Source organism: Flexivirga sp. YIM B11880 (genome assembly GCF_058148645.1).
The window spans coordinates 1-56538 of sequence record NZ_JBMAMH010000013.1 but is presented as its reverse complement, the minus strand read 5'-3'; the positions used below and the strand labels follow the sequence as shown (position 1 = coordinate 56538).

The window sequence follows — 56538 nt, the reverse complement described above, 5'->3', positions numbered from 1 at the left end:
AGAGCATGAGCACGCCCTCCATCAGGCCGGCGCCTCGGAGGTCGCGATACCACCGTTCGTTGTCGAACTCCTTGACGAAGCCGTGGCCACCGAGCAGTTGCACACCGTCCGAACCGATCCGGGCACAGTGCTTCTCGGTGAGCACACGGGCATGGGCGATCTGCTCGGTCGCGTCGAGTCCGCGGTCCAGGCGAGAAGCGGCTCGCCATACGACCAGCCGGAGGCCGTCCAGTTCGATGGCGATGTCGGCGACCGTGAAGGCGACGGCCTGCCGATGGGCGATCGGCTCGCCGAAGGCCGTGCGTTCCTTCGTGTAGATCGTGACCTGGTCGAGCACCGCCTGCGCGGTACCTACCGCGGCGGCCGCCCACGCCAGCCGAGCACGCGCGACGGCGTCGGTGTGGTCGGCGGTGCTGCCGAGCAGATTGGCGACCGGCACGCGCACCTGGTCGAGGTGCAGCGTGCCGGTGTGCGCCGCCCGGATGCCCATGGCGGGGTCGTCCGACACGGTCACTCCGTCGGTCCCGGATGGCACGATGACCAGCCGCGGCTCGTCGTCGACCAGGGCGGAGGCGATGAAGAGATCGGCGTCCGCGGCGCCCGGGACGAGCGCCTTGCGGCCTTCGAGCACGACCGTGTCACCGTCGCGACGTCCTGTCGTGCGCGGCGCTGCCGGATCGAAGAGGGGCTGCGGTTCCATCAGCGCCAGCGCCCCGGTCGCGGGATGCTCGTCGTCGGTGAACGCCGGCAAGTAGGTCTCCTGATGTGCCGAGTCGCCGTAGTTGACAAGGCAGTTCGCGACTGCGGCGGGCGCCATGACCGCCACGGTCAGGCCCATGTCACCACGGGCGAGCTCCTCCAGGACGAGGGCGCTCGTCACGGCGGACGCCTCCTCGGCGACGCCGCCGAGCTCCGGGGGGACGCCGAGCAGCGCCATGCCCATCTGGGCCGCCTGCTCGCGCAGCTCCGGAGGAGCTTGTCGGTCGGCGTCGGCCTGCGATCCGGCGGGACGCAGCACCTCGTCGGCGAGCTCGCGGGCCGCGTCGCGGATCATCTGCTGATCGTCGGTCGGGGTCAGGTCGAACTGGGCCCGCGGCCGGGCCGGCTTGCTGCGGGTCGGCGCGCCGGAGCCGGGGCGGGCACTGAACACCCGGCTCGCGGTGACCTGCGCCTTGAAGCCCTGTCGTGCTCCCCGGTAGAGGACCTTCTCGGCCCTCGCGCGCAGCGCGGGATTCTTCATCGCGTCCAGGCCGCCGGCGCGGGTGATGAGCCGCATGCCCAGCGACTGGCTACGTTCGGCGAGACTCGGCTTGGCGTGCGGATCGCTCATGGTGCCCCTCCAGGACGTGACGGCACGGTGCGGTGAGCCGTGCTCCGGCAGTGTTCTTGTAACTTACGGTACCGGAAACAAAGCGGAACAGTGCGGACGCGCCGCAAACCCCGACGTCAGTGCAGCAGATCCTCGACCGACAGGCCGCGGATCGACGCGTCCAGCACAGTTGCGGTGTGCGCCATGGGAATCGGTCTGCCGAGTCGGTCCAGCGCGGTCGCGATCTGCATCAGGCAGCCGGGATTGGCCGTCACGATGAGGTCGGCGCCGGTCGCCAGAATGTTGCGTGCCTTCGCCTCCCCGAGCTCGGCAGCGGTCTCCGGATGGAGGATGTTGTAGACCCCGGCCGACCCGCAGCAGATCGCGGCGTCGGCGATCTCGACGAGTTCGACGCCCGGGATCTCCCGGAGCAGCTGGCGCGGCTGCGAGCGCACACCTTGCGCGTGACCGAGGTGACAGGCGTCGTGATAGGCGATCTTCAACGGGAGGGGATGGCGCTCGGCGACGGTGCCCAACTCGGCCAGGACCTCGCTCAGGTCCCGCACCGTGCTGGCGAACATAGTCGCGGATTCGCTTGTCGCTGCGTCATTCTCGCCCGCGAAGAGCTCGCCGTAGTCCTTCATCGCACTGCCACAGCCCGCCGCGTTGGTGACGACCGCGTCCACCGCCGTGCCGGCGTCGAACGTCGTGATCGTCGACCGGGCGAAGCGCTGTGCCTCCGGCTCGCGGCCGGAGTGGCTGCTCAGGGCGCCGCAGCAGCCCTGGTGCGGAGGTATGACGACCCGGCATCCCTCGGCAGCGAGCACGCGCGCGGTCGCGGCGTTGACCTCCGAGAAGAACACGTCCTGCACGCAGCCGGTGAGCATCGCGACGACCGCCCGCTGTCCGCCTGCCGCCGGTAGCTCCACAGGGAGCTTCTCCGGTGTGCCGAGCGGCGGGGTGAGGCGTTCCATCGCGGCCAGCCCGGGGAGGAAACGGTCGAGCAGGCGGGTGCGCCGCAACGCACGGTCCAGGCCCAGCCGCTGCGAGACCCGGAGTGGTCCCCGCAGCTTGTGCAGCCGGTCCGGGTAGGGGAACAGGCTGAAGATCGTTGCCCGAAGCGCTTTTTCGGACTTCGAGCGCTCGTGGCGCCGCTCCACCTGGGCCCGGGTCTGCTCGATCAGCCGGTCGTACTGCACGCCGCTCGGGCAGGCGGTCACACACGCCATACAGCCCAGGCACGCATCGAAGTGCTCGACCATCTGGTCGGTCATCGGGCTGCCCTCGAGGCCGGCCTGCATCAAATGGATGCGGCCGCGCGGTGAGTCCATCTCCTCGCCCCACAGCTGGTAGGTCGGGCAGGTCGGCAGGCAGAAGCCGCAGTGCACGCAGTCGGCGATCAGCTCCTGCGACGGAGGGTGGTGGGTGTCGAAAGCGCCTGGCATCAGATGTCTCCCACGAATCGGCCGGGCGCGAGCAGCCGCCCCGGATCGAACTCCCGCTTCAGTCGCTGCATCACCGACAGCCCGTTGACCGGACCCCACACGTCCACCGAGCGGCGGATCTCGAGGGGTGCGGTGAGCACTACCACCGCACCGCCGTGCTGGGCGGCCAGCGGGCGGAGAATGCGCAACAGCTCACTGAGGTCACTCGCCGTGGTCGGGTCCGGGACAGCGGCATAGAGCACTCCTGTGCCGGCAGCGCCGCGCACGTGCAGGCCGAGTTCGTTTGCGCGAGCCGCGAGTTCGGCGACGGCGCCGAGGCTGCAGCTGAGCTTCAGGCAGGTGTCGGAAGCGTCCGTGGCAGCCGGCAGCTGCCACGGCCAGTCGAGGTCGTCGTGGACCGATGAGGGCGTCCCGAACTCGCCGCGGGCTGCGTCGACGCGGTCCCGCACACCGTCGGCGGTGCCTTCCAGGAGGATCGCGACGGTCGCGCAACCGCCCGGCGGCCAGTCGACTTCGAGCGCGGAAGGCGCCAGCTGTGAGTGGCACAGCCGCGCCAGCAGCGGCTCGAGGGCGTCCGGCTCGACGCCGGCCGACACCCAGGCGGCGCGTGCCGGGACCGGGTGCAGCCGGAAGGTCGCCTCGGTGATGACCGCCAGGGTGCCGAACGAGCCGACCATCAATTTGCCGAGGTCGTAGCCGGCGACGTTCTTGACCACCTTGCCACCGGAGTGTGCGACGGTGCCGTCCGAGAGCACGACGGTCGCTCCGATCAGCAGGTCACGTGCGGTGCCGGTATGCAGCCGTCGGGGACCGCTGGTGTTGGTGGCGATCACCCCGCCGACGGTGCTGCCCGGCACCGGCTCGTCGATGCCGAGGCGTTGCGCGCTGTCGCGCAGGGCGTCCTGCAACGAGGCGAGCGGCATACCGGCCTCGACGCGGACGATGAGGTCACCCGGCTGGTGTTCGAGCAGCCGGTCGCAGGCGCTGAGGTCGAGCACCAGCTCGGGCGCGACACCGGCAGCGCCGAAGGTCAGCTTGGTGCCGTGCCCACGCACGACGGTGACCGCTCCGGCCGCATGGGCCGCCCGCATGGTCGCCGCGACCTGCTCGGTGCCGGCCGGCCGGGCGACGGACGCCGGGGTATTGCCGTCGACCGCGTCGTCGGCCGTACCGCGCCGCGCATCGACGCCCAGCTCCTGCAGTGCCGAGATCAGGTCCATCGGCTCAGAAGACCTCGCCGAGGCCCGCGGTCTGCACGGGGTGCGCGGCAGTGCGTTTGCCGGGCACCTCGCCGCACAGGCGCGGAGTGGGAAACACCTTGCCCGGATTGGAGATTCCCGTCGGGTCGAAGGCACAGCGCACCCGTTGCATCGTGTCGAGGTCCTCCGCGGTGAACATCTTGGGCATGTGCTTGGCCTTGTCGGCGCCGACGCCGTGCTCGCCGGTGATCGAGCCGCCGTGCGCCAGGCACAGGTCGAGTATGGCGCCGGACGTCTCCTCCGCCGCGTCGGCCTGGCCGGGCACCCGCTCGTCGAACAGTACGAGGGGATGCAGGTTGCCGTCGCCCGCGTGGAACACGTTGGCGACGCGTACCCCCCGCTCCTGCGCGAGCGCCGTCATGGACCGCAGCACCTCCGGCAGTGCGGTGCGTGGGATGACTCCGTCCTGCACGATGTAGTCCGGGCTGATCCGGCCGACCGCCGCGAACGCCGACTTGCGCCCGCGCCAGATCGCTTGGCGTTCCTCGTCGTTCGCCGCGACACGGATCTCGAACGCGCCGGCCTCGCGGCAGTGTGCCTCTGCCGCGGCCAACTCCACCGCCACCTCGTGCGACGGACCGTCCAGCTCGACCACGAGCACCGCTCCCGCGCCCGCCGGGTAGTTGCAGGCGACTGCGGCCTCGGCGGCCTCGATGGCCAGGGCGTCCATCATCTCGATTGCCGCAGGCACGATGCCGGCGCCGATGATCGCCGAGACCGCGGCGCCGGCGGAGTCGGTGTCCGCGAAGCCGGCGAGGAAGGTCTCCACCGCTGCAGCAGTCCGCGTCAGCCGGACGGTGACCCGTGTCGCGATGCCGAGCGTGCCCTCGGACCCGACGAAGGCGCCGAGCACGTCATACCCGGGAGCGTCCGGCGCGACGGTGCCGAGCGTGGTCTGTTCGCCGTCGGGCAGCACGACGTCGGCCGCGAGGACGTGCGTCGTGGTGAAGCCGTATTTGAGGCAGTGCGCTCCGCCGGAGTTCTCCGCGACGTTGCCGCCGATGCTGCACACCTGCTGGCTGGAGGGATCCGGGGCGAAGTAGTAGCCCTCCGGGCGGGTGCGTGCCGAGACGTCGAGGTTGACGACGCCGGGATCGACGACGGCGCGCTGGTCGCGCGCGGAAACCTCTCGGATGGTTCGAAATCCGCTCATCACGATGAGCACGCCGTCGGCGTGGGGGAGTGCACCGCCGGACAGACCGGTGCCCGATCCGCGGGCGACGAAAGGGACGCCGTGCGCGGCGCAGGCGCGTACGGCCGTCTGTACGTCGTGCGCGTCCCGGGCGAGGACGACCAGCGCCGGGGCGACCCGGTAGTGGAGCAGGCCGTCACAGTCGTAGGTGGCCAGCTCGGTCGGGTCGTCGATCAGGGCCCCGGACGCCAGCACCGATCGCAGCTGATCGGTGACAGCTGCGATCGGTGCCTCGGCCCGCGTCATCGGCTCAGGGCATGCGCTCGTAGGCCGGGAGGGTGAGGAAGTCGGCGTAGTCGTCGGCGACCGCGACCTCCAGGAAGGTGGCCTTCGCGTCGTCGTAGTCGCTCGGCTCACCGGGCAGGCCGGCGATGACATCGTCGACGAGCTTCAGCACCATGTCCTTCGTGACGGTCTCACCGGTGTCGGCGAGCACGACGTCGTTCTGGATCTGCTGCCAGATCTGTGAGCGGCTGATCTCGGCGGTGGCGGCGTCCTCCATCAGGTTGTAGATGCCGACCGCGCCCCGGCCCTCCAGCCAGGACTTGAGGTATTGCAACGCGACGTCGATGTTGCTGCGCAGGCCCTCGGAGGTCACCTCGCCCGGCGTCGACTTCACGTCGAGGAGCTGTGCCGCCTTGACGTCGGCCGGGGGCACCGTGCCGATCTGGTTGGGCTGGTCGCCGAGCACCTGGGTGAAGACGTCCTTGCAGGTGTCAACCATCGCCGGATGGGCGACCCAGGAGCCGTCGAAGCCGTCGCCCGCCTCGCGAGACTTGTCGGCGGTGACCTTCTCGTAGGCCGCCTTGTTGACCGACTCGTCCTTGCTGGGGATGAACGCCGCCATACCGCCGATCGCCGAGGCGCCGCGGCGGTGGCAGGTGTTGACGAGCAGCTGCGTGTAGGCGCGCATCATCGGGACCGTCATCGTCACCGAGTTGCGGTCGGGCACAATGTAATCCGCACCCCGGGTGCGGTAGGTCTTGATCACCGAGAAGAGGTAGTCCCAGCGGCCGGCGTTGAGGCCGGAGGAGTGGTCACGCAGCTCGTAGAGGATCTCCTCCATCTCGAAGGCCGCCGGCAGGGTCTCGATCAGGCAGGTCGCGCGGATGGTGCCCTGCGGGATGCCGAGCCGGTCCTGCGCCAGCTTGAACGCGTCGTTCCACAGCCGCGCTTCCTTGTGGCTCTCCATCTTCGGCAGATAGAAGTAGGGACCCTTGCCGCGGTCCAGCTGCTTCTGGGCACAGGCGACGAAGTAGAGCGCGAAGTCGACCAGGGAGCCCGACGTCTCCTCGCCGTCCACCAGGATGTGCTTCTCCGGAAGGTGCCAGCCGCGCGGGCGCAGGATGATCGTGGGCTGCTGCTCCGGCGGAACCGGCTTGTACTCCTTGCCCTCCGGGCTGGTGAACTCCAGTGTGCCGTCGAGCGCGTCCTTGAGGTTGAGCGGTCCTTCGACGACGTTCTCCCACAGCGGGGTGTTGGCGTCCTCCTGGTCGGCGAGCCAGGCCTTCGCGCCGGAGTTGAGGGCGTTGATCGTCATCTTCCGGTCGGTAGGCCCGGTCATCTCCACCCGGCGGTCCTCCAGGCCCGGGGCGAGCGGGGCGACCTTCCAGGACGGGTCCTCGCGGATGTCGCGGGTCTCCTCGAGGAAGTCCAGGTCCTTGCCGGCGGACACCTCGGCGATGCGTTGCTTGCGAGCTTCGAGCGCCTCCAGCCGCCGTGCGTTGAGCGCACGGTGCAGCTCGGCGATGAGTTCCAGGGCGGGCGAGCTGAGGATCTCGTCATAGCGCGGTTTGATCGGACCCGTGACTGTCACGCCGGTCGGAAGTTCGGCGATGGTCGAGTCGGGCATTGGTGCAACCTCCACGTGGGTGTGAAATTTTCGTATGGCGGAATCTCTGGCTCGCTGAGCGGAATCATACAGGTTGCCACTCCCCACGATCATTTCTGCCCACGCGTCGATTTCGCAAGAGATCCGGGCGGGCTGACGGGCCCGGGTGCGTGAGACCCGTCACCCCCGGCCGGTTCTACTCGCGAGTAACGGGCGGGGAGGGGAACCCTGGGACGGTGACCGAGATGTCGACCGCCGCGCGCCCCGCTGCTTCCGGCGATCATCTGCCCGACCGGCGTCTCCGGCTCGCCCTGTTCGCGCTGGCGCTCGGCGGGTTCGCGATCGGCACCACCGAGTTCGTCACGATGGGTCTGCTGCCGCAGATCGCCGACGGCGTGGGCATCAGCATCCCGACCGCCGGGCACGTCGTCTCGGCATACGCGCTCGGCGTCGTCGTGGGTGCCCCGCTGGTCGCGACGATCGCCGCGAAGCGCCCGCGCAAGGCGGTGCTGCTCGCCCTGATGGCGGCGTTCGCCGTCGGCAACCTGGCCTCGGCGCTCTCGCCCAACTATCCGGTGCTCGTCCTGGCGCGCTTCGTCAGCGGGCTGCCGCACGGCGCGTTCTTCGGCATCGGGTCCGTCGTCGCCGCGTCGCTCGTGCCGCGGCACCGCCGCACGGCGGCCGTCGCCATGATGCTCGCGGGCCTCACCGTGGCCAATGTGGTGGGCGTGCCGCTCGCGACGCTGCTCGGCCAGCACCTCGGCCGGCAGTGGCCTTACGTCTTCGTCGCCGTGGTCGCGCTCGTCACGGCCGCCGCGGTGCTGGTCTGGGTGCCGGCTCAGCCGGCCGACACCACCTCGTCGGCCCGCTCCGAACTGAGCGCGCTGCGCCGGCCGCAGGTGTGGCTGACGCTCGGCGTCGGCACGGTCGGTTTCGGGGGCATGTTCGCCACGTTCTCTTACATCACCCCGACGATGACGCATCTCGCCGGTTTCGCCGATGCGGCCGTTCCGCTGATCCTCGTCGTGTACGGCCTGGGTATGACGGCCGGCACGATGCTTTCCGGACGCGTGGCGGCATACGGCATGCTCCGCGGGATGGTGGCCTCGCTCGTCGCGATCGCCATACTTCTCGCGGTGTTCGGCGAGCTCGCACACCTGAAGGCGACCGCGGTGCTCGGCGTGTTCCTGCTCGGCATGCTGCCGTCGGTGCTGGTGCCGCTGCTGCAGACCCGGCTGATGGACGTCGCGCGGGAGGGCCAGTCGCTGGCGGCCGCGCTGAACCACTCGACGCTCAACATCGCCAACGCGCTCGGCGCCTGGCTGGGCGGGGTCGTCCTGTCGCACGGCCTGGGCTATGAGTGGCCCAGCCGGGTCGGCGCCGTGCTGGCGGTCGGCGGCATCGGCATCGCCGGCCTCAGTGCGCTGGTCGCCCGGCGCGCGCAGGCGACCGGGCGCTGAACTCGCCGGTTCGAATCGGCTCCGCCCGCATGGGAGACTGGAGCCAGTCACCCCGATCCCGCAATCCCCTGAGGTAAGCGACGTTGTCACCCATGGCCCGTCAGGCGCTGCCGCCCGCCGCCACCCCGCCGGACCTGATCCGCAACTTCTGCATCATCGCGCACATCGACCACGGCAAGTCGACGCTGGCCGACCGGATGCTGCAGATCACCGGCGTCGTCGACGAGCGCGCCATGCGTGCGCAGTACCTCGACCGCATGGACATCGAGCGGGAGCGCGGCATCACGATCAAGAGCCAGGCGGTGCGGATGCCGTGGGCGGTCGAGGACACGACCTACTGCCTCAACATGATCGACACCCCCGGGCACGTCGACTTCACCTATGAGGTGTCGCGCTCGCTCGCCGCGTGTGAGGGCGCCGTCCTGCTCGTCGACGCCGCCCAGGGCATCGAGGCGCAGACGCTGGCGAACCTCTATCTGGCGATGGAGAACGACCTCACCATCATCCCGGTGCTCAACAAGATCGACCTGCCGGCCGCGCAGCCGGAGAAGTATGCCGAGGAGCTCGCCGGACTGATCGGGTGCGACCCGGGCGACGTGTTGCAGGTGTCCGGCAAGACCGGCGTCGGTGTCGAGGCGCTGCTGGACCAGATCGTGGGCCAGTTCCCGGCGCCGACCGGCGACGCCGACGCGCCGGCCCGCGCGATGATCTTCGACTCCGTCTACGACACCTACCGCGGCGTCGTGACCTACGTGCGGGTCGTCGACGGGGCGCTGCACCCGCGCGAGCGCATCCAGATGATGTCGACCGGAGCACACCACGAGCTGCTCGAGATCGGCGTGATCTCACCGGAGCCGGTGCCCGCGGGCGGTCTGGGCGTCGGCGAGGTCGGCTACCTCATCACCGGTGTGAAGGACGTGCGGCAGTCGCGGGTCGGTGACACCGTCACCTCCGCGCGCGGCGGTGCGACCGAGCCGCTCGGGGGCTATCGCGACCCGAAACCGATGGTCTTCTCCGGGCTCTATCCGATCGACGGCTCGGACTATCCGGTCCTGCGCGACGCGCTCGACAAGCTGAAGCTCAACGACGCGGCCCTGGTCTACGAGCCCGAGACCTCCGCGGCGCTCGGGTTCGGCTTCCGCGTCGGCTTCCTCGGCATGCTCCACCTGGAGATCGTCCGCGAACGGCTGGAGCGGGAGTTCGACCTTGACCTGATCTCGACGCTGCCGAGCGTGGTCTACGAGGTCACCCTGGACGACGGGCGCACGGTCACCGTGACCAACCCCAGCGAGTTCCCGGAGGGCAAGGTCGCCACGATCACCGAGCCGGTGGTGCGCGGCACGATCCTCGCGCCGAGCGAGTTCATCGGCGCGATCATGGAGCTGTGCCAGTCGCGGCGCGGGACGCTGCGCGGCATGGACTACCTCTCGCCCGAGCGGGTGGAGATGCGCTACACCCTGCCGCTCGCCGAGATCGTCTTCGACTTCTTCGACGCGCTGAAGTCGAAGACGCGCGGATATGCCTCTCTGGACTACGAACCCGACGGCGAGCAGGACGCGGACCTGGTCAAGGTGGACGTCCTGCTGCAGGGCGACAAGGTCGACGCGTTCTCCACGATCGTGCACCGCGAGAAGGCCTATTCGTATGGCGTGATGATGGCGACCAAGCTCAAGGAGCTGATCCCGCGCCAGCAGTTCGAGGTGCCGATCCAGGCCGCGATCGGCACCCGGGTGATCGCCCGGGAGACGATCCGCGCCATCCGCAAGGACGTGCTCGCCAAGTGCTACGGCGGTGACATCAGCCGCAAGCGCAAGCTGCTGGAGAAGCAGAAGGAAGGCAAGAAGCGGATGAAGATGGTCGGCTCCGTCGAGGTCCCGCAGGAGGCGTTCATCGCGGCGCTCTCCCAGGACTCCGGCGCCGAGAAGGCGAAGAAGTAAGTGCCGCAAGCCGATTCACCGCATCTGGCCAGGACGCGGTCGTTCACCCGTCGCAGCGGCCGGATGGCGGAACGACACCACCGCGCGCTCGCGGAGCACGGCCCGGCATACCTGCTCGACGTGCCGCTGGTCGGCGAGGGCACGACTGTCGAGCCGTCCTACCGGCTCGATGTCGCTGCCGCCTTCGGCCGCTGCGCGCCGCTCGTGGTCGAGATCGGTTCCGGCGGCGGCGACTGCGTGGTGCATGCCGCGCAGCAGCACCCGGACCGGAATTTCCTCGCGATCGAGGTCTGGGTTCCCGGTGTGGCCCAGACGATCGCCAAGTGCGTGCACGAGGGCGTCGACAACGTGCGGCTCATCTGTGCCGACGCGGCACAGGCGCTGCCCACCATGCTGGGTCGGGAGAGCGTGCGCGAGGTCTGGACGTTCTTCCCCGACCCCTGGCCGAAGAAGAAGCATCACAAGCGCCGCCTCGTGCAGCCGGAGTTCGCCGACAAGATCGCGGGTCTGCTGGAACCGCAGGGTAATTGGCGGCTCGCCACCGACTGGGCGGACTATGCCTGGCAGATCAGGGACGTCGTCGAGGGTTGCGCGGGACTCACGAACCCGTTTGCCGGTCGGCTGGCCGACGCGGGTGACGTCGACGTCGACCCGCGTGGTGACCACGGCGGGTTCGCGCCGCGGTTCGAGGGCCGGGTGCAGACGCGGTTCGAGCGCAAGGGCCTCGCGGTCGGCCGGATCGTGCGGGACGTCGTCGGCACGGCGCAGGCCGCCGGTCGTACTGACCAGTAACATCGGCCGGTATGACGTCCACGTACCGCCTCTATCAGCGACTCACCGCCCGGCCCCTCGGCCGGCAGCTCTTCGGTCTCGGCTTCATGTGGCGTGCACCGTATTTCGCGACCGTGCAGCCGCAGATCCGGCAGATGGCGCCCAATCGCGGCGTGGTGCGGATCCGCAACTGGCGTGGCGTCCAGAACCACCTGGGCACCATCCATGCGATCGCCGTGGCCAACGGGATGGAGGCCGCGATGGGCTTGCTCGCCGAGGCGACGGTGAAACCGGGAACCAGATGGATTCCCAAGGGGATTCAGCTCGACTATCTCGCCAAGGTGCCGACGGCGGTCGACTGCGTGGCGGAGACGGATCCGGCCGACTGGGAACAGCCGACGCCGCACGAGGTGCGCGTGCGTGTCACCGGCCGGCTGGCCGACGGCATGGAGGTCGTGCGCGGCGTCATACCGCTGTGGGTGACCGAGGCGAAGTCCTGACCGTTCTCACCGAAAGGCTCAGCAACTGCCGAGAGGCCCAGAAACACGCCGGTTCTGCGGCCGCTGGTTCTGAGCCTTTCGAGACTTACTGAGCCTTTCGGCAATCAGTCTCGAGTCGCAATGGCCACCAGGTCGGCGGCGACACCCCGTAGCCGGCGAGGGCCGGTCCACACCGCGCGTAGGTCACGGCGGATGTCGAGGGTGGTGGGCACCTCCCGCAGGGTCCGCACGGCGAGTGCCTCCGTCACGGCGAGGCGGCTGAGCACCGCGGGTGCGGTGCCGGAGGCGACGCTGACCCGGACGGCGGCGTTGCTCGCCAGTTCGAGTGCCGGCTGCGCCGGTCCGCCGAGGGCCTCCTCGAGTGCGACGCGGGTGCCCGAGCCGGCCTCCCGGGTGACGAGCGGGGTGTGCCGGAGTTCTTCGGCGGTGACCGGGTGCCGACGGTGACCCCACGGATGGTCGCGCGGCACCACCAGCACCATCTCGTCGTGCGCCACCACCAGATGGTTGACGCCGCGCGGCGGGCGCGGTCCCTCGATGAAACCCAGGTTGCAGCGGCCCTCGTGCAGGTCGTCGAGCACGTCATGGGTGTTGTGGACATGGACCTCGACGCGCAGGCCCTCGTGCATCGATCGCAGCGCGCCCAGCCAGGCCGGCAGCAGGTGCTCGGCGACGGTCTGGCTGGCCGCGACGACGATCTTCTCGCTGGTGCCCGACGCGAGCGTCCGTGCGCCCTCGACGAGTTCGTGCGCTGCAGCGATCACGGCGCGTGCCCAGTCGACGACCAGGAGCCCTGAGTCGGTCAGCGTCGAACCGTGGGTGGAGCGGTGCAGCAGAGTGATGCCGAGATGGCGCTCGAGCCGGGAGATGGAGCGGCTGGCGTTGGGCTGCGCCATGCCGGCAGCGCGGGCGCCGGCCGACAGGCTCCCGTGGTCCGCCACCGCGACGAGCAGTTCCAGGGCGCTGAGGTCCGGCCAGGTCGTGGGCATGTTCGGAGGATATATCGGCATGGTGAACTGACGGCTACCGCATGGCACCGGATCGTTCGACGCTGTAGGCATGGCGATTTCGGCGAACAGTTCGGTACCGCACCGGTCGAGTGAGCAGGGCCGCGCGGCGGCTGAGCCGGCTGCAGCCCGGGGAGCGTCCTCCCGCACGAGCGGCCTCAGCTATCTGCCGGGTCTCGCCGTCGCGATCGTGATCGCCGGTGTCGCAACGGCTCTGGGGCACTACCTGCCCGTGGTCGGGGGACCGGTCTTCGGCATCGTGCTCGGGATCGTCGCCGGCGCGTCGGTCCCTGCTCTGCGCCGCGATCGTCTGGCGCCGGGGGTGGGCTTCGCCGGCACGACGGTCCTGCAGTTGTCGATCGTGGTGCTGGGCACCGGGTTGTCCCTCGCGAAGGTGGTCCAGGTCGGCGGTGGGTCGCTGCCGGTGATGCTCGGCACCTTCGCGGTCGCGATCGGCGGGGCGTTCCTGTTGGGTCGGCTGCTCGGCATCAACGCCGAGCTGGCCACTCTGATCGGGGTCGGCACAGGCATCTGCGGCGCGTCGGCGATCGCGGCGACCACTGCCGTCATACGGCCGAAGCAGTCGAACGTCGCCTATGCGATCGGGACCATCTTCACCTTCAACATCCTTGCGGTGCTGTTGTTTCCTCCCCTCGGGCACCTGTTGGGTATGACGGGCCACTCGTTCGGGTTGTGGAGCGGCACGGCCGTCAACGACACGTCCTCGGTGGTGGCCGCGGCATACAGTTTCGGCGACGGGGCAGGTCCGTACGCGATCGTCGTGAAGCTGACGCGTTCGTTGCTGATCATCCCGATCGTGATCTTCCTGGCCATGCTGACTGCTCGCCGTGACGCGGCCAAGCAGGGCGAGCAGGTGCGGATCCCCTGGCGGAAGGTGGTGCCGGCGTTCCTCATCGGCTTCCTGGCCGCCGCGGCGCTCAACTCGGTGGGGGTCATCCCGGTCGCGTGGCACGGCGGCCTGACGTTCCTCGGCACGTTCCTCATCACCGTCGCGCTGTCGGCCATCGGCCTCGGGCTGCGGCTGGGTCAGTTGCGCCAGGCCGGACACCGGCCGCTCGTGCTCGGGGCGCTGCTGTGGATCTGCGTCGGGACCGCCAGTCTGGGTCTGCAGGCGCTCACCGGCACTCTCTGAGCCCGGTTCTCAGGACCGCATGCGGATCTCGTTCAACGACCGGGTGATCCGCGCATGCGTGCCCTCGTCGACGGCGACGCCTGCCGCGCGAAGGTTCATGCAGATCGCGCCCACGGTGCCGTCGGAGACCACGCTGACCGGTCCGGTCCAGTCGTTGTCCCGCAGCGACTCGGTGACCCGGCACCGCAGCTGGTCCTGGTGGAAGAGCACGCTGCCACCGACGACGAGCGGCGCGGCCGGGTCCGCGGACCACAGGGCGAGGACGGTGTCGGCGAGTCCCTCGGCCGCGTCGTCCACGATCTGCCAGGCCACCGGATCGGTGTCTTCGAGGTCGAAGACCAGCGGGGCGAAACGTGCGATGCCCGGCGTCGGGATGGCGTAGAGGATCGACACCAGTTGGTCCAGCAGCAGATCCTTGTCGGTCGCCCGGTCGCCCACAACTCCTGCGGCCGCCAGCAGCGCGTCGGTCAGCGCGGTGCGGGGGCCGCGTCGGTCGAGGTCCGCGGTCACGGCGCGCACGATGCGGCGCGCGATCCAATAGCCCGAGCCGACATCGCCGAGGAGCCAGCCCCGGCCGTCGCTGCGGGCGCCGGTGATGCCGTTCTGCACGACGATGGCGGCGGCGCCGGTGCCGGAGACGAGCGCGGTCCCGTCCAGTGCCGGGGTGCCCGCGAAGAACATGGCCTCCAGGTCGCTCCCGAGCCGCAGCGGCACCGGCACTCCGAGGTCGCGCAGGCCGAGATCGACGCCCGCCATACCGACGACCGAGCCGGCCATGGCGGCGAGCGCGTGGCCGACCTCAGCGGGTTGTGCGCCGGCGCTTCGAAGTGCCTCCGCGGCCGTCGAACGCATCGTCGCGGCAACGGCTTCCACGCCCGACGCCGTCGGGTTGCCGCCGCGGCCCACGGCGTAGCCGCGGCAGGAGCCGGTCGCGTCGTGCACGACGGCGCGGGTCGAGGTGCCGCCGGCGTCGATGGTGAGGAAGAGCGTCATGGGTCATTCATACCGGTCGGCCGGGAAGGGCGACGGATCGGCCACTTACCATGGGGCGGTGCCCTCAGCCCTTCCCGACGGTGAACCCGTCCCCGTCAACGGTGCGCTGCCGGCCACGGCACTGACCGGTCTGCCGGAGCGCGAGCTGGGCATCTATCTGCACGTGCCGTTCTGCCGAGTCCGTTGCGGTTACTGCGACTTCAACACCTACACGGCAACGGAGCTCGGTGGTCACGGTGCCGGCATCGCGACGTACGCGGACGCCGCGCTCGCCGAACTCGACCTGGCGCGGAGAGTGCTCGGGGCGTCGGCGCCGGCCGTCAGCACCATTTTCGTGGGCGGCGGGACGCCGACCATGCTCCCCGTGACCGATCTCGGTCGGATGGTGTCGGGCGTCGCCGACCGCTTCGGCCTGCAGCCCGGCGCGGAGATCACGACCGAGGCCAATCCGGACACGGTCGACGATGCCGTCGCCGAGACCCTCGCCGCGAGTGGCTTCACCCGCGTCAGCCTGGGCATGCAGTCGGCGGCGCCGCACGTGCTCCGGACCCTGGAGCGCACGCACGACCCGGCGAGCGTGGCCCGCGCCGTGCGGGCGGTGCAGGCAGCCGGCTTGCAGGTGAGCGTCGATCTGATCTACGGCACGCCCGGGGAGAGCGTCGACGACTGGCAGCGCAGCATCGATGCCGCGCTCGCATTGGAACCCGATCACGTCAGCGCCTATGCGCTCGTCGTCGAGGACGGCACCAAACTCGCCGCGCAGGTGCGGCGCGGTGCGGTCACCATGCCGGACGACGACGACGAGGCGGCAAAATACGAACGAGCCGAATCTGCCTTCTCGATAGCGGGTTTCGAGTGGTACGAGATCAGCAATTGGGCACGCCGCCCGGACGCTCGGTGCCGGCACAACGAGCTCTACTGGCGCGGCGACAACTGGTGGGGCATCGGTCCCGGAGCACACAGCCACATCGGTGGCGTGCGCTGGTGGAACGTCAAACACCCTGCGCCGTATGCCGATCGGGTGATGGCGGGTAGGTCGCCGGGCGCCGGCCGAGAGATCCTCACCCCGGACCAGGCGTATGACGAGCAGGTCCTGCTCGGCATCCGGTTGACCGAGGGCCTGCCGCTGAACGAGCTGCAGGAGGCCGGCAGGGCCGCCGTCGCCGGCCTCGTCGCCGACGGGCTGCTCGAGGGCACCGCTGCGATTCGGCAGGACCGCCCGGCCGCCCGGCTCACCCTGCCCGGCCGGCTGCTCGCCGACACCGTGGTGCACCGCCTGCTCGGCTGGTGACGGATCAGACCCGCAGGTCCAGGCCGAAGTCGTGGCAGCGCACGCTGTGCGTGAGCGCGCCGACCGAGATCGCGTCCGCACCGGCGCGCGCCAGGTCCTGGACGGTCTCCTCGGTCACCCCGCCCGACACCTCGGCGACGAGTGGTGCCGGGTGCCGCCGGATGCGGGAGACGCAGGTCGCCACCTGCCACGCCTCCATGTTGTCCAGCAGTACCGCGTGCACGACCGGCGTTTGACCGGCGGCGACGCGAGCGGCGTCGAAGGCCAGCAGGGTGTCGAGCTGCTCCGTGGTGTCGACCTCGACCTCGACGCGCACGAGGTGCCCGGAGCTGCTCGCGAGACGCTCGAGCACCGCCACGAGGCCACCGCCCAAACCGATGTGGTTGTCCTTGACCAGGATCGCGTCATACAGGCCGAAGCGGTGGTTGGTGCCGCCGCCGTCGAGGACCGCCTGCTTCTCCAGTTCACGGAGTCCGGGCGTTGTCTTGCGGGTGTCGACGATGCGGGCTTTGGTGCCATCGACGAGATCGACGAAAACACTGGTCCGGGAAGCGATTCCGGTGAGATGACCGAGCAGGTTGAGGGCGGTGCGCTCGGCGCAGAGGATCGAGCGGGCCCCGCCACGGACCGTTGCCAGGAGGTCACCCGGCGCGATCTTGTCTCCCGCGGCCTTCGCCCAGTCGACCTCGAGCGCGGGATCGACGGCGGCGAACGCTGCGGTGGCCGCGTCGACGCCGGAGAGCACGCCCGTTTCCCGGCTGACGATGTATGCCGCCCCGGCCGCCTCCTCGGGCACGGTGAGCCGGGAGGTGAGGTCGCCACCGAGGCCGAGATCCTCCTCGAGGGCGGTCCGGACGACACGGTCGAGGCTTGGGGAGATCATGCGGGGTCGCCGCGAAGTATTCGGGGGAGCGAAGTGGAGGAGAAACTTCGGGGGGTGCTGGTCATGCGTGAAGTCCTTGGGTGGCAACGGAATCAGTGCGCCGGTGGGCACCGACGCTGACGGGATGGGCGAGCGCCGAGCGGGCGATCAGCCACGCCACGAACGCTACGCCGTTGCCGGCGTGTGGCTCGAGCGCGTCTATCGCGGCCTGCAGGGTCGGTCCGTCGCGCAGCACTCCGCAGGCGGAGCCCAGCAGTTCGCGGACCTGCTGCACCGGGATCGGCTGTGCGTCGTCTCTCGGCCGCAGGGTGGCTGGGTCCGGGTCGGCGATGCCGGTGTGCCACCCGCCCGTCCAGCAGGCGGCATCCCGTGCGGCAGCCCGACCGGTGACGACGGCTTCGAGCAGCGAGTTGGATGCCAGCCGGTTCGCTCCGTGCAGACCGGTGCGGGAGACCTCGCCGATCGCCCAGAGGCCGGGCACCGAGGTGCGGCTGCGCGGATCGACGGTGATGCCACCCATCGAGTAGTGCAGGGCGGGCCGCACAGGCAGCAGGTCGGTGGCGAGGTCGAGCCCGGAAGCCGATGTCAGCTCCGTGACAGCCGGGAAACGCCTTGCCACGTCCGGGATTCCCCTGGCATCGAGCCGCACACTGCGGCCGTGGGTGAGTTGCTCCCACACGGCGGCGGCGACGACGTCGCGAGGTTGCAGTTCGTCGGTGAAGCGCTCGCCGTCGGCGAGCAGGACCGCACCGGCACCGCGCAGTGCTTCGGTGAGCAAAGGCATCGGATCGCGCGGGACGTCCAGGCCGGTGGGATGGAACTGGACCAGGTGCAGGTCGTCAGTTCGTGCACCAGCACGCGCGGCCAGTGCTACGCCCTGCCCGAGGGCGGTGCGGGGGTTGGTGGTGTGCGGCCACAGCCCGCCGAGTCCACCGGTTCCGAGCACCACCCGGTCGGTCTCGATGGTCTCCTCGGTGCCGTCCGCGCGCCGGACGACGACGCCGCGCACTCCACCCGCTTGGTTGGTGAGCAGCGTTGTGACGGAGTGGTTCTCGCGAAGCTCGACGTCAGGTGTGCGCAGCACGGCCGCGGCCATGGACGCCGTGATCGCCGCTCCGCTGTGATCACCGGCGTGCGCGACCCGCGGCCGGCTGTGACCGCCCTCCAGTGCCAGATCCAGCGCACCTTCGGGGTCGCGGTCGAACGGCACCTCGAGCTCGGTCAGCAGCCGCACGACGTCGGGCGCCTCACCGGTGATGCGGTCGATGACCGATCGGCGACCGACGAAAGCCCCTGCCCGCCAGGTGTCTTCGGCGTGCAGCGCGGTCGAGTCGTCGGGGGAGATCGCTGCCGCGATGCCGCCCTGCGCCCACATGCTCGCAGCGCCCTCGGTGAGGGTGCCCGCGGTGACGAGCACGCACGGCTCGGTCGCGGCCCAGGCGCAGGTGAGGCCGGCGAGACCGGATCCGACGACGACGATCGGCTTCGCGCTCATCAGCGGATCTCGAGCATCCGGGAGATGGCGCGGCGGGCGGGCGCCGCGACGGCCGGGTCGACGTCGATCTCCGGTCCGCCGGTTTCCAGCGCCTTTCGTATGGCGCCCAACGTGTTTCGCTTCATGTGCGGGCACAGGTTGCACGGTCGCACGAACTCCAGGTCCGGGTGCTGCGCGGCGATGTTGTCGCTCATCGAACACTCGGTGATGAGCGCGACACTGACGGGTTGCTCCGTCTCGACATACCGCTGCATGTCCGCGGTCGAGCCGGCGAAGTCGGCTTCCGCCACCACCTCGGGCGGACACTCGGGATGCGCGAGCACGGTGACACCCGGGTGCCCCTGGCGGATCTGGACGATGTCCAGCGGCGTGAATCGCTCGTGCACCTCGCAGGCGCCGGGGTGGGTGACGACCTCGACACCGGTGAGCGCGGAGATGTTCCGCGCGAGGTACTGGTCGGGGATCATGATCACCTTGTCGACGCCGAGGGAGGTGATGATCTTGACCGCGTTGCCCGACGTGCAGCAGATGTCGCTGGCGGCCTTCACCGCCGCCGAGGTGTTGACGTAGGTCACGACCGGGGCGCCGGGGTGCTGCGCGCGCAGCGCCGCAATGTCTTGGGGGGTAATGCTTTCCGCAAGCGAGCAGCCGGATCGCAAGTCCGGCAGCAGCACCCGCTTGCTCGGGTTGAGCAGCTTGGCGGTCTCGGCCATGAAGTGGACGCCGGCGAGCACGATCGTCTCGGCGTCGACCTGCTGTGCCTCGCGGGCGAGTGCCAGCGAGTCGCCCTTGATGTCGGCGACGCCGTGGAACACCTCCGGAGTCATGTAGTTGTGCGCCAGGATCACGGCGTCCTGTTCTCGCTTCAGTCGCTGGATGGCCTCGATGTCCTCGGCATACACCGCCCACTCGATCTCGGGGATGACGTGCCGGACGGCGTCGTATGCCGCGGCGTGGTCGTAGGGCTGCAACTCGGTGATGCTCACCATCGACTCCTCAACTGAAATGCTCACGATGAGTAAATGCTGACCCTGAGCATAACATCCGTGTGCCGTGCTCTGGTCAGAGGTGGAACTTCGCGTCCCGAAGGGCCGAGGGTCAGTGGGTCGGGACGGGTCTGGGGCCGGTTTACCGCGGGGCGCGTGCCAGGGGCAGCTTGGTGCCGACCTGGGCGCGTTCCTCCCGCACCGAGCCGCGGAAGCGGTAGAGCCGGGCCGGCCGGCCGCCGGTCTCGTGCGACACCTCGCCGGTGGGTTCGACGAGTTCGTGCTGCACCTCGACCGAGCGCCGGAAGTTCTGCTTGTGCACGTGCTGGCCGGCGATCGCCTCCACTGTCTCTTGCAGGGCGAGCAGGGTGAACGTCTCCGGCATCAACTCGAAGACCACCGGGCGGTACTGCAGCTTGGCCCGGATCCGGGAGAGTCCGGTTGCCAGGATGCGGCGGTGGTCGTGCACCATCGGTCCGGCGGTGAGCGCGGAAATCCTTCCTGCCCTCGGGGATTCGGCGACGAGCCCGGCTTCCCAGAGCAGCTCGTAGCGCTGCAGCGAGAATTCCGGGTGCCACGGCCGGCCGTCATACCCGAAGAGGAAGCGGCACCGGTCGAGCCGCTCCTCGGAGGTGTCCGACCACCGACGCAGGGCCCGTTCGATCTCCTCGCCCAACCGGTCGGGTCCGGCATCGGTCAGGTGCCGGCGGTCCTCCCACGGCAGGAGGTCGTACAGCGGCGACCAATCGGTCGGGCGGACGCTGCCGGCGATGGACGCGCGCGTCAGGCCGAGGTACGAGATGGACACCATGCGGTGGTCGACGCTGGACCGGCTCAGGTCGGCGAAGGTGTAGAGCTGCTCGACATACCCGAGGTCGAATCCGCTCCGTTCCCGAGCGAATTCGCGCACCGCAGCCTGCAAGGACTCCTCGTCCGCCCGCAATGGACCGGCGGGCAGCGCGGGCGGCTCCCCGCCCGCGAGCACCCACGGGCGGCCACCGTCGACGGCCAGTACGACGGCGACCAACTCCGCTTCGAGCTGCAGGCCTTTTGTCGCGCCTCTTACCTCGGCTCCGGTCCTCGCTGCGCTGCGATCCTCGCCTCGGTCGGCGCTCACGCCTTTTGTCGCGCCTCTTCCCTCGGCTCCGGTCCTCGCTGCGCTGCGATCCTCGCCTCGGTCGGCGCTCACGAAGTCGCCGTCACGAAATCGATCAATTCCTCCACCCGGCCGAGCAGCTCCGGTTGCAGGTCGGTGTAGCTGCGCACGGTCCCGAGGATCCGCTTCCAGCCGGCGGCGACGTCGGCCTGCGTCTCGTGCGGCCAGCCGAGCGCTGCGAGGATCCCGTGCTTCCACGACGTTCCACGCGGTATGACGGGCCACTTCTCCCATCCCAGCCGCTCGGGACGGACGGACTGCCACACGTCCACGTAGGGATGACCGAGCACCAGCACGTCCTGCCGTGCCTCCGGGATCGCCAGAGCGTCCGCGACGATGCGGGCTTCCTTGGTGCCGGGCACCAGGTGGTCGACGAGGACGCCCATCCGGCGGCCGGGCGACGGCGCGAAGTCGCGGATGACGTCCCGGAGGTCGTCGACCCCGTGCAGCGGCTCCACCACGACGCCCTCGACCCGCAGGTCGGCGCCCCAGACCTTCTCCACCAGCTCGGCGTCGTGCTTGCCCTCCACGAAGATGCGGGACCCGCGGGCGACGCGCGCCGGCGCGTCGGCAACGGCCCGCGACCCGCTCGCCGTGCGCGTCGCGGCGTCCCGGGCCGCTTGCAGCGCGGCGCGGTCCGCCGTGGGCACCGGCGGCACCAGCTCGACCGGCGCGCCGTCGATCAGGAAGCCCGGGCCCATCGGAAAACCGCGGGTACGACCGTGCCGGTCCTCGAGGTGCACGACGCGCATGCCGCCCGCCTTCTCCACGGACACGACGGCCCCGCACCAGCCGGTCTGGACCTCCTCGACGACCAGGCCGGTGTCGGCCGGGACCTGCCGGGAGCGACCGCGTGGCGGGGTACGCCAATCACCGGAGAGCACGTCCGCGCCATATCTGTCCGTCACGGACCCGAAGACTAGCCGGGGTCCGCCGCGAAGTATCGGAGGAGCGAGGCGGGCTGGCCGGTCGTGGATTCGGCTGCATCGGGGGAGGCAAGTAGACTTGGCACTCGGGAGTGTTGAGTGCCAAGCACGACAGAGCGGACGAGGAGGTTGGGAATGGCCGCGAGTGACGAGCGCAAGCTGCAGGTGTTGCGGGCGATCGTGCAGGACTACGTGTCGACCTCCGAGCCGGTCGGCTCCAAGGCACTGCTCGAGCGGCATCAGCTCGGCGTCAGTGCGGCCACGGTGCGCAATGACATGGCCGCACTGGAGGAGGAGGGCTTGATCGCCGCTCCGCACACCTCCGCCGGGCGGATCCCCACCGACGCGGGCTATCGGCTGTATGTCGACAAGCTGAGCCAGATCAAGCCGCTGTCCCGGGCCGAACGCAACGCGATCGAGGCCTTTCTCGTGCGGTCCGTGGATCTGGACGACGTGCTGTCTCGCACGGTGCGGCTGCTGTCGTCGTTGACCGGTCAGGCCGCGGTCGTGCAGTACCCGTCGCTCAACACCGCGACCGTCCGCCATGTCGAACTCGTGCCGCGAGCGGCCGACCGGCTCACCCTGGTGGTCATCCTGTCCAGCGGCCAGGTCGAGCAGCGGGTCATCGAGTTGGGCCGGTCGCTGACCGAGACCCAGGTCGACGAGCTGATCAACGACCTGCGGACGGGACTCAACGAGCGAAGTGTCGGCCTGCGCCGCTCGCCCGCGTCCAACGCCTTGCTGCGCTGGTCGACCGAGCTCGCGGCGACCGCCGATGACGCCCGGCCGGTGGTGATCGACGCCGTCGCGTCGGTGCTCGCCGAGGAGCGCGAGGACCGGGTCCTGCTCGGCGGCACCGCCAATCTGGTCCGGTCCAGGGGCGATTTCGCACTGTCCCTCGGTCCGTTGCTCGATGCGCTGGAGGAGCACATGGTGCTGCTGCGGTTGCTGAGCCATGAGGTCGGCGAGGCCGCCACCGACGGTGTCGCAGTCCGCATCGGCACCGAGAACGCCATCAGCGGACTGACCGCCACGTCGGTCGTGACCACGCCATACGACTCCGGCAGTTTGGCCAGCCTGGGCGTGCTGGGACCGACCCGGATGGACTACCCCTCCACCATGGCGGCGGTGCGTGCCGTGGCACGCTACGTCGCCGACATCATCGACAACTGACCTCGCTGGCAGCTCAGAAGGAGCTTCGTGAACGACTACTACGGCGACCTCGGCGTCGCGCAGAACGCGAGCCCGGAAGAGATCAAGCGCGCCTACCGGAAGCTGGCGCGCAAGCTCCATCCGGACGTCAATCCGTCGGAGGAGGCGGCCGAGCAGTTCAAGAAGATCGCCCAGGCGTATGACGTGCTGGGCGACGCCGAGAAGCGCCGCGCCTATGACATGGGCAGCGACCCCTACGCGACAGCGGGCGGTGGTGCGGGCTACGGCCAGGGCTTCTCGTTCTCGGACATCATGGACGCGTTCTTCGGCGGCGCCGGTGGCCCTCAGGCGGGTCCGCGTTCCCGGAAGCAGCGCGGCCAGGACGCGCTCATCGGGGTGGAGATCGACCTGTCCACAGCGGTTTTCGGTGGGGCCGAGGAGCTCACCTTCGACACGGCCGTCACCTGCTCGGTGTGCCATGGCGAGGGCGCGCGTCCCGGCACCGGCAAGCACACCTGCCCCATCTGCCACGGCAGCGGGCAGGTGCAGGAGGTGCAGCGGTCGTTCCTCGGCCAGGTGATGACCACTCGTCCGTGCCAGGCGTGCCGCGGCTACGGCGAGGTCATCGACGACCCGTGTTTCAACTGTTCGGGGGAGGGCCGCATCCGCGACCGCCGCACGATCACCGTCAAGGTGCCGGCCGGCGTCGACACCGGCACGCGGATCCAGTTGACCGGCGAGGGCGAGGTCGGTCCCGGCGGTGGTCCGGCCGGCGATCTGTATGTCGAGGTGCGGGTGCGCAAGCACTCGACCTTCGAGCGCCGCGGCGACGATCTGCACTGCTCGGTGGAGCTGCCGATGACCGCCGCCGCACTGGGCACCTCGTTGCCGCTGGAGACCTTCGACGGGGAGCGCGACGTGGAGATCCCGCAGGGGACCCAGCCGGGTGACGTCCTCACGCTCCGCGGACTCGGCGTCACCCATCTGCGCACCCAGGCCCGGGGCGACCTGCTGGTGCACGCCAACGTGCGGGTGCCCACCAAGCTGGACCCCCAGCAGGAGGAGTTGCTGCGGCAGCTGGCCAAGGAGCGCGGCGAGGAGCGTCCGGAGGCACGGTTCGGACGGGTCGAGAAGGGCCTGTTCGGCAAGCTGCGCGACGCCTTCCAGGCCAAGTAGCCCCCGGTCGTGACGTCTCGGCTGTTCTTCGCCGCCCCGCACGGGCTGGACGGTCGCGGACCGGGCGACACCGTCGCGGTGACCGGCGACGAAGCGCGTCACGCGGTCGTCGTGAGCCGGCTCGGCGTCGGCGAGCTGGTGCAGGTGGCCGACGGTTCCGGCCGCGTCGTCGAAGGCGAGATCGTCTCGGCGGCACGCGACGAGATGGTGGTGCGGATCGCGACCATGAGCCGATCCGATGACCCGGCGACGCGGTTCGTGCTCATGCAGGCGCTCGCCAAGGGTGGTCGGGACGAGCAGGCCGTCGAGGCCGCGACGGAGCTCGGGGTGGACGCCGTCATCCCGTGGCAGGCCGATCGCAGCATCGTGCAGTGGCGCGGCGACAAGGCGGCCAAGGCGGCCCGCAAGTGGGAGTCGCTGGTGCTGGCCGCGAGCAAACAGTCGCGGCGTGCGACGGTTCCGACCGTCGAGCCGATGGTCACCGGCCGTGCTGCGGCCAGCCGGTTGCGGGGCGCTGACGCGGTGCTCGTGCTGCACGAGGACGCGGAGCTCCCGATCGGCGAATTCGACGTTCCCCCAGGCGAAGTCCTGGTCCTCGTCGGTCCCGAGGGTGGCATCTCGCCCGAGGAGCTGGGCGCCTTTCAGGATGCCGGCGCGCAAGCCGTCCGGCTCGGCCCGACGGTGCTGCGCGCGTCCAACGCGGGCCCCACGGCGCTCGCCATACTCCTCGCGCGCACGCGCTGGCACTGATCTCGCCGCACCCGCCGGCACCCACTCGCCCGGCAACTTCTCGCCGAGAGGCTCAGTAATCGTCGACAGGCCCAGTACGCGGCCGATTCCAGCCGCGATAACTGAGCCTGTGGGTATGTTGCTGAGCCTCTCGGCATAAGAAGGGTCCGGGTCACGGGGGAAGGGCAGGGACGGGGAGTGGCCGCGGTCAGCCGGCCAGTTGCGCGCCGATGGCGGGGGCGAGGCGGCCGAAGCCCTCGACGCCGGCGTCGGTGACGCTCAGCTCCCGTGGACGCGGTCCGGGTCGCACCCAGTCGCGGTCGCGCGCCGCCTGGAGGACGGCGGCGCCCAGCGCGCCGGCCAGGTGATGTTGCTGCTCGGTCCAGTCGAGACAAAAGCGCAGCGTCGACCGGGAGAGGCCCTCGACATACGCCAGATCGACTCCCCAGGAAGGCAATTCGGCTGCCGCACGGGGCCCGAGCTCGAAGTGCCCGCGGCCCAGCTGCGCGGACAACCGGTCACCGGCCCGCCGACGGGTGTCGGGCACCGCGTCGCGCGGCACGAGGACGTCGGACGCGATCAGCGCGGCCGTGATCGCGACGCCGAGCCGGCCCGCGAAATGGTCGTAGCACGTGCGCGCCGCCCGCAGCCGCTGCTGCCGGGTGCCGGCTCGGAGCGATGTCACCGGCGGCAGCGGGGTCAGCGCCATCATCGCCTCGTATGCCGCGGCAACCTGCTCGTCCGCCAGGTAGTAGAACCGGTGTCGGCCGCTCACCTCGACGCCCACGAAGCCGGCGTCCAGCATCTTGCGCAGGTGCCCGCTCGCCGTCGCAGCGCTGACACCGGCCTCCGTCGCCAGCCGGGAGGCCGGCAGCCTGCGTCCGTCGACGAGCGCGCCGACCATCCGGGCCCGCGCCCGGTCGGCGAAGAGCGCCGCGACGTCGCTGACGTCACGCAGGTCCGTCCGGGTTTTCGTCATACGACCATTGTGGGCGCCCGACGATTCGGTCAGCACCGAAGCTTCGACGCACCAGGCTCGTTCGTATGACGACAACCGAGCTCGCAACGACAGCAAGGGCCGCGACGAAGCACCGCTGCCTGGTGATCCTGTGCGCCGCGATGTTCCTGGTGCTGCTGGACGTGTCGATCGTCAACGTCGCACTGCCGAGCATCGCGCACGGCCTGGGCGGTGGCACTGCCGGCGCGCAGTCGGTGGTCGACAGCTACACGGTGCCGCTGGCAGCGCTGCTGCTGACCGCCGGGGCCATCGCCGACCGGTGGGGTGCGCGACGGTCGTTCGTGCTGGGGCTGCTGGCGTTCGGTGCTGGCTCGGTGTGCTGTGCCGCAGCGCCGAATCTGCCTGTGCTGGTTGCCAGCCGGGTCGCGCAGGGCGTGGGTGCCGCAGGGATGCTGCCGGCCAGCCTGGCACTCATCGCGGCGATCTGGACAGCGCCGGCCGAGCAGGCCCGCGCGATCGCGATGTGGTCAGGCGTGTCCGGTTCGGCCGTGGCCGTCGGCCCGCTGATCGGGGGTGCGCTGATCGGGCTGGGTGGGTGGCGGCTGATCTTCGTGGTCAACCTGCCGGTGGTGAGCGGGGCGGTCGTCGGCGCACGGGTCCTGCCTGCCGGAGCGAGACGCGATCGTCCGATCGATTGGTTCGGTGCGCTGGCGTCGACCGGCTCCCTCGGCTGTCTCGTCGGCGCCGTGATCGAGCTGGGGCGCACCGGGCCGGGCCGGGTGAGCGTCCTGTTGCTCGTCGGCGCACTCGTGGGCGCGGTGACCTTTGTGCTCGGTCAAGCGCGCGCCCGCCATCCGATGCTCCCGCGGGTGCTGCGGCGCAATGCGGATCTCCTGCGGTCGTGCGGCGGATCACTGGGGATGAACCTCGTCGGTAACGGCACGCTGCTCCTCGTGACCTTCCTCTTCCAACTGGTCCAGGGCAGGGACGCGTTCGCGGCGGGCCTCGCCACCGTGCCGATGTTCGCTCCGCTGTCGGTGGTGCCGTTGGTCGGGCGGCGTCTGCTGGTACGGGTGCGAACCGGGCGGCTCGTCCGGGCCGGGTTCGCCATCGGTGTGGTGGGTGAACTCACGCTCGCGGTGTCGGTATGGCGGAACCCGCACTCGGTGCTCGCGCTGGTCCCGGGGATGCTGCTCGCCGGCACCGCTCTCGGAGTGCTGGTGACACCGCTGGTCGCCGGCGCGGTGGCGGCGGCCCCGGCACACAGCGGGCTGGTCGGCGGTCTGAACAATGCGGCCCGCCAGACCGGCACCTCGGTCGGGGTTGCCCTCTTCGGTGCGCTCAGCGGACCGGCCACGGCGCCCGGTGCGACCAGCCGGATGGCGTGGTGTTTCGTCGTCGGGGCGGGGATCTGGGCACTGGGGATGGTGCTCGCGGGACGCAATTGATTCGAGCACGTCATACTCCGCCCGTAGAATGGGACGCACGATGACAAGCGACGATCATGATCCCCAGCCCGGTGCACGCATCCGGTCGGCCGACGAGGACGCCACCGAGGTGAGCGCCCCGGGCGATCTGCACGCCGAGCACACCGTCGAGATCCCGCCGGACGTGTCGATGGTGACCCTGCTGGGCCCGCGCGACGAGCTGCTGCGGACCATGGAGCGGTCCTTCCCGAGACTCGCGATTCACGTCCGCGGCAATGTCTTTCATCTCTCCGGGCCACCTGCCGACATGGCGCTGGTCGAGGAGCTGCTCGACGAGTTGCTGACCGTGCTGGACGCCGGCCAGCCGCTCAACCGGGACGCGGTGGAGCGCTCCATCGGCATGCTGCGCTCCCGCACCCGGGAGCGGCCGGCGGACGTTCTGACGATGAACATCGTGAGCAACCGGGGCCGCACCATCCGTCCCAAGACACTGGGCCAGAAGGAGTATGTCGACGCCATCGACAACCACACGGTGGTTTTCGGCATCGGCCCGGCCGGCACCGGCAAGACCTACCTCGCGATGGCCAAGGCCGTGGCGGCGTTGCAGGCCAAGCAGATCAACCGGATCATCCTGACCCGGCCCGCCGTCGAGGCGGGGGAGAAGCTCGGCTTCCTGCCGGGCACGCTCAACGACAAGATCGACCCCTATCTGCGGCCGCTCTACGACGCGCTGCACGACATGATCGACCCCGACTCGATCCCGCGGCTGATGGCGGCCGGCACGATCGAGGTCGCGCCGCTGGCCTTCATGCGCGGGAGGACGTTGAACTCCTCGTTCATCATTCTCGACGAGGCGCAAAACACCTCGGCCGAGCAGATGAAGATGTTCCTCACCCGGCTCGGCTTCGGCTCCAAGATGGTGGTGACCGGCGACGTCACCCAGATCGATCTGCCGGGCGGCACCCAGTCGGGGCTGCGCGTCGTCCAGGACATTCTCTCCGACATCGACGACATCCACTTCTCGCGGCTCACCGCCCAGGACGTGGTGCGGCATCGCCTGGTCAGCGAGATCGTCGAGGCCTATGACGAGTTCGACGCGCGCGGCGGCCGCGCGCGTCCGACCGGTGTCGTGCGACGCGAGTCCGGGATCCAGAGGCGGGATCGATAAATGTCGATCGACCTCCTGAACGAGACCGACTTCGAGGTCGACCTGCCCGAGCTGCACGAATGCGCGGTGCACGTGCTGCGCGAGCTCAACGTGCACCCGGAGGTCGAGCTCTACATCGGCATCATCGACGAGTCCGCCATGGAGCTGCTGCACAAGCAGTGGATGGACCTGCCAGGCCCGACCGACGTGATGAGCTTCCCGATGGACGAGCTGCGTCCCGGCAAGGACGGCGACGAGCCGGTCGAGGGCGTGCTCGGCGACATCGTGCTGTGCCCGACCGTCGCCGCCAAGCAGGCGGCCGAGGCCGGTCACACGACGGCCGAGGAGTTGCTGCTCCTCACGGTGCACGGCTTGCTGCACCTGCTCGGTTTCGATCACGCCGAGCCGGAGGAACGCCGTGAGATGTTCTCGCTGCAGCGCACGCTGCTGCTGACGTTCCTGGCCGGCCGCGAGCGGCAGGGTGAGGACGTGCGCATCATTCCGCCGACCGGCGAGTGACGCGGATGATCCCATTACTCATCGCCGCGCTGATCTCGGTGGTGCTCGGCTTCGGCTTCGCGGCCGTCGACTCGGCGCTGAGCCGGATCGGGCGGCACACCGCGGACGACCTCGTCGCCGCCAGGCGCCGGGGGTCCCTCCCGTTGGCCCGGCTGGTCGAGGACAGCCCGGCCGTCGCGATGGTGTTGGCGTTCCTGCGGGTCGCCGCCGAGGCCACGGCAGCGGTGCTGGTCACCCTGGCGGTCCGCGAGGCGGTCGACGACTTCTGGATCGCCCTGCTGGTCGCGGTCGTCGTGATGGCGGTCGTGTCGTTCGTGCTCGTGGGAGTGTCGCCGCGGACGCTCGGTCGCCAGCACGCCATACCGGTGGCGTTGGCGTCGGCACCGATCGTCTTCTGGCTGCACCGCCTCCTCGGGCCGATCGCCCGGGCACTCGTTGCGGTCGGCAACGCGGTCACGCCGGGGCATGGTTACCGCGACGGGCCCTTCGACACCGAGGAAGAGCTGCGCGAATACGTCGATCTGGCAACCGATTCGGAGTTGATCGAGGACGACGAGCGCAAGATGATCCAGTCGGTCTTCGAGCTCGACGAGACGGTCGTGCGCGAGCTGATGGTGCCCCGACCGGACATGATCACCATCGACGTCGAGAAGACCCTGGGTCAGGCGATGCGGCTGTTCATGCGGTCCGGCTTCTCCCGGGTCCCCGTCGTCGACGGCAACGCAGACGCGGTCGACGGAGTGCTCTACTTCAAGGACGTCGCGGCGCGGGTGTTCCGGCACGATGAGGCGCTGGACCTGCCGGTGACCTCGGTCATGCGGGACGTGACGTTCATCCCGGACAGCAAGCCCGCCGATGACCTGTTGCGGGAGATGCAGCTGGCCCGAAGGCATTTCGCGATCGTGATCGATGAGTATGGCGGCACCGCCGGCCTGGTCACCCTCGAGGACATCGTCGAGGAGGTCGTCGGTGAGATCGACGACGAGTTCGACCGCGTGACGCCCGGGCCGGAGGAGCTGCCGGACGGCACTGTCCGGGTCCCGGCCCGGATGTCGGTGGACGACCTGGCCGACTACTTCGACGTCACGATCGACGAGGACGACGTCGACACGGTGGGCGGTCTGCTCGCCAAGCTCGTCGGCCGGGTCCCGATCCCCGGTGCCGGCGCCGAGCTCGCCGGCCTGCAGTTGACGGCGGAGCGGCTCGCCGGGCGGCGGCACCAGATCGCCACGATCCTGGTCGAGCGGGTCGCCGGGCAGGCGGGCGACGAGGGCGCCGACCCGCCGGACGCCGGCGGCGAGGGGGCGGTCGCAGAGGCGGCTCTCGTCATACAGCAGGATGGACGGTAGTTCTGACCACCGCATTGCACGCTCAGGGGCGCGAGCCGGCAAAGGATGTACCGCAATGAGTGACCACGGCAGCTCGCCGAGCCAGCCTTACCGTGCCGGTTTCGCCTGCCTCGTCGGGCGGCCCAACGCCGGCAAGTCGACGCTGACCAATGCCCTCGTGGGACAGAAGGTCGCGATCACGTCGAGCAAACCGCAGACGACACGACACACCATCCGCGGCATCGCGACGACCGACGACGCGCAGCTGATCCTGGTCGACACTCCCGGACTGCACAAGCCGCGCACACTGCTCGGCCAGCGACTCAACGACGTCGTGCGCGAGACGCTCCTCGATGTCGACGTGATCGGCTTCTGCCTGCCGTGCGACCAGCGGATCGGCCCGGGCGACCAGTTCATCGCCGCCGAGCTGGCCGAGTTGCGGCGCGGCCGCAAGCGGCCGGTCGTCGCGATCGCCACCAAGTCCGACACCGTCGACAAGGAGCGCCTGGCCCAGCATCTGCTCGCGATCGAGCAGTTGGGGGAGTGGGAGGAGATCGTGCCGTGCTCGGCGACCAGCGGCGCGCAGGTGCACACGGTGCTCGAGGTGCTGATGAAGTACCTGCCCGAGTCACCGAAGCTCTACCCGGACGGTGTGCTCACCGACGAGCCGGAGGACGTCATGGTTGCCGAGCTGGTGCGCGAGGCGGCACTGGAGGGCGTGCGCGACGAGTTGCCGCACAGCATCGCCGTGGTGGTCGAGGAGATGCTGCCGCGTGAGGGTCGCCCGGCGGACCGGCCGCTGATGGACGTGCGGGTCAACATCTTCGTCGAGCGATCCAGCCAGAAGGCCATCATCATCGGCCGCGGCGGCTCCAGACTGCGTGACGTCGGCACCCGCGCCCGGCACGCGATCGAGGAACTGCTGGGTCAGAAGGTCTTCCTCGACCTGCACGTCAAGATCGCCAAGGACTGGCAGCGCGACCCCAACCAGCTGTCCAAGCTCGGATTCTGAAGGGGCGCGCACCGTGGCACGTGATCGGGAAAGTCTGGTGTGGGCCGAGTTCGGCGAGGTGCTGCGGCTGCCCGTCGACCCCGAGCGCGACTATGTGCACGGGATCCCGTGGGACGCGGCGCACTTCATGCCGGAGCTGCCACTGGTCGACATCGGCTCGGGGAGCGGGCTGACCACGATCACACTGGCCGAGCGCTTCCCGGAGACCGAGATCATCTCGGTGGAGCCGGAGCCGCTCACCCGGTCGTTGCAGATGCTGCGGATCGCCGAGCGGGACGACATCCGGGCACGCACGACCGTGCTGCCGGAGTCGATCCTCAACGCCTGGCTGCCGGACCGGTGCGGGGGAGCGTTGCTGTTCAACGTGATCTACTTCCTCGCCGGGCACGCCCGCGAGGCGTTCTGGCGGCGGATGGCGCAGGTCATGGTGCCGGGCGCGCCGATCCTGCTGAGCCGGTCCTACGGCGGGGTGCCCGACCAGGCGGTCGAGCGCTCCCTGGTGCAGTCGGCGACGATGGGCCGGATGGAATACCAGCGGTGGTTCGAGGCGCAGCCGGTCCGGGACGGGCGGGTGGAGATCACCAACACCTTCCGGGTGCTGCGCGACGGCGAGCAGGTGCGCGAGGTGGTGTCGACGATCCACGCGTTCGGGCTGGACGAGGAACTCGTGCTGGGCGAGGTGCCGATCGGGCAGTTCGGCATCGAGGAGATCGACGATCGCTACTTCGCGATCCGCCGACTCCCCGACATCCGGCGCTGACCGCCGGCCCCCCGCCATACCGGTTCAGGCCCAGCACGATCGACTGAGCCTGAACCGGACCGCGGGTGCGAGCCGGCACTCACGCGCCGCGCCCGATCACCCGGCGGGACAGGAGTTGTTCATCGTCGGTCCCTCGAACTCGGGATAGCCGAGGGTCGACTCCTGATCGGATCCGTACTGTGCGGTCTTGCCGAAGTCCGTGATGCCCGGTCCCGACGAGACGTTGCCGAACTCCAGCGTGCAGTGCCCGTGCGAGCTGACCTCACTCCAGTAGGGGTAGAAGCCGCCGGGTGAATTCGGCGCGGGGACGCCACACCCGGTGGGCGAACCCGCGGTGCAGGTGGACTCGCTCAGTGCCAGGTCGGTCTGGATGAACAACTGCGCGTAACCTCGCCCTCCGGACTTCGGCAGGCTCTGCACGAAGCTGCCCGGGTAGGTCCCTGGCGTCGTCGAGGTTGGCCACTCCGGCCAGTACGGTGTCCCGTCGAAGTCGAGGTCGCCGTTCTGGAAGTAGTTGTCCTCGCACCCGGTCACCTGGTCCGGCTGGGTGGCCAGCGCGCCGTGCCTGTCGCCCGCCGGATAGCAGAACGCATCACCGGTCTCCGGAGCGTTCGACCCGTCGCCGCCGGAGGCCGACTGTTCGTACGGTCCAAGGCACTTGTTCCAGGTCGTGTCGCTCACGGTCGAACTCAGCTGCACGCTGAACGGTTGCGCCAGGCTCGTGCACGGCTCGAAGTGACCCGTCTCGAACTGCGTGGAGATGTTCGTCTGCAACGCGGCCCACGGGACGGTGTTGCTCTTCGCCGCCGTGTTGTACTCCGGCTGGAAGTTGAACGGCGTGCCGCTGCAGTCGGCGATCGACGTGTCCTTGAATCCGTTGGCCGCGGACGCCTGCATAAACCCCGATCTGCCGGTCGTCTCATCGCTGACCGTGACCTTGAACGCTCTCGCACCGCGGCCACCGGGGACAGGTGCATCGCTCATGTGCACCCTGATCCGGTCACCGGGGTTCATCAGCAGGGTGTTCCCGTTGGGCGTGTAGCTGGCGAGGTCGCTGTCCTGCGGGCTGGGCGGCCCGGCGGGAACCCCATCGGTCTGGATGAAGGCGAAGTTGACCGGCTCCTCACAGTTGACGTTGCACTGCGCGAACCCGGCCGTGCACGCCAGCGAGTCGATGGTGAGCGCGGCGCACCAGTGCGAGTCGTCGCAGCTCGTGGAGTCGACGAACGGCGGCATGCCCGGCGGGTAGAACTGCATCTCCATGAAGGCGGACCCGCCGTTGTTCGCCGCGTTGGCGTCGCTCTGCGGAGTGCACGACTTCTGCGGGTAGGACAGGGGGTCGCACATCGCCATCGAGAACCACGGCGCGGGGGTCAACTCGAACCAGTGCGCCACGTCCCTGCCGGGTGTGTGCACGGTCGGCGCGGCCGCCGGGTCGGTGCCGAGCGTCTCGGTCCAGGTGACGTTGTCGCCCGATCCCGGACGGTTGGACAAGAAGGTCATGTCGGGCTCGTCATGCCCGATGTAGACACCGTTGTCGTAGAAACGGCCGCCCCACGTGTTGGCATTGTCGGTGCCCAGGAAGCCGCGGATGTCGGTGCACTCCGCGGATTTGTGGAGTGCGCTCTGGGCGGGGCTGTCGCCATTGCAGTCCAGTTCCCCTGTCTTCGTCGCGTGGTATGGCGAGCCGCCCGCACGGACCGCGGCGGTGGCAACAGCAGGGACGGAGTTGGCAAAGATCGCCAGCGCGATCGCCGAGAGCAGCACGGTGCCCAGCACCATGGCGCGGCGCAGTCTGCTCCGGTGGAAGCGGCGGCTGGCCCGCCAGCGAGAATCGGCCTGCCCGCAGGCAGGCTCGGACGAATTCATTTCAGAAACCCCTTCTGACGTCGTCAGTTGGTCGGGGTCGAGCGACACGGGTCGGACGGCCGTGTGACCCGCGTCAGCAGTCGGCTGGCTCGGGTCCTTCTCAGCCCCAGACCGAACAGCACCTGGTGCCCCGAGGGTGGCTGGAGCATCGCGCCCACCAGGCATGCAGCCCGGCATCGCGAACCTCGTGAACCGTGTCGGACCGATCGGCGACAACCGAACAGGTGGCATCGTTCACAGGCTTCGCAAAGCGAAGTATCCCGCTGGCGCGGCCACTCGCAGTGCGAAACAGCGATTTCCCAGGTACCGGCGAGTAGTGCCTCGGCTCGCTCAGCCGCCGAGCACCTGGACGGTGGCCCATGCGCGCTGGACGGCTTCCTCTTCGGCGCCGCCCGCGCCGAAGAGGCTCGTGGCCGACTTGATGGTCGCCTCGGCGAAGCCCTGGAAGTCCACGTCCTTCGGCAGGTTGCCGTTGGTCATGACGTCATACCAGATGCGACCGGCGCCCTCCCAGCTGTTGCCGCCGATGCCGGTGGCGGCCAGATAGAAGGCGTGGTTGGGGATGCCGGAGTTGATGTGCACCCCGCCGTTGTCGTGCTGCTGGTCGTGCGGCAGGTCCTGATAGCCGTCCATGGTCGCCGGCTGGGGGTCCTTGCCGAGGTGGGGGTCGTCGTATGCCGTGCCCGGGGCCTTCATCGAGCGCAGTGCCACGCCGTGCACCTTGGCGGTGAACAGGCCGGCGCCGATCAGCCAGTCGGCCTCCGCAGCCGTCTGTCCGTTGACGCGTTGTTTCACCATGGACCCGAAGCAGTCCGAGACCGACTCGTTGAGCGCACCGGACTGGCCGACATAGGTGAATCCGGCGGTGTACTGGGTGAATCCATGGGTCAGCTCGTGACCGATCACGTCGACCGAGTCCGTGAACGACGAGAAGTAGACGCCGTCCCCGTCACCGAAGACCATCTGCTCACCGTCCCAGTAGGCGTTGTCGAAGTTGACGTCGTAGTGGACGGAGGCGAGGAGCGGCAAGCCTTTGCCGTCCAGCGAGTTGCGCTGGTAGACGTCGGCGTAGAGCGCGAACGTCTGACCGAGTCCGTCGTAGGCCTCGTTGACCGACTCGTCGGCGCTCGCCGGGTCGCCCTCGCCGCGGCGCTCCGTCCCGGGCAGCTCGGTGCTGTGGCCGGCGTCGTAGATGGTGCGTTGCGGGTGGGACGGCGGCGTCGGGCCGGCCTGGGGACGCACGGCGTTGGCCGGCAGTTCGTAGTCGCCGTGTTGCTCGGCGCGCTCCCGTAGATCGGGCGGGATCAGCCCGGCAGCACCGTGGCTGCCCTCCGAGGTGACCTGCGCATTGCGCACCTCACGCTGTCCGATGTGCTGCCAACTGATCCGGAGGGTGCGCTCGGCCGCGTAGGCGATCTGGGGCTCGCCGGAGGCAGCGAGACGTTGCAGGAGGTGCGGGGGAACGATCTGACAGTGGCTCATGCCCTCCATGGTGGCCTTGCCCACCGACACCCGGTGGGTTGCGAGCTGCCCGATCAGTCGTCGACCCGCAACGCCGTCACCGGTGAGGTCGCGATCGCCCGCCGCGCCGGCGGCTGTGAGGACAACAGGACCACGGCGAGCGCGGCGACGACGATCGCAGCCAGCGCGTACCAGGGCAGACCCCACACGAAACCGCTGTTACGGCTGCCGATCAGCGCCTGGGCGCCGGCTGAGCCATAGCAGACGCCGACCACGACCCCCGCAACCGCCGCGGCCGCGGACATGGCCACTGACTCCTTGGTGATCATCGAACGGACCTGTGCGCCGGTGAGCCCGAGAGCGCGCAGCAACCCCAACTCGCGGCGACGTTGGATGACGGTGAGCGACATCGTGCTGACGAACCCGACGGCCGCGATGAGCGACGACACCACCCCGACGGTGATCGTGACGGCGGATGCCACCACCAGGACCTGATGCGCCTCGTGCTGCTGGCCGGCGGTGAGATCGGTCCACGACGAGACGGAGGCCTGCAGGGCGGACGTCCCGGAGGCGATCGTCATCACCAGCGCGACCCCGACGAAGAGGCCGAGCGTCGAGCGCGTCGTGCGCGCCGGGTCTGCGACGGCGTTGCGGCGCGCGATCACGCTGGCCGCGTCGCTGCCGGTCAGCCGGCCGAGGAGCAGGACCACCCCGGGGAGCACGAAGCCGGCTCCGGTCAGCAGGCCCGTCGAGGTCAGGCACGCAGCGACGAAGGCCACGAGAAAGCCCGCTGCCCCTCCGTGTTCACCGAGGACCATGGCCCAGGCGAACAGCGCGATGCCGCCGATCGTCAAGGCGGTTGCGAAGAGGATGCGGCGCCGGCCGATGCGCTTGCCGGCAGGACGTGCCCCCGACGTACCGGCCAGAGCGTCCGCCGGCGACACCTCGAGCACGCGGCGAGAGCCGATCCATCCGGCAGCGGTAGCAGTCGCGGTGATCACGAGCGTGGCGACGGGCGCTCCGACCGAGAACCACGGGTAGTGGACATCCGGCAGGTGTCCCTGTCGCACGAGCACGATGCGCACGCCGTCGACGACGACCGTTGCAGTGACGACCCCGATCACGCTGCTTGCCAAGCAGATTCCCGCGGTGCTGCTCGCAACGGAGCCACGCAGTTCCGCGCTCTTGGCCCCCAGCAGCCGCAGGACCGCGATGTGGTGCAACCGGCCCGCGACGACGGTGTTCACTCCGGCGGAGATGACGACCGCCGCGACGTAGAGCGCCATACCGATGAAGACCACGGAGACGACGTCGAAGAGCATGCTCACCGATCCGCCGGTGCTCCTGCTGATGGTCGCGAGCAGCGTGCTGCAGGTGAGGAGCGCGCCGGCGTACACGCCGGCGAGTCCGGCGACGACACCGACTGTGCGGAGCTCACGCCAGGAACCGAGGACCAGATTGCGGTTCATGCGGGCACACCTTCTGCCGTGAGGAGCACCTGGGATATCTCCTGCGGGGAGAGCCGGCCCCGGTCGGCAACGACGCAGCCGTCGGCCAGCACCACGATCCGGTCGGCGTATGACGCTGCGATCGGGTCGTGACTCACCATCGCGATCGTCTGCCCGTATTCGGTTGCCGCCGAACGCATCAGCTGCAGCACTTCGCTGGAGGAGCGAGTGTCCAGATTGCCGGTCGGTTCATCGGCGAAGACCACCGCCGGGCGGGATGCCAGGGCCCGTGCGATGGCCACCCGTTGCTGTTGACCGCCCGAGAGTTCCGCCGGCTTGTGATCGACGCGCTCGGTCAGCCCGAGGACGTGGACAAGGTGGTCGATCCACCGTTGCTCGTCGGAGGTGACCCGGTGCCCGGCGAGTTCGAACGGCAGCACGATGTTCTCGGTCACGGTCAGTGTCGGCACCAGGTTGAAGGACTGAAAGACGAAGCCCACCTGTCGTCGCCGCAGCATGGTGCGGGCGGTGTCGTCCATGCTGTGCAGCGGGTGGCCGGCGAGGAAGACGGCGCCGGAGGTCGCGTCGTCGAGGCCGGCGGCGATGTTCATGAAGGTCGACTTGCCGGAGCCCGACGGCCCCATGATCGCGGTGAACTCACCCTGGTGGATGTCGAGGTCGACGTTGTCGAGCGCGCGAACGACGGCGCCACCCGTCCCGTAGCTCTTGCTGACGTTCCGGAAGGCGACGACTTCGGTCGGTGGAGGTGTGGTGAACATGGCTCCAGCGTCGCCCGCGGAGGCGAGTCCGCACATCGGGCGAACGGTCCAATCCGCCTATGCCGCAAGATGTATGGCGCCGGCGGCCGCCATACATCTCAGAGGAGGCCGTGCTCGTAGCAGTAGACCACCAACTGCACCCGGTCGCGCACGTGCAACTTGGCCAGGATGCGTGACATGTGGGTCTTGACCGTTGCCTCGGAAAGGTATTCCGCAGAGGCGATCTCGGCGTTCGACATGCCCTGGGCGGCACGCAGCATGATTTCGCGCTCCCGTGCAGTGAGCTGGTCCAGCTCCTCACCGGGAGTCCGCGTCTGCCCTGCCCGGAAGCGTTCGAAGAGCGACTGCGTCGCGCTCGCTGCCACCACCTGATTGCCGGCGGCGACGGCCCGGATGGCACCGAGCAGGAACTCCGGTTGCGCATCCTTGAGCAGGAAGCCGCTGGCTCCCGCTTCGATCGCGTCCGTGACGGCGGCATCCAGGTCGAACGTGGTGAGTACCAACACCTTCGGCGCTGCGTCGCCGAACGTGTCACGGATCGCGCGGGTCGCCGTCACGCCGTCCGTCGCCGGCATCCGCACGTCCATCAGCACGACATCGGGAGAGGTGCGCCTGATCAAGTCGACTGCTCGGTCGCCGTCGGACGCTTCGCCCACGACGGTCAGATCGGACTGGCTGCCGATGACCAATGCCAGGCCGCTGCGGAAGAGCGCCTGGTCGTCGATCATGGCCACTCGGATCGGAGGGTTGCTCACCTGGTCGCAGATTCCTTTGTGGTTTGTGACTTTTGCTGCACACGGGACCGGCCGGGTTCGGGGATGTGCGTGTCGACCACCCACTCGCTGCCGTGTGCTGCGGCGTCCAGGCGCCCCCCGGCGATCGCGGCGCGCTCCCTCATGCCGACCACGCCCTGCCCGGTGCCGTCACCGCGTTGCCCGATCCGGTTGACCACGCGCAGCCGGTAGCCGTCGGTCCAGTCCTGGGTCACCTGCACCGGCCACGACAGGTCGCCGTGCTTGAGCGCGTTGGTCAGCGCTTCGCTGAGCAACCGATAGGCCGACAGTGCCAGCAGCGTGGAACCCTCCGGATCGCCGACCCGCTGATGCTGGATCTGCATGCCGGTCAACCGCATTCGCTCGATCAGCCGGTCCTGCTGGTCCGGCCCCGGTGTCGAGTGGTCGGCGTCGGGGTCGCGCAACTCGGCGAGAATGGTGCGCAGGTCGGCGATGGTCGAGCGCGCGGTCTCGGCAATGACTTCCAGAGCCTGCTCGGTCGCGTCCGGGTCGGCACCCAGCGCGTAGCGCGCGCCGTCGGCCTGCGCAGCGACGACCGCCCAGGAGTGCGCGACGATGTCGTGCATGTCGGCCGCGACCCGGCTGCGTTGCACCTCGTGTGCGTAGCTCTCGGCGAGTCGGCGGCGCTCCACCTCTTCGACCTGGGCGTCGAGCGCCGCCTGGATCGAGCGGCGACGTTGCAGCCGGAAGTAACCGGCGATCCAACCGCCACCACACACGACACTGGCCATCGCGGTGACCGCGGCTGCGCCGAACAACCGGCTGCGCGCCGTCGCGTCCGACATGGTGAGCGTCGCGGCCCACACCAGCAGGCCTGCGCACCCCACTGCCGCGGCGACGGCCCCGAACCTCCGCACGTGTGACCGGCGATCGGCGCCGAGGGTGAAGAACAGCGCGGCGTAGGCCAGGTCGGCGACGAACAGCCGCACGTACCAGTCCGGATTGGCGAACTGGACGGCCGCGGCGGCTGCGCCGAGCGCCACCATGAGCGGCAGGCTGAGCCGGCGCACCGCGAGGGCGCCGGCCAGAAGCAGCACGACGGCGACATCGGCCGTCCCGACGGTGGCGTAGAGCAGGCCGACGAGTGCGGCGAACCCCGCGGCGGACCCGAGATCGAAGACCAGCTGCCGACGCGTCGGCCGGCCCGGTGCCCAGATCTCCATGCCTCCAGTGTGACCGAGCCGGTGCCGGCCGCACATCAGCCGGAAGGTGTATGGCGGGCCGCTGTCCACGCCTCGGACGAGCTGACCGGCCCGTGGACAGCGCTCAGGACCGTGCCGTACAGTGCTGAGCGTGCGTTCGGCATACGTGCTCCTCCTTCGTTGCCGCGACGAGGCCTGACGTTCGGCCTTCCTCGTCGCGGAGGTTCTGCTGCCCACGGGCCGAAGCCCAGCACTCACCGAAGAGACGAGCCATGAAGCACCCCCAGTTGCCGACCTCCATGCCGATCGGCAAATACGTACCGTTCCACGAACAGATCAAGGTCGACCTGCCGGACCGGCAGTGGCCGAGCAAGGTCATCACCAAGGCGCCGCGCTGGTGCGCCGTCGACCTCCGCGACGGCAACCAGGCGCTCATCGACCCGATGAACTCCGAGCGCAAGAAGCGCATGTTCGACCTGCTGGTCGACATGGGCTACAAGGAGATCGAGGTCGGCTTCCCCAGTGCCAGCCAGACCGACTACGACTTCGTCCGCGAGCTGATCGAGGGCGGACACATTCCCGACGACGTCACGATCCAGGTGCTCACCCAGTGCCGTGACCAGCTGATCGAGCGCACCTTCGACGCGATCCGCGGTGCGAAGCAGGCCATCGTGCACTTCTACAACTCGACCAGCATCCTGCAGCGCCGGGTCGTCTTCGGCCTGGACCAGGACGGCATCGTCGACATCGCCACCCAGGCGGCGCGACTGGTCAAGAAGCTCGAGGAGACGATCCCGGACACGGACGTCTATTACGAGTACTCGCCGGAGTCCTACACCGGCACCGAGCTGGAGTTCGCGGCGCGGATCTGCAACGAGGTCATCGAGATCATCGACCCGACTCCGGACCACAAGATGATCGTCAACCTGCCGGCGACCGTCGAGATGGCGACGCCGAACGTCTATGCCGACTCGATCGAGTGGATGTCGGCGCACCTGGCCCGCCGCGAGTCGGTGATGCTCAGCCTCCACCCGCACAATGACCGTGGAACCGGTGTGGCCGCAGCGGAACTCGGCTACCAGGCGGGTGCCGACCGCATCGAGGGCTGCCTGTTCGGCAACGGTGAGCGCACCGGCAACGTCGACCTGGTCACGCTCGGCCTGAACCTGTTCAGCCAGGGGATCGACCCGCAGATCGACTTCTCCGACATCGACAAGATCCGGCGCACCGTCGAGCACTGCAACCAGCTGCCGGTGCACGAACGACACCCGTATGGCGGGGACCTGGTGTTCACGGCGTTCTCCGGGTCGCACCAGGACGCCATCAACAAGGGCTTCGCCGACATGACCCGCCAGGAGATCGCGACCGGCAAGTCGATCGACGAACTCGTGTGGGGCGTGCCCTATCTGCCGATCGACCCGCACGACGTCGGCCGGTCCTACGAGGCCGTCGTGCGGGTCAACAGCCAGTCCGGCAAGGGCGGTGTCGCCTACCTGCTCAAGACCGAGCATCAGCTCGATCTGCCGCGCCGGCTGCAGATCGAGTTCAGCGGCGTGGTGCAGAAGCGCACCGACACGGTCGGCGGCGAGGTCACGCCCGCCCAGCTGTGGACGGCGTTCGAGGACGAATATCTGCCCGACACGGGTGAGGGCGAGTCGGCCTGGGGTCGCTTCCGGCCGGTCACGCACAGCCTGGAGAGCGGCGAGCACGAGCACGACCACATCGTCGCCACGATGACCGACCACGGCGAACAGATCACCGTCGAGGGCGAGGGCAACGGCCCGATCGACGCGTTCGTCAACGCACTGGCCACGATCGGTATCGACGTCCGGGTGCTCGACTACGCCGAGCACACGCTGTCCACGGGTGGCGACGCACGCGCCGCGGCATACCTCGAATGCGCGATCGGTGACCGGGTCATCTGGGGTGTCGGCATCCACAGCTCGATCGTGAAGGCGTCCCTCACGGCGATCCTCTCGGCGGTCAACCGGGCCGAGCGCGACGCGGAAGCGGTGGGTTGAGAGCGACGGTTCGCTAGCCTGACGTCGTGCTGAGACTCGATCAGATCGACATCCTCGAACTGGGCCGCCTGCTCGACCAACGCGAAGACCCTTCCGGCTATCTCGACCCGGAGACCGGCGAGCTCTACCCGGTCTTCGAGGGGGAGGTCATCGGGTTCGAGGACGAGTCCGACGGAGCCGAGGCGGTCGACGCGTTCCTCCCGGTCGACGGGGACGGCGGCCACCGGGTCTACCGGGACATGGCGGTCTTCGCCGAATGGGTCGGCGATCACCGCATCCGGCGTGAGCTGAGCAGCGCACTCGACGGCCCTCGTCCGATGCGCACGTTCCGGGACGTCATCTATGCCGCACCGGAGCGCGTTCGCGAACACTTCAACGCGTTCAGCGAGATCCGTTCGCAGTTGCGGGCGTTGGACTTCCTGGCGGGGCGTGACCTGGTCGGCGAGCAGGAGCTGGAGGAACGGCGGGTTCAGCTGGTCAATGCGGGGGACGCCCTGCTCGAGAGCATCAGTGGCGGGTCGCGTCCGCGGCTCATTCTGCTGAACGGTCTTCCTGGCGTCGGCAAGTCGGCGATCGCGAAGGCGTATGTCGCCGACCGTCCCGGTGCCCTCAACTTGGACATCGACGTGCTGCGCACGCTCCTCGGCGGCGGATGGGAGGAGACTGCGGAGCCGGGGCGTGCACTTGCGCTGTCGATCGCCGCGACGCATCTGGCGAGCGGCAACGACGTGGTCGTACCTCAACTCGTCGCCGACCGGCAGCAGCTCGCGCGGTTCGAGGCGGTCGCGAAGGACTTCGAGTTCGTGCTGGTCATGGTGGAGGGCGCGTCGCACCTCGACGGACAAGCCTGGCAGGCGAACGTCGCGCCGGAGGACTTGCAGGCGTATGCCAGGGGCCTGGAGCGGATCACCCGCAAGCACCCCGGCATACGTCATCTCCACGTGGTGGAGGGTGACCCGGCGGAGAGCGCCGCTCGGTTACATCAGCTGCTCGGGACGGACTGAGCGTCCGGCGCTACTGCAGACCTTCGCGCAGCACCTCGTCCATCGCGTCGAGAGTGGCGCGGTCGCCGGTGCGGGTGAGCGTGCCGGTCGTGGGCCGGTTCCAGAGCCACCGGTCCAGGTCGGCCGCGGACCCCGAAACGGTAGCAACCGGAGCAGCGTCCGGAGCCGGACGGAAGTTGGGATCGTCGATCGTCTCGCCCGAATCGGGGATGGTTCCGGTCTCCCGGCCGAGTTGCAGGACCCACCGACGGGCGGCGTCGGTCGCCACCAGCTCCACGACCCGACCCTGCGTGGCCGCGAACGTGACGAGGGGATGCTCGCGGCCGTACATCACCTCGACGATCTCGTCGACGCCGTCGGCGGCAAGCGCAGGATCGATCGGCGAAACCCGTGCCCCTGCAGTGAGTTCGGCATCCACGCGATGGATCAACGCCTCGTGTGCCTGGCGCCGCGTGATGTAACCGGCCGTGTGCAGTGACTCGTCCGCTGTCCACATCCAGCGCGGCTCCGCGCCGGCCGTGGAACCCAGCGCATCGGTCAGCGCCCGCTGCGCGGCGTCGAACGCCGTTAGCGTTGCCTCTCGCCCGTCGGGACGCTGGGGGCGCTCGAGGCGCTCCGGGTCGTCGACGTCCTGAGCCACGATCGTGCCCCAGAACCACTGGACCTCGGTGAGATGCCAGAGCAGGTCGTCGGTGCTCCAGTCGGGACAGGTGGGGACAGTCGTATCGGGCGCGGTTGCCAGGGCAGCGCGGAAGCGCGCGGACTCGTCCTGGATCACGGTCAGAAAGTCTGGCTTCGTCATGACGAGCGACACTAGATGCGGGTACGGACACGACGCGAGCGGATATCGGCTGCGTGCACCCTAAGCTGCTCACCATGACGCACCCAGGGGATCCGTTCAGCAACCCGCAGCCGCCTGCCGGCGGCCCGGTCGGCAGCCGGCCGCTGCCCGGCTGGCAGCAGCCGATGGGACAGCCGCAGGCTGCACCACTGCCGCCGCAGCAGGGCCGGTTCCGCGCCGAGGGCGAGATCGTGCTCACCGTGCAGGGCAGCCCGATGACGTCGAACATGCTCACGCCGAAGGTGTCCATCGACGGCTACCCGGTGCCGGCGTCCTACGGCGTCAACCGGTTGCCGGTTACGGCGGGCCGGCACACGGTGAGCGCCTATGCGACGTGGCTGGTGAAGTATGGGCGGGCGGCATACGACGTCGAGGTCCAGCCGGGCCAGTCGGTGCCGGTCTTCTACGCGGCACCGATGATGCAGTTCATGAAGGGCCGGATGGGGCCGGTCAAGCAGAAGCGGCCGGGTCTGTGGCTCTTGCTCGTGGTGATCCTGGTCCTCGTGCTGTTCGTCGTCATCCCCGTCGCGGTGGGACAGTGAGCGCTGCTCAGGCCACCGGCTGAGCCAGTGCGTCATCCAGGACGCGCGAGACGCCGCGAGTGATCATGGCGTGGGCGTGAGGCCGAGTGGCACAGGAAACACTGAGTGGCACATCTGCAGGTGTGCGAGTCGGTGGCAGGTGTGCCACTCGGCGCGAGAGGATCGCGCGGATCAGCGTACGTCGAACGGGCGGAATTGGATGCTGATGCGGGGCCCGACCGGCTTGCTCGTCTTGGGGATCGCGTGCTCCCAGGTTCGCTGGGCGGAGCCGCCCATGACGATCAGGTCGCCGTGGCCGAGGGTATGCCGGATCGACGCGCCACCGCCGACCGGCCGCATCGCGAAGGTGCGCGGCTGTCCGATGGAGACGATGGCGACCATCGTGTCGTGCGTGCTCGAGCGACCGATGCGATCGCCGTGCCAGGCGACCGAGTCGCGGCCGTCCCGGTAGAGGCACATGCCGGCCGTGGTGAACGGCTCGCCGAGCTCGTCGGCATAGTGCGCCGACAACGCCGAACGGGCTTGTGTCAGCACCGGATCGGGCAGTGTCTCCCGCTCGTCGTAGAAGCGCAGCAGCCGTGGCGTGTCGACCTCCCGGTCGTACATCTGCCGCCGCTCGGCGCGCCAGTCCACGCCGGCGCTGCCGCCGAGGGTCAGCCGGGCGAACAGTTCGTCGGCGCCCGTCAGCCACCCGGGCCGCAGGTCGACCCAAGCGCCCCGGGTCAGCGGCACCCGACGGATCGCGCCTTCCAGCGGTCGCAGGCCGACCTCGTCGACCTGGTCCAGCAGCGAACCCTGCAACGACATACCCATGCAGTCACACTAACCACTGCTTCGAACAAATGTCTAGGAAGTGGCGTCGAGCACCGCCCGCGCCGCGTGATAGCCACCCAGCCCGCTCACCCCGCCGCCACGACGAGATCCTGCCCCGGCCAGGAGGATCCGCGGGTCGGATGTGGCGACGCCCCAGCGTTGGGCGGGCGTCTCCAGCGGTTCGTCGTCGCTCGCCCACGGCCAGGACAGCGGTCCGTGGAAGATGTTGCCGCCCGGCATACGCAGCGTCTCCTGCAGGTCGCGGGTGGTCTTCGTCTCGACGCACGGGTCGCCGTTGCCGTCCGTCATCAGCACGTCGTCGATCGGCTCCGCGAGCACGCTGGACAGCGAGTCGAGCACGGCCCGCTGCAGTCTCTCGCGCTCCTCGTCGCCGCCTTGGATCAGTCGGTCCGGCGTCTGCAGTGAGAAGACCGTGAGCGTCTGCGCACCGGACTCCTGGAGCGCGGGGGACAGGATGGTCGGGTCGGTGAGCGAGTGGCAGTAGATCTCTGCCGGCATCGGGGCCGGCAGCTGACCGGAAAGCGCTTGCTGATAAGCGGTTTCGAGCCCCGAATAGGTTTCGTTGATGTGGAACGTGCCGCCGAAGGCGGCGCTGGGATCCGCGCCGGTGTCACGCAGTTTCGGCAACCGCCGCAGCAGCAGGTTGACCTTCACCTGGGCGCCCTCCGCCGGCCCCGGCGCCGTGCCGAGCAGCTCGTCAAGGACAGCCGGCGCGGCGGCCCACAGCACGGTGCCGGCGTCCGCGACCTGCTCGGCGTCGCCGTCCCGCCACCGGACGGTGCCGTCCTCGACACCGGTCACCTCGCAGCCGGTGCGCAACGTGGCTCCGGCCGCACGGGCGGCCTGCTCGAGCGCGCCGGAGACCTGGCCCATGCCGCCGACCGGCACGTCCCAGTCGCCGGTGCCGCCGCCGATGACGTGGTAGAGGAAGCAGATGTTCTGCTGCAGATCGGCGTCCTGCGCACTCGCGAAGGTCGAGATGAGCCCGTCGGTGAGGATGACGCCGCGCACCAGGTCGCTGCGGACGCTCGCCTCGATGGCTTCGCCGAGCGGACGCTCGAGGAAGTCGCGAACGATCGCCTCGTCCCCGACGGCATCGACCACCTCGGAGCGGCGCAGCAGCGGCTCGGTCACCGTGGGCCAGAGGGTCTGAGCCAGCCGGCCGGCGCGTGCGTAGAAGTCGTCCCATCCGGCCAGGTCGTCCGCCGCGCCGATGGCTGCGAACGAGGCGGCGGTGGCTGCCGGGTCACCGTGATCGATGAGCAGCCCCTGGTCGCCACCCGGCACCGGCGTGTATGACGCGAACCGCCTGCGCTTCAAAGAGATCCGCAGGCCGAGGTCGTCGATGATCTGCTGTGGCAACAGGCTGACCAGGTAGGAGTAGCGCGACAGCCGTGCGCCGGTCCCGGGGAACGCCTCGGCCGAAACCGAGGCGCCACCCAGCTGATCCTGGCGCTCCAGCAGCAGCACCGACTTCCCTGCCTTGGCCAGGTAGGCGGCGGCGGTGAGGCCGTTGTGGCCGCCGCCGACGACGATGACGTCATACCGAGTGCGAGACATGCAGGCAGCCTAGGGCCGGCGCCGCGCGCCTGCGGACGGTGTGGGCGCCATCAGCGACAATGGACCGGTCATGGCCACTTATCGCGACGTCGGCATCGTGCTGCGCACCCACAAGCTCGGCGAGACCGACCGCATCGTCACCATGCTCACCCGCGGACGTGGCGAGGTGCGCGCGGTGGCCAAGGGCGTGCGCCGCACCAAGTCGAAGTTCGGCGCGCGACTCGAGCCTGGCATGATCGTGGATCTGCAGTGTTACGAAGGCCGTTCGCTCGACACGGTCACCCAGGCCGAGATCATCGCGCCGTATGGCGAGCGGCTGGTCCATGACTACGGTGCCTTCACCGCCGCGACCGCGATGCTGGAGACCGCCGAGCGGTTGATCGAGGAGAAGGAGGCCGTGCCGCACCAGTTCAACCTGCTGGCGGGCGGTCTGGCTTCCCTGGCACACCGCGAGCACGAACCCGGGCTGGTGCTCGACTCCTACTTGCTCCGCGCCGTCGCGATTGCCGGCTGGGCGCCCAGCTTCGTGGACTGTGCGGGCTGTGGCGCGACCGGACCACACCGCGCGTTCAACCTCGCGTCCGGCGGCGCGGTCTGTTATTCGTGCCGCACGCCGGGCAGTTCGGCACCGCACCCGGAGACCTTCGTGCTGCTGGCCGCCCTGCTCACCGGTGAGTGGCCGGTCGCCGACGCGAGCACACCCGGTGCCCGCAAGGAGGCCAGCGGGCTGGTCGCGGCCTACGTGCAGTGGCACCTGGAACGCGGCGTGAGATCGTTGCGACTCGTGGACCGGACCCCGAGCATGGACAGCACCCGATGAGCCCGGTGCAACCCTTCGGACACCCGAGCGGCGCGAAGCCGCCCGTCATACCCGCTCAGCTGGTGCCGCAGCACATCGCGATGGTGATGGACGGCAACGGCCGGTGGGCCAACCAGCGCGGCCTGCCGCGCACCAAGGGCCACGAGGCGGGGGAGGCGCAGCTGATCGACGTCATCGCCGGCTGCATCGAAGCGGGCGTGAAAAACCTGTCGGCATACATGTTCTCGACCGAGAACTGGCGCCGCTCACCCGACGAGGTGCGCTTCCTTATGGGCTTCAACCGCGACGTCATCCGGCGGCGCGTGGACCTGCTGCACTCGTGGGGTGTGCGCTGCCGCTGGTCGGGGCAGCGGCCGCGGCTGTGGCGTTCGGTGCTCAAGGAGCTGCAGCGGGCCGAGGAGATCACTGCCGGCAACACCGTGATGACGCTGCAGATGTGCGTCAACTACGGGGGCCGGGCGGAGATAGCCGACGCCACCCGGCGGATCGCCGAGCAGGTGCAGGCCGGCAAGCTGAAGCCATCGGCGATCAACGAGAAGACGATCGCGCGCAACCTCACCTGGCCGGACATGCCCGACGTCGACCTCTTCGTGCGGTCCTCCGGCGAGCAGCGCACCAGCAACTTCATGCTCTGGCAGTCGGCGTATGCCGAACTCGTCTTCCTCGACACCCTCTGGCCGGACTTCGACCGGCTGGACCTGTGGCGCGCCATCCAGCTGTATGCCGCGCGCGACCGGCGCTTCGGCGGTGCCGTCGACGCAGCCAGCGGTTGACGCGAGCTGTCTGGCCTATGCCGGACGGGCGCCATACCTCCCGTCTGGCATAGGGAGAACCGTCAGCGCTGAGCGGAGCACTCCGCGCAGACGCCGAAGATCTCGACGGTGTGCTCCACGTCGGTGAAGCCGTGCTCGGAGCTGACGGCCGCCGCCCAGCGTTCGACCTGCGGGCCTTCCACCTCCACAGCGCGACCGCACGAACGGCACACCAGATGGTGGTGGTGGCCGGTGCTGCACCGGCGGTAGATCGCCTCACCGTCCGGTGCGCGCAGCACGTCGACCTCGCCGTCGGAGGCCATGTTCTGCAGGATCCGGTAAACCGTTGCAAGACCGACGGATTCGCCGCTGTCCTTGAGCGAGGAGTGCAGCTCCTGCGCGGAGACGAAGTCGGTCTGGTCGCGCAGTTGCTCGGCCACGGCGACCTGCTGGCGGGTCGTACGGCGGACGGGCTGCTTCGCGCTCACCGTCGTCACATCCCGGTGCTGACGATCGCCAGCGCGACGGCGAGCAGCAGCACCGAGCAGCGCATCATCCGCTCCGGTGGCTGGATGCGCGGCCAGGCGAGGTAGAGCAGCCAGGCGACGAGCAGCGCGCACAGGCCGAAGCACACCGTGCCGACCACGCCGCGGAAGACGACGCCGATCACCAGCATCAACAGAACGACCAGAGCGGGCATGGCACGCGGTGCGCGGGCGATCCGCTGCAACCACGGGTCACTGGCGTGCTCGACGCGCACACGGAACGGTGACGCGCTGACGGACGGGCGAGAAGGAGCTGACATCGCCTCCAGGATATCCGCCGCCCGGGACGGCCCATGACCGATGTCATGGGCGGAACATGATCGTCGGCAGGGACGTGGCACGGCGCGCTCCGGCAGAGTCATCGGCATGATGAGGACACAGGAGCAGGGGCGGCCGATCGGCATCGACCCGCAGGGGGCGCCGGCGATCGAACTCGTCGGCCTGGAAAAGCGTTTCGGTTCGGTGCACGCCGTCCGTGGCATCGAGCTGACCGTCGAGCAGGGCGAGATCGTGGCCTTCCTCGGCCCGAACGGCGCCGGCAAGACGACCACCATCGACATGATGCTCGGTCTCTCCACGCCGACCGCGGGCGTCGCCCGGGTCTTCGGCATGGAGCCGCGTGCCGCGGTCGGGCGCGGCCTCGTGGCGGCCGTCATGCAGACCGGCGGCCTGCTGAGGGACCTGACCGTGCGCGAGACCGTCGACCTCACCGCGAGCCTCTTCGTGCAGACCCGATCCATTGAGGAGTGTCTCGAGCGCGCCGGCATCGCCGGCATCGGGGACCGCAAGGTGCAGAAGTGCTCCGGCGGCCAGCAGCAGCGGCTGCGGTTCGCCATGGCACTGGTCTCGGACCCGGCGCTGGTCGTGCTCGACGAGCCGACCACCGGCATGGACGTCACCGGTCGCCGCGACTTCTGGTCCGCGATCCGCCAGGACGCGCAGCGCGGCCGCACCGTCCTCTTCGCGACGCACTACCTGGAAGAGGCCGATCAGTACGCCGACCGGATCATTCTGGTCCGCAAGGGCCGGATCGTCGCCGACGGCACCGGCGCGCAGATCAAGTCGATGGCCACCGGACGCACCGTGCGGGCAACCATGACCGGCCTCAGTGATCGAGAGCTGTCCGCCATACCGGGTGTCGACTCCGTTGAGTTGCAAGGTGACTCGGTGACCCTGCACTCCAAGGACAGTGACGCCGTGGCCCGCTATCTCTTCGCCAACACCAACGCCCGGGATGTGGAGATCACCGCCCGCGGCCTCGAAGACGCCTTCCTCGCCCTGACCGGCGACGAGAGTGCTGACAGGCGCGTGAGGATCGAGGAACGAGGCCCGGAGCGCGCCATGGAAGCACGACAGACACCTGACGAGCAGGGAGCCTGACATGACCGACTTCATCGCACCCCGTGCCCTCCCCGTCGACGAGCGGATCGACCTGGAGCGCCGCGTCCCGGCGCACGGCGGGTTCAACAGCCGGCTGCTGCGCATCGAGCTGCTCCGGGTGGTGCGCAACAAACGGACAATGATCTTCACCATCGCTCTTCCGGTGGCCTTCTACCTGGCGTTCGGGATGTCGCAGCCGGCCCAGTGGAAGGGGCTGGACTTCAACGCCAAGGCGTACGAGATGATCAGCTTCGCGCTGTATGGCGCCATGGCCGCCTCCTGTGCCATCGGAGCGACGGTGGCGGTCGAACGAGCCCAGGGCTGGAGCCGGCAGCTGCGACTGACGCCGTTGTCCGGCCCGGCATACATCGCGGTGAAGGTGCTGACCGCGATGGTGGCCGCCGCGCTGCCGGTCGTCCTGGTCTTCGCGATCGGCAGCTTCACCGGGGGGTCGATGACTGCCGGGGCATGGCTGACCGCGCTGGCCCTGACCTGGGTCTGCGGCAGCGTGTTCGCCTCCCTCGGTCTGTTCGTGGGCTACCTCGTCCCCTCCGAGAACGCCATGCAGATCCTCGGGCCGGGAATTTCGTTGCTGGCCTTCGCCGGTGGCATCTTCTACCCGCTGGCGGCGATGAGCGACACGATGCAGACGGTCGCGTCGTTCACCCCGATGTGGGGACTGTCCCAGATCGCCCGCTACCCACTGCTCGGCGGATCGTTCGACGTGATGTGGCTGGTGAGCGGGGTCGTCTGGATCGGGCTGTTCGCCGCCGGCGCGGTATGGCGGTTCAGCCGCGACACCAACCGCGTCTGATACGGCCCCTGGCAGACTGAACCGCGATGAAGAAGAACATGTGGCAGCCGACCCCGAGGCGATCCTCGGGGTTGGTCGCTGCCTTCGACCACGACACCGAGGAGTCGCGCGGCAACCGATTCCTGATGCTCTTCTGGTCGGGCATCTGGCTGTTCTGGATGCTGCAGCCCTTCATCGACTCGGTCGAGCGGATCAACACGCCCCGTGGAATCGCCGGGGTGGTGGTCGTGCCCGTCTTCTGTGTCGTCTATCTCTGGCACTTCTACGAGTGCCGGGCGATGTTCTTCCGGCTGGCCTATCCGACCGAGGTTCGGCCCGGGGGGCGCGACCTGCTCCGTTATGCGCTGCTCGGTGTCCTGGCGGTCGCGTGCGTCCTCGCGGTCGGTCAATCCGGCTTCACGGCCGCGATCTTCTTCGCACTCTCCGGCCTGTGGACGCTCCGGCTCCGCCTCGGCTGGCTGGTCGTCATCGCCGTCGGCATCCTCTACCCGGTGCTGTGGCCAGTGCTGGGCTGGCGGTCCGATCCGAGCACCTTCATCGGGCTGGGTTTCGGTGCCGTCGCCATCTCGGTCGGTATGACGGCCGGCCGGCGCCAGCACCAGCTGCGCGAGTCACGCCGGGTCAACGCCGAACTCATGGTGCAGCAGGAGCGCAACCGGATGGCGCGCGACCTGCACGACATCCTGGGCCACTCGCTGACCGTGATCACGGTGAAGGCCGAACTCGCCGGCCGGCTGCTGGACGCCGGTGCCGACGAGCGCGCCCGTGCCGAGGTGGGAGACCTGGAGCGGCTGTCGCGGACCGCACTCGCGGACGTGCGCCGCGCCGTCGAGGGCTATCGCGAGATCTCCTTGTCGGGTGAACTGGCCCGGGCCAAAGAGGCGCTCGCCGCGGCCGGCATCACCGCGAAGACACCGACCGCGCTCGACCAGGTGCCCGCCGACCTGGTGGAGCCGTTCGCCTGGACCGTCCGCGAGTGCGTCACCAACGTGCTGCGGCACAGTCACGCGTCGACGTGCACCATCACCGTCACTCCGATGTCCCTCACCGTCGCCGACGACGGCGTGGGCCTGGGGGGCGCGCACGGCAGTGGCAACGGCCTCGCCGGGTTGCGTGAGCGGGCGTCGGCGGCAGGTGCGGTGGTCATCACCCGGGCGGTCGAGCCGCACGGCTTCTCGGTGACGGTCACCGCGCGAACGGACGGACAATCGGGCGGGGACATCGCTGATGTCACCGCGGCAGCGGTGCGTCATACCACTGGGCACGCGTCGGGGGAGGCACTTGCATGAGCACCCCACGAAGTTTCTCCCCCGCTTCGCTCCTCCGAATACTTCGCGGGGACCCCGCATGACGATCAGGGTGATGCTCGCCGACGACCAGGCGCTGGTGCGCGGTGCGCTCGCGGCATTGCTGGAGCTCGAGACCGACCTCACCGTCGTGAGCGAGGTGGGCGACGGCGACCAGGTGGTCGCCGCGGCGATCGAGACCGAGCCCGACGTCGTGCTGATGGACGTGGAGATGCCCGGGAAGGACGGCATCACGGCCACCGCCGAGCTGCGCAAGGCCGTGCCCGGCGCCAAGGTGCTGATCGTCACGACGTTCGGCCGGCCCGGCTATCTGCGCCGGGGATTGCAAGCCGGCGCAGCGGGATTCGTGGTCAAGGACACGCCGGCCCGCGAACTCGCCGACGCCGTGCGACGGGTGCATCAGGGGTTGCGTGTGGTCGATCCGGCGCTCGCGACCGACAGCCTGATCGCGGGCGATTCGCCGCTCACCGCTCGGGAGACCGACGTGCTGCGCGCTGCTCGCGGAGGTGGCACCGTCGCCGACATCGCCGGCGCGCTCTTCCTGTCCGAGGGCACCGTCCGCAACCACTTGTCGGCGGTCATCGGCAAGACCGGTGCCCGCACCCGAGCCGAGGCCGCGCAGATCGCCGAGACTAACGGGTGGCTGTGATCGGCCAGCCGGTGATCCGTTTGGGACGCGGCGGGGCGTAGGTGCGGACCTTCGAGGTGCGCAGGCCGAGGCGGACGAGGCCTTCGGCGACGGTGACCGCGGCCGCCACGCCGTCGACCACGGGGACACCGGTGCGCTCCCGGACCTGCGCTTCCAGGTCCGCCATACCGCCACAGCCGAGGCAGATCACCTCGGCGCGGTCCTGGGCAACCGCGAGCTCACACTCGCGGACGATGGCCTCGACGGCTCGCTCCGGCTCGGATTCGAGGTCGAGCACGGACATCCCCGACGAGCGGACGGAAGCAAGCCGGCGGTCCAGCCCGGCGAGCACCAACCGGTCCTCGATGAGCGGGACGGTCCGGTCCAGCGTGGTCACGACGCTGTACTTGTGGCCCAGGAACTGCGCGGTCGACGCGGCGGCCTCGGTGATGTCGACCACCGGGACATCGAGCAGCTCCTGCAGACCCTCGCGACCGTGCTCGCCATACCCGGCCTGTATGACGGCGTCGTACTCGCCGTCATACGTCACGACCCGGTCCATGACGGCAACCGCCGCGAGATAGCTCTCCAGGTTGCCCTCGCACGACTCCGCGCCGAACTGCGGGGTGAGGGCGATGATCTCGGTGCTGGGCGAGGCAGCGGCCTGCGCCGCCTGACCGATCGACTTGGTCATCGTGTCGGTCGTGTTGACATTGACCACAAGGATTTTCATCGGTCAGGCCTCCTCGGCGCGTTCCACCAGCGGCTGCACGGCGTCGCCGGGCACGACGATGACGGGGATGGGCGACTCGTGCACGATGCGCATGCCGGTGGACCCGAGGAAGACCCGTTGGCCGGGGCCCATGTCACTGGAGCCGACGACGAGGACATCACCGGTGTCCCACTCCACGTGCTCGATGGCGTCCGCCCAGTCCTCCCCGAACCCGACGACGGTCTCGGCGATCCGGGGGGCGTGGGGCAGACTCTCGACCTCGGTCAGCGCGGCTGCGCCGCTCTCCCGGATTTGCGAGGTCACCTTCTCGCGCAGCCGGTTCTCCGCCTCGAGGTCGGTGGTCGCATGGCGGGGCTGTAGCGAGAACGACGCCAGCCGCAATTCCGCACCCGTCTCGCCGCAGATCCCGGCGGCCGCGAGGACCAGGCCGGACTTGCCGGCGACGCCGCCGTAGGCCGCGTTGACGCGCACCACCCGGTCCTGCGGCTTGGTGCGAAAACCTCGGGGGGCCAAGGCGATCGGCACCGGACTGGAGTGCACCAGGTGGTTCGCGACGCTGCCCAGGCTCACCCGGCCCAGGAGACCGTGCGAGGCGTTGCCGACGACGATCACCTCCGCCGACTCGAGCTCGGCGAGCTCGACGAGGCCACTGGGCACCGACCGGGCGTCATGGATCAGAAAATCGGCCTCGACATCGCCGGGGACGTCGCGTCTCGCCTCGTCCAGCTGACCGGCCAGTTGCTGGCGCAGCAGGCTGTTGTACTGGAAGTCGACGCGCGCGACCGTCGGTGCCGACGGCGTCTCCATCACCATGGTGACCAGCAGGCGCGAGCGGGTGGAGCGAGCGAGGAAGGCACCCAGTCGCAGCGCCTCGAGGCCGGCGACACCGGGCTGGTAGGCAACGATCGTGGTCATGTCGGGGTCTCTCTTTCGAGGTCAGTGGTGCGCCTGGACGGCGATCGCTTCGCCGTCGACGTCACGGAAGGTGCGGGATCGGTCGGCGACCACCAGGTAGAGCACGAAGCCGATGCCCGCGGCGATGAACCAGGAGAACGGTGCGTAACTGCTCAGCGCGTGCAGGACGTGGATCTGCCCGGAGAACGCGAACGCGATGGAAATGAGGGCGGACGGGACGAGGGCGCCGACGGCGCGTCGGTTGACGCCGTTGCTGTAGTGGTAGTCGCCGTCCGGCTCGAGGGTGTAGAGGTCGGGCACGTTGACCTGCTGCTTGCGCAGCACCCAGTAGTCGGCCATCACGATCCCGAAGAGCGGGCCGAGCACTGCACCGAGACCGCCGAGGAAGTAGTTGATCACGGTCGGTGAGTTGTAGAGGTTCCACGGCAGGATGACGAAGCCGATGACACCGGAGATGATCGCCGACTTGCGGAAGTCGAGCTTCTTCGGGGCGATGTTGGTCAGGGCGTATGCCGGCGCGACGAAGTTCGCCATCAGATTGACGCCGACGGTGAGGATGACCAGCGCGAGGCAGGCCAGCACCAGGAACGGCGTGGCGAAGGTGTGGACCACGTCCTCCGGCCCGGCGATGACCTGCCCGTCCACGGTGAACCGGCCACCGGCAAGCAGCACGACGATGCAGCCGAAGAAGATCGTATTGACCGGGATGCCGGCGATGTTGCCGAGCACGATGGACCGCTTCGACTTGGCGCCACGGGTGAAGTCGCAGAAGTTCAGGACGAAGGTGCCGTAGATCGCGACCCAGCCGGACGCGCCGGCGAGGATCTCGTGCCACATGTCCCAGGCGTGCAGCGCCCAGGGCTTTCCGCCGAGGGTCGCCTTCGGTTGCCAGGTGATGTGGCCGTTGACCTGCACGACGGCCGCGATCGCCATCGCCAGGAAGGTGACCAGAATGATCGGTCCGGAGTAGGCCTCGAACTTGCGGACCATCTCGATGCCGTAGCAGGCGATGATCACCTGGATCACCCAGAGCACCGCGAAACAGATCCAGCCGAGGTAGTCCAGGCCCAGCAGGCTGTGCTCGGTCATCGGCTTCGCTCCCGGGAAGAGCGCGAGCACCAGGATGTTGCACACCAGCGAGGCCAGGTAGGTCTGGATGCCGAACCACGCGATCGCGACGCCGCCGCGGAACAACGCAGGAATGTGTGCGCCGCGGACACCGAAGCTGATCCGGCTCATCACCGGGAACGGCACGCCGACCTTGTAGCCGACGAAGCCGGAGATGGTGAGCAGCACGAGCAGGAACACCGAGCCGAAGCCCATCGCCAGCAGGATCTGCCAGGCGCCGAGACCGAGGGCGAACATCCCGATCGCGAACGTGTAATTGCCGAGGCTGTGCACGTCGTTGGCCCACAACGCGAAGATGTTGTAGGCGCTCCACGTGCGGCCCTCCTTCTTGGAGGGCGCGATGTCGTAGTTGTAGAGCCGGTGGTCGTACGCCGGCTGCAGGACGTCGGCGACGGCTGCGCCGTGCGGATCGTCATGAAGCGGGCTGGTGCATTCGGTGTTGGACATCGCGCCTCCTAAGCGTTGCTCAGGAACTTAGGAGCGCCGGTCCGGCCGCGAAATAGGTTGGGAGATATATCCGTCAGTCGGCAGATATATCTCCGTGGCTCTTGCGCGCGTCGTCGATGTATGCCGTCAGCCGGCCGTGGTGCGACCGGGCGGCCGCGCTCAACTGTGCACCGTCCCGCCGGAGAAACGCCTCGAGCATGCTGGTGTGATCGGCCTGCAACTCCGCGCGCTGGTCGGCGTCGAGCAGACTCATCGCCTGCGACGGTTCGGTCAGGTCGGCGACCAGACTCAGCATGTGCAGCAGCCGTGGCATCCCGCACGGCGCGAGCAGCGTCTCGTGGAACGAGCGGCTGAGGATCTGATAGCGGTGCACGTCGTCACGGTCGATCGCCTCGAGCAGTTCACGGTGGATTTCCGTTGCGTGGCGGTCGTTCTCGGGCGTTGCTGCCGCTGTCGCCGCCTCGATCGCCGCTGCCTCCAGAGCGCCGCGCACCAAATAGAGCTCGTGCAGCTCCGGACCGCTCAGCACAGTGACCGTGTAGCCGCCGCGTGGCTGGTGGCGGACCAGGCCTTCGCCGATGAGGGTCTTGAGTGCCTCGCGCACCGGGATCCGGCTGACCTGGAAGAAGGCGCCGATCTCGTCCACCGGCAGGCTGACCCCGGGACGGAGCTGCCCCGACACGATCACCCGCCGCAACTCGCTCAGCACATAGGGCCCGGTGGCGTAGCCGTCCGCCTTGCGCAGGTGTCCGATCCACGGACTCGCTTCGGTTGACATCAGAGCCAGTATCCCGCGCGTGGGGTGGATCGTCAGTGAATGAGGCCGTGCGTTCGTTCGAGTAGAGCGGAGGAGATGCTCCTATATCTGTCAAGCGGCGTTTTGGAGTGGTTGTTCGGCCGGGACTGGCAGGGTGACAGATTCGGTGAGGGCGTCGCGGATGAGGTGCTGGATGTGGCGTGCGAGGTAGCGTT

The 56538-nt window shown here is 69.3% G+C and carries 52 protein-coding genes (1 of these 52 only partly in view); 24 read left to right on the top strand and 28 right to left on the bottom strand.

The genetic code is table 11. The annotated features are described in order from the left end of the window. The 5 genes from ACN8HC_RS16270 to aceB all read right to left on the bottom strand — a co-directional run. On the bottom strand, nucleotides 1-1330 hold the 5' portion of the coding sequence (locus tag ACN8HC_RS16270; RefSeq protein WP_490075890.1) for an acyl-CoA dehydrogenase family protein. It extends 2 nt beyond the left edge of the window; only the first 1330 of its 1332 coding nucleotides appear in the window; the start codon lies at nucleotides 1328-1330; only part of the stop codon is in view: it crosses the left edge, with 1 base visible at nucleotide 1. A 116-nt stretch (nucleotides 1331-1446) separates the two neighbouring features. Beyond that, nucleotides 1447-2754, bottom strand: a complete 1308-nt coding sequence (locus ACN8HC_RS16265; protein ID WP_490075889.1) for a (Fe-S)-binding protein — start codon at nucleotides 2752-2754, stop codon at nucleotides 1447-1449. Next, nucleotides 2754-3974 (bottom strand): FAD-binding oxidoreductase, encoded by a 1221-nt coding sequence (locus ACN8HC_RS16260; RefSeq protein ID WP_490075888.1) that lies wholly within the window; start codon nucleotides 3972-3974, stop codon nucleotides 2754-2756. Before ACN8HC_RS16260 ends, ACN8HC_RS16265 begins: the two co-directional genes overlap by 1 nt. Before the next feature lie 4 nt (nucleotides 3975-3978). Continuing rightward, the gene (locus ACN8HC_RS16255; RefSeq protein ID WP_490075887.1) at nucleotides 3979-5451 is read right to left on the bottom strand and encodes an FAD-linked oxidase C-terminal domain-containing protein; all 1473 of its coding nucleotides are present in this window, start codon (nucleotides 5449-5451) and stop codon (nucleotides 3979-3981) included. 4 nt (nucleotides 5452-5455) lie between these two features. Then, on the bottom strand, nucleotides 5456-7057 hold the full coding sequence (gene aceB, locus ACN8HC_RS16250; protein WP_490075886.1) for a malate synthase A: 1602 nt from the start codon (nucleotides 7055-7057) through the stop codon (nucleotides 5456-5458). A gap of 224 nt (nucleotides 7058-7281) precedes the next feature. On the opposite strand from aceB, the gene ACN8HC_RS16245 reads away from it, so the two are divergent. The 4 genes from ACN8HC_RS16245 to ACN8HC_RS16230 all read left to right on the top strand — a co-directional run bounded on the left by ACN8HC_RS16245 (nucleotide 7282) and on the right by ACN8HC_RS16230 (nucleotide 11704). Then, nucleotides 7282-8496: an MFS transporter gene (locus ACN8HC_RS16245; protein WP_490075916.1), complete on the top strand. Its 1215-nt coding sequence runs from the start codon at nucleotides 7282-7284 to the stop codon at nucleotides 8494-8496. Nucleotides 8497-8588: 92 nt separating this feature from the next. After that, nucleotides 8589-10433 carry a translation elongation factor 4 gene (gene lepA / locus ACN8HC_RS16240; protein WP_490075885.1) on the top strand — a complete coding sequence of 615 codons (1845 nt, stop codon included), beginning with the start codon at nucleotides 8589-8591 and terminating at the stop codon, nucleotides 10431-10433. After that, entirely contained in the window at nucleotides 10434-11225 is a 792-nt protein-coding gene (gene trmB, locus ACN8HC_RS16235; RefSeq protein ID WP_490075884.1) for a tRNA (guanosine(46)-N7)-methyltransferase TrmB, read from the top strand. It abuts the gene before it with no gap. An 11-nt stretch (nucleotides 11226-11236) separates the two neighbouring features. Then, nucleotides 11237-11704, top strand: a complete 468-nt coding sequence (locus tag ACN8HC_RS16230) for a hotdog fold domain-containing protein (protein ID WP_490075883.1) — start codon at nucleotides 11237-11239, stop codon at nucleotides 11702-11704. 104 nt (nucleotides 11705-11808) lie between these two features. Here ACN8HC_RS16230 and ACN8HC_RS16225 read toward each other — a convergent pair whose 3' ends face one another. After that, on the bottom strand, nucleotides 11809-12693 hold the full coding sequence (locus ACN8HC_RS16225; RefSeq protein WP_490075882.1) for a LysR family transcriptional regulator: 885 nt from the start codon (nucleotides 12691-12693) through the stop codon (nucleotides 11809-11811). Between the two features lie 70 nt (nucleotides 12694-12763). On the opposite strand from ACN8HC_RS16225, the gene ACN8HC_RS16220 reads away from it, so the two are divergent. Then, the gene (locus ACN8HC_RS16220; RefSeq protein WP_490075881.1) at nucleotides 12764-13864 is read left to right on the top strand and encodes a YeiH family protein; all 1101 of its coding nucleotides are present in this window, start codon (nucleotides 12764-12766) and stop codon (nucleotides 13862-13864) included. A 9-nt stretch (nucleotides 13865-13873) separates the two neighbouring features. On the opposite strand, the gene ACN8HC_RS16215 is transcribed toward ACN8HC_RS16220, so the two are convergent. Next, a complete protein-coding gene (locus tag ACN8HC_RS16215) occupies nucleotides 13874-14857 on the bottom strand; it encodes an N-acetylglucosamine kinase (protein WP_490075880.1) in 984 nt (327 codons plus the stop codon). A gap of 58 nt (nucleotides 14858-14915) precedes the next feature. On the opposite strand from ACN8HC_RS16215, the gene hemW reads away from it, so the two are divergent. After that, nucleotides 14916-16148, top strand: coding sequence for a radical SAM family heme chaperone HemW (gene hemW, locus ACN8HC_RS16210; RefSeq protein ID WP_490075879.1), 1233 nt, complete (start codon nucleotides 14916-14918; stop codon nucleotides 16146-16148). Between the two features lie 4 nt (nucleotides 16149-16152). Here hemW and nadC read toward each other — a convergent pair whose 3' ends face one another. From nadC to ACN8HC_RS16185, 5 genes are all read right to left on the bottom strand, one after another. Beyond that, entirely contained in the window at nucleotides 16153-17031 is an 879-nt protein-coding gene (gene nadC, locus ACN8HC_RS16205) for a carboxylating nicotinate-nucleotide diphosphorylase (RefSeq protein ID WP_490075878.1), read from the bottom strand. 61 nt (nucleotides 17032-17092) lie between these two features. Next, a complete protein-coding gene (locus ACN8HC_RS16200) occupies nucleotides 17093-18526 on the bottom strand; it encodes an L-aspartate oxidase (protein ID WP_490075877.1) in 1434 nt (477 codons plus the stop codon). Continuing rightward, nucleotides 18526-19539, bottom strand: coding sequence for a quinolinate synthase NadA (gene nadA, locus ACN8HC_RS16195; protein ID WP_490075876.1), 1014 nt, complete (start codon nucleotides 19537-19539; stop codon nucleotides 18526-18528). Before nadA ends, ACN8HC_RS16200 begins: the two co-directional genes overlap by 1 nt. Nucleotides 19540-19654: 115 nt before the next feature. After that, on the bottom strand, nucleotides 19655-20629 hold the full coding sequence (locus tag ACN8HC_RS16190) for an NUDIX hydrolase (protein ID WP_490075875.1): 975 nt from the start codon (nucleotides 20627-20629) through the stop codon (nucleotides 19655-19657). A 68-nt stretch (nucleotides 20630-20697) separates the two neighbouring features. Then, nucleotides 20698-21576, bottom strand: coding sequence for a DUF3097 domain-containing protein (locus ACN8HC_RS16185; RefSeq protein WP_490075874.1), 879 nt, complete (start codon nucleotides 21574-21576; stop codon nucleotides 20698-20700). A 153-nt stretch (nucleotides 21577-21729) separates the two neighbouring features. Between ACN8HC_RS16185 and hrcA the strand changes: the two genes are divergently transcribed. The 3 genes from hrcA to ACN8HC_RS16170 are packed head-to-tail and all read left to right on the top strand — an operon-like array spanning nucleotide 21730 to nucleotide 24672. Then, nucleotides 21730-22767, top strand: a complete 1038-nt coding sequence (gene hrcA, locus ACN8HC_RS16180) for a heat-inducible transcriptional repressor HrcA (RefSeq protein WP_490075873.1) — start codon at nucleotides 21730-21732, stop codon at nucleotides 22765-22767. A gap of 27 nt (nucleotides 22768-22794) precedes the next feature. Next, nucleotides 22795-23922 (top strand): molecular chaperone DnaJ, encoded by a 1128-nt coding sequence (dnaJ, locus tag ACN8HC_RS16175; protein WP_490075872.1) that lies wholly within the window; start codon nucleotides 22795-22797, stop codon nucleotides 23920-23922. Nucleotides 23923-23931: 9 nt separating this feature from the next. Then, a complete protein-coding gene (locus tag ACN8HC_RS16170; RefSeq protein WP_490075871.1) occupies nucleotides 23932-24672 on the top strand; it encodes a 16S rRNA (uracil(1498)-N(3))-methyltransferase in 741 nt (246 codons plus the stop codon). Between the two features lie 187 nt (nucleotides 24673-24859). Here ACN8HC_RS16170 and ACN8HC_RS16165 read toward each other — a convergent pair whose 3' ends face one another. Further along, nucleotides 24860-25630, bottom strand: coding sequence for an ArsR/SmtB family transcription factor (locus ACN8HC_RS16165; RefSeq protein ID WP_490075870.1), 771 nt, complete (start codon nucleotides 25628-25630; stop codon nucleotides 24860-24862). Between the two features lie 65 nt (nucleotides 25631-25695). On the opposite strand from ACN8HC_RS16165, the gene ACN8HC_RS16160 reads away from it, so the two are divergent. From ACN8HC_RS16160 to ACN8HC_RS16135, 6 genes are read left to right on the top strand one after another with little or no spacing between them, the layout of a single operon-like run. Then, nucleotides 25696-27057: an MFS transporter gene (locus tag ACN8HC_RS16160; protein WP_490075869.1), complete on the top strand. Its 1362-nt coding sequence runs from the start codon at nucleotides 25696-25698 to the stop codon at nucleotides 27055-27057. A gap of 40 nt (nucleotides 27058-27097) precedes the next feature. After that, nucleotides 27098-28204, top strand: a complete 1107-nt coding sequence (locus ACN8HC_RS16155) for a PhoH family protein (protein WP_490075868.1) — start codon at nucleotides 27098-27100, stop codon at nucleotides 28202-28204. Next, nucleotides 28205-28702 (top strand): rRNA maturation RNase YbeY, encoded by a 498-nt coding sequence (ybeY, locus tag ACN8HC_RS16150; RefSeq protein WP_490075867.1) that lies wholly within the window; start codon nucleotides 28205-28207, stop codon nucleotides 28700-28702. It abuts the gene before it with no gap. Nucleotides 28703-28707: 5 nt separating this feature from the next. Further along, a complete protein-coding gene (locus tag ACN8HC_RS16145) occupies nucleotides 28708-30051 on the top strand; it encodes a hemolysin family protein (protein ID WP_490075866.1) in 1344 nt (447 codons plus the stop codon). A 55-nt stretch (nucleotides 30052-30106) separates the two neighbouring features. Further along, nucleotides 30107-31042: a GTPase Era gene (era, locus tag ACN8HC_RS16140; protein ID WP_490075865.1), complete on the top strand. Its 936-nt coding sequence runs from the start codon at nucleotides 30107-30109 to the stop codon at nucleotides 31040-31042. 13 nt (nucleotides 31043-31055) lie between these two features. Further along, nucleotides 31056-31802 (top strand): class I SAM-dependent methyltransferase, encoded by a 747-nt coding sequence (locus tag ACN8HC_RS16135; protein ID WP_490075864.1) that lies wholly within the window; start codon nucleotides 31056-31058, stop codon nucleotides 31800-31802. A gap of 96 nt (nucleotides 31803-31898) precedes the next feature. Here ACN8HC_RS16135 and ACN8HC_RS16130 read toward each other — a convergent pair whose 3' ends face one another. From ACN8HC_RS16130 to ACN8HC_RS16105, 6 genes are all read right to left on the bottom strand, one after another. Further along, complete coding sequence (locus tag ACN8HC_RS16130; RefSeq protein ID WP_490075863.1) at nucleotides 31899-33671, bottom strand: hypothetical protein; 1773 nt, start codon at nucleotides 33669-33671, stop codon at nucleotides 31899-31901. 330 nt (nucleotides 33672-34001) lie between these two features. Then, complete coding sequence (locus tag ACN8HC_RS16125; RefSeq protein WP_490075862.1) at nucleotides 34002-35153, bottom strand: M4 family metallopeptidase; 1152 nt, start codon at nucleotides 35151-35153, stop codon at nucleotides 34002-34004. A gap of 53 nt (nucleotides 35154-35206) precedes the next feature. After that, on the bottom strand, nucleotides 35207-36601 hold the full coding sequence (locus tag ACN8HC_RS16120; RefSeq protein WP_490075861.1) for an FtsX-like permease family protein: 1395 nt from the start codon (nucleotides 36599-36601) through the stop codon (nucleotides 35207-35209). Next, complete coding sequence (locus ACN8HC_RS16115) at nucleotides 36598-37359, bottom strand: ABC transporter ATP-binding protein (protein WP_490075860.1); 762 nt, start codon at nucleotides 37357-37359, stop codon at nucleotides 36598-36600. Before ACN8HC_RS16115 ends, ACN8HC_RS16120 begins: the two co-directional genes overlap by 4 nt. A gap of 98 nt (nucleotides 37360-37457) precedes the next feature. Continuing rightward, nucleotides 37458-38114: a response regulator gene (locus tag ACN8HC_RS16110; protein ID WP_490075859.1), complete on the bottom strand. Its 657-nt coding sequence runs from the start codon at nucleotides 38112-38114 to the stop codon at nucleotides 37458-37460. Then, complete coding sequence (locus ACN8HC_RS16105) at nucleotides 38111-39316, bottom strand: sensor histidine kinase (protein WP_490075858.1); 1206 nt, start codon at nucleotides 39314-39316, stop codon at nucleotides 38111-38113. The genes ACN8HC_RS16110 and ACN8HC_RS16105 overlap by 4 nt, the downstream gene beginning before the upstream one ends. 251 nt (nucleotides 39317-39567) lie before the next feature. Here ACN8HC_RS16105 and leuA point away from each other — a divergent pair, with 251 nt between their 5' ends. Further along, on the top strand, nucleotides 39568-41316 hold the full coding sequence (gene leuA, locus ACN8HC_RS16100; protein WP_490075857.1) for a 2-isopropylmalate synthase: 1749 nt from the start codon (nucleotides 39568-39570) through the stop codon (nucleotides 41314-41316). 26 nt (nucleotides 41317-41342) lie between these two features. After that, the gene (locus ACN8HC_RS16095; protein ID WP_490075856.1) at nucleotides 41343-42320 is read left to right on the top strand and encodes a P-loop nucleotide/nucleoside kinase family protein; all 978 of its coding nucleotides are present in this window, start codon (nucleotides 41343-41345) and stop codon (nucleotides 42318-42320) included. A gap of 10 nt (nucleotides 42321-42330) precedes the next feature. Here the strand turns inward: ACN8HC_RS16095 and ACN8HC_RS16090 are convergent, their stop codons facing one another. Then, nucleotides 42331-43122, bottom strand: a complete 792-nt coding sequence (locus ACN8HC_RS16090) for a maleylpyruvate isomerase family mycothiol-dependent enzyme (RefSeq protein WP_490075855.1) — start codon at nucleotides 43120-43122, stop codon at nucleotides 42331-42333. Nucleotides 43123-43196: 74 nt separating this feature from the next. On the opposite strand from ACN8HC_RS16090, the gene ACN8HC_RS16085 reads away from it, so the two are divergent. Next, nucleotides 43197-43703: a hypothetical protein gene (locus ACN8HC_RS16085; RefSeq protein WP_490075854.1), complete on the top strand. Its 507-nt coding sequence runs from the start codon at nucleotides 43197-43199 to the stop codon at nucleotides 43701-43703. A gap of 171 nt (nucleotides 43704-43874) precedes the next feature. On the opposite strand, the gene ACN8HC_RS16080 is transcribed toward ACN8HC_RS16085, so the two are convergent. Together ACN8HC_RS16080 and ACN8HC_RS16075 are read right to left on the bottom strand one after the other, a co-directional pair. Further along, nucleotides 43875-44516 carry an alpha-ketoglutarate-dependent dioxygenase AlkB gene (locus tag ACN8HC_RS16080; protein WP_490075853.1) on the bottom strand — a complete coding sequence of 214 codons (642 nt, stop codon included), beginning with the start codon at nucleotides 44514-44516 and terminating at the stop codon, nucleotides 43875-43877. Between the two features lie 33 nt (nucleotides 44517-44549). Beyond that, nucleotides 44550-46097, bottom strand: coding sequence for a phytoene desaturase family protein (locus ACN8HC_RS16075; RefSeq protein WP_490075852.1), 1548 nt, complete (start codon nucleotides 46095-46097; stop codon nucleotides 44550-44552). 70 nt (nucleotides 46098-46167) lie between these two features. On the opposite strand from ACN8HC_RS16075, the gene recO reads away from it, so the two are divergent. Then, on the top strand, nucleotides 46168-46917 hold the full coding sequence (gene recO, locus ACN8HC_RS16070; RefSeq protein ID WP_490075851.1) for a DNA repair protein RecO: 750 nt from the start codon (nucleotides 46168-46170) through the stop codon (nucleotides 46915-46917). Next, on the top strand, nucleotides 46914-47690 hold the full coding sequence (locus ACN8HC_RS16065) for an isoprenyl transferase (RefSeq protein ID WP_490075850.1): 777 nt from the start codon (nucleotides 46914-46916) through the stop codon (nucleotides 47688-47690). Before recO ends, ACN8HC_RS16065 begins: the two co-directional genes overlap by 4 nt. Nucleotides 47691-47752: 62 nt before the next feature. Here ACN8HC_RS16065 and ACN8HC_RS16060 read toward each other — a convergent pair whose 3' ends face one another. Both ACN8HC_RS16060 and ACN8HC_RS16055 read right to left on the bottom strand, forming a co-directional pair. Continuing rightward, nucleotides 47753-48157: a Fur family transcriptional regulator gene (locus tag ACN8HC_RS16060; RefSeq protein ID WP_490075849.1), complete on the bottom strand. Its 405-nt coding sequence runs from the start codon at nucleotides 48155-48157 to the stop codon at nucleotides 47753-47755. Between the two features lie 5 nt (nucleotides 48158-48162). Continuing rightward, nucleotides 48163-48474, bottom strand: coding sequence for a DUF6703 family protein (locus ACN8HC_RS16055; RefSeq protein WP_490075848.1), 312 nt, complete (start codon nucleotides 48472-48474; stop codon nucleotides 48163-48165). A gap of 106 nt (nucleotides 48475-48580) precedes the next feature. Between ACN8HC_RS16055 and ACN8HC_RS16050 the strand changes: the two genes are divergently transcribed. Genes ACN8HC_RS16050 through ACN8HC_RS16035 form a run of 4 tightly spaced genes read left to right on the top strand, consistent with a single transcriptional unit; the run spans nucleotide 48581 to nucleotide 52364 of the window. Next, a complete protein-coding gene (locus tag ACN8HC_RS16050) occupies nucleotides 48581-49594 on the top strand; it encodes an ABC transporter ATP-binding protein (RefSeq protein WP_490075847.1) in 1014 nt (337 codons plus the stop codon). 1 nt (nucleotide 49595) lies between these two features. After that, nucleotides 49596-50408, top strand: coding sequence for an ABC transporter permease (locus ACN8HC_RS16045; protein ID WP_490075846.1), 813 nt, complete (start codon nucleotides 49596-49598; stop codon nucleotides 50406-50408). 26 nt (nucleotides 50409-50434) lie between these two features. Further along, nucleotides 50435-51697, top strand: a complete 1263-nt coding sequence (locus ACN8HC_RS16040) for a sensor histidine kinase (RefSeq protein ID WP_490075845.1) — start codon at nucleotides 50435-50437, stop codon at nucleotides 51695-51697. Between the two features lie 58 nt (nucleotides 51698-51755). Next, on the top strand, nucleotides 51756-52364 hold the full coding sequence (locus ACN8HC_RS16035; RefSeq protein ID WP_490075844.1) for a response regulator transcription factor: 609 nt from the start codon (nucleotides 51756-51758) through the stop codon (nucleotides 52362-52364). Here the strand turns inward: ACN8HC_RS16035 and ACN8HC_RS16030 are convergent. The 4 genes from ACN8HC_RS16030 to ACN8HC_RS16015 all read right to left on the bottom strand — a co-directional run bounded on the left by ACN8HC_RS16030 (nucleotide 52348) and on the right by ACN8HC_RS16015 (nucleotide 56344). Continuing rightward, the gene (locus ACN8HC_RS16030; protein WP_490075843.1) at nucleotides 52348-53076 is read right to left on the bottom strand and encodes an aspartate/glutamate racemase family protein; all 729 of its coding nucleotides are present in this window, start codon (nucleotides 53074-53076) and stop codon (nucleotides 52348-52350) included. The genes ACN8HC_RS16035 and ACN8HC_RS16030 overlap by 17 nt on opposite strands. Nucleotides 53077-53079: 3 nt before the next feature. Further along, nucleotides 53080-53991, bottom strand: coding sequence for a universal stress protein (locus ACN8HC_RS16025; protein ID WP_490075842.1), 912 nt, complete (start codon nucleotides 53989-53991; stop codon nucleotides 53080-53082). Nucleotides 53992-54012: 21 nt separating this feature from the next. Then, entirely contained in the window at nucleotides 54013-55566 is a 1554-nt protein-coding gene (locus tag ACN8HC_RS16020; protein ID WP_490075841.1) for an NCS1 family nucleobase:cation symporter-1, read from the bottom strand. 73 nt (nucleotides 55567-55639) lie between these two features. Further along, complete coding sequence (locus tag ACN8HC_RS16015) at nucleotides 55640-56344, bottom strand: GntR family transcriptional regulator (protein ID WP_490075840.1); 705 nt, start codon at nucleotides 56342-56344, stop codon at nucleotides 55640-55642. Nucleotides 56345-56538: the final 194 nt, after the last annotated feature.

Bases quoted from the DNA above. Each gene is read 5' to 3' on its own strand.
- nadC (WP_490075878.1), bottom strand. From the start codon at position 17,031: ATGATCTCCCCAAGCCTCGACCGTGTCGTCCGGACCGCCCTCGAGGAG.
- ACN8HC_RS16155 (WP_490075868.1), top strand. From the start codon at position 27,098: ATGACAAGCGACGATCATGATCCCCAGCCCGGTGCACGCATCCGGTCG.
- ACN8HC_RS16225 (WP_490075882.1), bottom strand. From the start codon at position 12,693: ATGCCCACGACCTGGCCGGACCTCAGCGCCCTGGAACTGCTCGTCGCG.
- hrcA (WP_490075873.1), top strand. From the start codon at position 21,730: ATGGCCGCGAGTGACGAGCGCAAGCTGCAGGTGTTGCGGGCGATCGTG.
- ACN8HC_RS16245 (WP_490075916.1), top strand. From the start codon at position 7,282: ATGTCGACCGCCGCGCGCCCCGCTGCTTCCGGCGATCATCTGCCCGAC.
- ACN8HC_RS16015 (WP_490075840.1), bottom strand. From the start codon at position 56,344: ATGTCAACCGAAGCGAGTCCGTGGATCGGACACCTGCGCAAGGCGGAC.
- ACN8HC_RS16090 (WP_490075855.1), bottom strand. From the start codon at position 43,122: ATGACGAAGCCAGACTTTCTGACCGTGATCCAGGACGAGTCCGCGCGC.
- ACN8HC_RS16045 (WP_490075846.1), top strand. From the start codon at position 49,596: ATGACCGACTTCATCGCACCCCGTGCCCTCCCCGTCGACGAGCGGATC.
- ACN8HC_RS16260 (WP_490075888.1), bottom strand. From the start codon at position 3,974: ATGGACCTGATCTCGGCACTGCAGGAGCTGGGCGTCGATGCGCGGCGC.
- recO (WP_490075851.1), top strand. From the start codon at position 46,168: ATGGCCACTTATCGCGACGTCGGCATCGTGCTGCGCACCCACAAGCTC.
- ACN8HC_RS16130 (WP_490075863.1), bottom strand. From the start codon at position 33,671: ATGAATTCGTCCGAGCCTGCCTGCGGGCAGGCCGATTCTCGCTGGCGG.
- ACN8HC_RS16035 (WP_490075844.1), top strand. From the start codon at position 51,756: ATGACGATCAGGGTGATGCTCGCCGACGACCAGGCGCTGGTGCGCGGT.
- ACN8HC_RS16080 (WP_490075853.1), bottom strand. From the start codon at position 44,516: ATGGGTATGTCGTTGCAGGGTTCGCTGCTGGACCAGGTCGACGAGGTC.
- ACN8HC_RS16265 (WP_490075889.1), bottom strand. From the start codon at position 2,754: ATGCCAGGCGCTTTCGACACCCACCACCCTCCGTCGCAGGAGCTGATC.
- ACN8HC_RS16030 (WP_490075843.1), bottom strand. From the start codon at position 53,076: ATGAAAATCCTTGTGGTCAATGTCAACACGACCGACACGATGACCAAG.
- ACN8HC_RS16165 (WP_490075870.1), bottom strand. From the start codon at position 25,630: ATGACGAAAACCCGGACGGACCTGCGTGACGTCAGCGACGTCGCGGCG.
- ACN8HC_RS16160 (WP_490075869.1), top strand. From the start codon at position 25,696: ATGACGACAACCGAGCTCGCAACGACAGCAAGGGCCGCGACGAAGCAC.
- ACN8HC_RS16145 (WP_490075866.1), top strand. From the start codon at position 28,708: ATGATCCCATTACTCATCGCCGCGCTGATCTCGGTGGTGCTCGGCTTC.
- ACN8HC_RS16055 (WP_490075848.1), bottom strand. From the start codon at position 48,474: ATGTCAGCTCCTTCTCGCCCGTCCGTCAGCGCGTCACCGTTCCGTGTG.
- ACN8HC_RS16215 (WP_490075880.1), bottom strand. From the start codon at position 14,857: ATGACGCTCTTCCTCACCATCGACGCCGGCGGCACCTCGACCCGCGCC.
- ACN8HC_RS16115 (WP_490075860.1), bottom strand. From the start codon at position 37,359: ATGTTCACCACACCTCCACCGACCGAAGTCGTCGCCTTCCGGAACGTC.
- ACN8HC_RS16105 (WP_490075858.1), bottom strand. From the start codon at position 39,316: ATGGAGATCTGGGCACCGGGCCGGCCGACGCGTCGGCAGCTGGTCTTC.
- leuA (WP_490075857.1), top strand. From the start codon at position 39,568: ATGAAGCACCCCCAGTTGCCGACCTCCATGCCGATCGGCAAATACGTA.
- aceB (WP_490075886.1), bottom strand. From the start codon at position 7,057: ATGCCCGACTCGACCATCGCCGAACTTCCGACCGGCGTGACAGTCACG.
- ACN8HC_RS16040 (WP_490075845.1), top strand. From the start codon at position 50,435: ATGAAGAAGAACATGTGGCAGCCGACCCCGAGGCGATCCTCGGGGTTG.
- ACN8HC_RS16120 (WP_490075861.1), bottom strand. From the start codon at position 36,601: ATGAACCGCAATCTGGTCCTCGGTTCCTGGCGTGAGCTCCGCACAGTC.
- ACN8HC_RS16220 (WP_490075881.1), top strand. From the start codon at position 12,764: ATGGCGATTTCGGCGAACAGTTCGGTACCGCACCGGTCGAGTGAGCAG.
- ACN8HC_RS16075 (WP_490075852.1), bottom strand. From the start codon at position 46,097: ATGTCTCGCACTCGGTATGACGTCATCGTCGTCGGCGGCGGCCACAAC.
- ybeY (WP_490075867.1), top strand. From the start codon at position 28,205: ATGTCGATCGACCTCCTGAACGAGACCGACTTCGAGGTCGACCTGCCC.
- ACN8HC_RS16020 (WP_490075841.1), bottom strand. From the start codon at position 55,566: ATGTCCAACACCGAATGCACCAGCCCGCTTCATGACGATCCGCACGGC.
- ACN8HC_RS16125 (WP_490075862.1), bottom strand. From the start codon at position 35,153: ATGAGCCACTGTCAGATCGTTCCCCCGCACCTCCTGCAACGTCTCGCT.
- ACN8HC_RS16255 (WP_490075887.1), bottom strand. From the start codon at position 5,451: ATGACGCGGGCCGAGGCACCGATCGCAGCTGTCACCGATCAGCTGCGA.
- lepA (WP_490075885.1), top strand. From the start codon at position 8,589: ATGGCCCGTCAGGCGCTGCCGCCCGCCGCCACCCCGCCGGACCTGATC.
- ACN8HC_RS16230 (WP_490075883.1), top strand. From the start codon at position 11,237: ATGACGTCCACGTACCGCCTCTATCAGCGACTCACCGCCCGGCCCCTC.
- ACN8HC_RS16050 (WP_490075847.1), top strand. From the start codon at position 48,581: ATGATGAGGACACAGGAGCAGGGGCGGCCGATCGGCATCGACCCGCAG.
- ACN8HC_RS16200 (WP_490075877.1), bottom strand. From the start codon at position 18,526: ATGAGCGCGAAGCCGATCGTCGTCGTCGGATCCGGTCTCGCCGGCCTC.
- ACN8HC_RS16025 (WP_490075842.1), bottom strand. From the start codon at position 53,991: ATGACCACGATCGTTGCCTACCAGCCCGGTGTCGCCGGCCTCGAGGCG.
- ACN8HC_RS16085 (WP_490075854.1), top strand. From the start codon at position 43,197: ATGACGCACCCAGGGGATCCGTTCAGCAACCCGCAGCCGCCTGCCGGC.
- era (WP_490075865.1), top strand. From the start codon at position 30,107: ATGAGTGACCACGGCAGCTCGCCGAGCCAGCCTTACCGTGCCGGTTTC.
- ACN8HC_RS16065 (WP_490075850.1), top strand. From the start codon at position 46,914: ATGAGCCCGGTGCAACCCTTCGGACACCCGAGCGGCGCGAAGCCGCCC.